At 47.8% G+C, this 57,671-nt stretch carries 53 protein-coding genes and 2 pseudogenes (2 of these 55 cut by a window edge); 29 read left to right on the forward strand and 26 right to left on the reverse strand.

From position 1 onward, the window contains the following. The 4 genes from B9Y58_RS11190 to B9Y58_RS11205 all read right to left on the reverse strand — a co-directional run. A protein-coding gene (locus B9Y58_RS11190) for a caspase family protein (protein WP_073056633.1) crosses the window boundary here: on the reverse strand, nt 1–1,123 show its 5' portion. It extends 1,247 nt beyond the left edge of the window; 1,123 of the gene's 2,370 nt are visible here — the first part of the coding sequence; it begins with the start codon at nt 1,121–1,123; the stop codon falls past the left edge of the window. Between the two features lie 10 nt (nt 1,124–1,133). Next, nucleotides 1,134–1,907, reverse strand: a complete 774-nt coding sequence (locus B9Y58_RS11195) for a hypothetical protein (RefSeq protein WP_073056631.1) — start codon at nt 1,905–1,907, stop codon at nt 1,134–1,136. Continuing rightward, nucleotides 1,904–2,407 carry an RNA polymerase sigma factor gene (locus B9Y58_RS11200; RefSeq protein ID WP_073056629.1) on the reverse strand — a complete coding sequence of 168 codons (504 nt, stop codon included), beginning with the start codon at nt 2,405–2,407 and terminating at the stop codon, nt 1,904–1,906. The genes B9Y58_RS11195 and B9Y58_RS11200 overlap by 4 nt, the downstream gene beginning before the upstream one ends. A gap of 146 nt (nt 2,408–2,553) precedes the next feature. Continuing rightward, complete coding sequence (locus B9Y58_RS11205; protein WP_073056626.1) at nt 2,554–3,480, reverse strand: FKBP-type peptidyl-prolyl cis-trans isomerase; 927 nt, start codon at nt 3,478–3,480, stop codon at nt 2,554–2,556. A gap of 318 nt (nt 3,481–3,798) precedes the next feature. Here B9Y58_RS11205 and B9Y58_RS11210 point away from each other — a divergent pair, with 318 nt between their 5' ends. After that, complete coding sequence (locus tag B9Y58_RS11210) at nt 3,799–4,020, forward strand: hypothetical protein (protein WP_073056624.1); 222 nt, start codon at nt 3,799–3,801, stop codon at nt 4,018–4,020. A 95-nt stretch (nt 4,021–4,115) separates the two neighbouring features. Then, nucleotides 4,116–4,955 (forward strand): bifunctional methylenetetrahydrofolate dehydrogenase/methenyltetrahydrofolate cyclohydrolase FolD, encoded by an 840-nt coding sequence (folD, locus tag B9Y58_RS11215; protein ID WP_072798351.1) that lies wholly within the window; start codon nt 4,116–4,118, stop codon nt 4,953–4,955. On the opposite strand, the gene B9Y58_RS11220 is transcribed toward folD, so the two are convergent. The 3 genes from B9Y58_RS11220 to metE form a co-directional block, all read right to left on the reverse strand. Next, on the reverse strand, nt 4,952–5,275 hold the full coding sequence (locus tag B9Y58_RS11220) for a hypothetical protein (RefSeq protein WP_073056622.1): 324 nt from the start codon (nt 5,273–5,275) through the stop codon (nt 4,952–4,954). The two genes, folD and B9Y58_RS11220, sit on opposite strands and share 4 nt — an antisense overlap. A gap of 56 nt (nt 5,276–5,331) precedes the next feature. Further along, nucleotides 5,332–6,315, reverse strand: a complete 984-nt coding sequence (locus tag B9Y58_RS11225) for a hypothetical protein (protein ID WP_073056619.1) — start codon at nt 6,313–6,315, stop codon at nt 5,332–5,334. A 94-nt stretch (nt 6,316–6,409) separates the two neighbouring features. Next, on the reverse strand, nt 6,410–8,674 hold the full coding sequence (gene metE, locus B9Y58_RS11230) for a 5-methyltetrahydropteroyltriglutamate--homocysteine S-methyltransferase (RefSeq protein WP_073056616.1): 2,265 nt from the start codon (nt 8,672–8,674) through the stop codon (nt 6,410–6,412). Nucleotides 8,675–8,831: 157 nt separating this feature from the next. Here metE and B9Y58_RS11235 point away from each other — a divergent pair, with 157 nt between their 5' ends. Then, nucleotides 8,832–9,737, forward strand: coding sequence for a LysR family transcriptional regulator (locus B9Y58_RS11235; RefSeq protein WP_073056613.1), 906 nt, complete (start codon nt 8,832–8,834; stop codon nt 9,735–9,737). 1 nt (nt 9,738) lies between these two features. Here the strand turns inward: B9Y58_RS11235 and mnmA are convergent, their stop codons facing one another. Next, nucleotides 9,739–10,827: a tRNA 2-thiouridine(34) synthase MnmA gene (mnmA, locus tag B9Y58_RS11240; protein ID WP_073056610.1), complete on the reverse strand. Its 1,089-nt coding sequence runs from the start codon at nt 10,825–10,827 to the stop codon at nt 9,739–9,741. Between the two features lie 163 nt (nt 10,828–10,990). Here mnmA and B9Y58_RS15170 point away from each other — a divergent pair, with 163 nt between their 5' ends. Both B9Y58_RS15170 and B9Y58_RS11245 read left to right on the forward strand, forming a co-directional pair. Continuing rightward, the gene (locus B9Y58_RS15170; RefSeq protein WP_369828743.1) at nt 10,991–11,269 is read left to right on the forward strand and encodes an aldehyde dehydrogenase family protein; all 279 of its coding nucleotides are present in this window, start codon (nt 10,991–10,993) and stop codon (nt 11,267–11,269) included. After that, the gene (locus B9Y58_RS11245; protein ID WP_073056603.1) at nt 11,160–11,681 is read left to right on the forward strand and encodes an aldehyde dehydrogenase family protein; all 522 of its coding nucleotides are present in this window, start codon (nt 11,160–11,162) and stop codon (nt 11,679–11,681) included. Before B9Y58_RS15170 ends, B9Y58_RS11245 begins: the two co-directional genes overlap by 110 nt. A gap of 180 nt (nt 11,682–11,861) precedes the next feature. On the opposite strand, the gene metK is transcribed toward B9Y58_RS11245, so the two are convergent. Then, on the reverse strand, nt 11,862–13,052 hold the full coding sequence (metK, locus tag B9Y58_RS11250) for a methionine adenosyltransferase (RefSeq protein ID WP_073056600.1): 1,191 nt from the start codon (nt 13,050–13,052) through the stop codon (nt 11,862–11,864). Between the two features lie 244 nt (nt 13,053–13,296). On the opposite strand from metK, the gene B9Y58_RS11255 reads away from it, so the two are divergent. The 3 genes from B9Y58_RS11255 to B9Y58_RS11265 are packed head-to-tail and all read left to right on the forward strand — an operon-like array spanning nt 13,297 to nt 15,708. Next, on the forward strand, nt 13,297–14,256 hold the full coding sequence (locus B9Y58_RS11255) for a 50S ribosomal protein L11 methyltransferase (RefSeq protein ID WP_073056596.1): 960 nt from the start codon (nt 13,297–13,299) through the stop codon (nt 14,254–14,256). 15 nt (nt 14,257–14,271) lie between these two features. Beyond that, on the forward strand, nt 14,272–14,874 hold the full coding sequence (locus B9Y58_RS11260; RefSeq protein ID WP_073056594.1) for a dimethylsulfonioproprionate lyase family protein: 603 nt from the start codon (nt 14,272–14,274) through the stop codon (nt 14,872–14,874). Between the two features lie 24 nt (nt 14,875–14,898). Further along, a complete protein-coding gene (locus B9Y58_RS11265; protein WP_073056592.1) occupies nt 14,899–15,708 on the forward strand; it encodes a HesA/MoeB/ThiF family protein in 810 nt (269 codons plus the stop codon). Between the two features lie 5 nt (nt 15,709–15,713). Here the strand turns inward: B9Y58_RS11265 and B9Y58_RS11270 are convergent, their stop codons facing one another. Beyond that, nucleotides 15,714–17,138 (reverse strand): MocR-like pyridoxine biosynthesis transcription factor PdxR, encoded by a 1,425-nt coding sequence (locus B9Y58_RS11270; RefSeq protein ID WP_073056590.1) that lies wholly within the window; start codon nt 17,136–17,138, stop codon nt 15,714–15,716. A 140-nt stretch (nt 17,139–17,278) separates the two neighbouring features. On the opposite strand from B9Y58_RS11270, the gene pdxS reads away from it, so the two are divergent. Both pdxS and pdxT read left to right on the forward strand, forming a co-directional pair. Next, nucleotides 17,279–18,157, forward strand: a complete 879-nt coding sequence (gene pdxS, locus B9Y58_RS11275; RefSeq protein WP_073056588.1) for a pyridoxal 5'-phosphate synthase lyase subunit PdxS — start codon at nt 17,279–17,281, stop codon at nt 18,155–18,157. Next, nucleotides 18,157–18,762: a pyridoxal 5'-phosphate synthase glutaminase subunit PdxT gene (pdxT, locus tag B9Y58_RS11280; protein WP_073056586.1), complete on the forward strand. Its 606-nt coding sequence runs from the start codon at nt 18,157–18,159 to the stop codon at nt 18,760–18,762. The genes pdxS and pdxT overlap by 1 nt, the downstream gene beginning before the upstream one ends. A gap of 56 nt (nt 18,763–18,818) precedes the next feature. Here the strand turns inward: pdxT and B9Y58_RS11285 are convergent, their stop codons facing one another. Together B9Y58_RS11285 and B9Y58_RS11290 are read right to left on the reverse strand one after the other, a co-directional pair. Beyond that, nucleotides 18,819–20,588 (reverse strand): PA14 domain-containing protein, encoded by a 1,770-nt coding sequence (locus tag B9Y58_RS11285; RefSeq protein WP_158278353.1) that lies wholly within the window; start codon nt 20,586–20,588, stop codon nt 18,819–18,821. A gap of 48 nt (nt 20,589–20,636) precedes the next feature. Then, nucleotides 20,637–23,126, reverse strand: a complete 2,490-nt coding sequence (locus B9Y58_RS11290; protein ID WP_073056582.1) for an FISUMP domain-containing protein — start codon at nt 23,124–23,126, stop codon at nt 20,637–20,639. Nucleotides 23,127–23,206: 80 nt separating this feature from the next. On the opposite strand from B9Y58_RS11290, the gene B9Y58_RS11295 reads away from it, so the two are divergent. Further along, nucleotides 23,207–24,655, forward strand: coding sequence for an FISUMP domain-containing protein (locus B9Y58_RS11295; RefSeq protein WP_073056581.1), 1,449 nt, complete (start codon nt 23,207–23,209; stop codon nt 24,653–24,655). 13 nt (nt 24,656–24,668) lie between these two features. Here B9Y58_RS11295 and B9Y58_RS11300 read toward each other — a convergent pair whose 3' ends face one another. The 6 genes from B9Y58_RS11300 to B9Y58_RS11320 form a co-directional block, all read right to left on the reverse strand. Further along, nucleotides 24,669–25,727 (reverse strand): MBL fold metallo-hydrolase, encoded by a 1,059-nt coding sequence (locus B9Y58_RS11300; RefSeq protein WP_073056576.1) that lies wholly within the window; start codon nt 25,725–25,727, stop codon nt 24,669–24,671. 109 nt (nt 25,728–25,836) lie between these two features. Next, nucleotides 25,837–27,090: a hypothetical protein gene (locus tag B9Y58_RS11305; protein WP_073056575.1), complete on the reverse strand. Its 1,254-nt coding sequence runs from the start codon at nt 27,088–27,090 to the stop codon at nt 25,837–25,839. A 111-nt stretch (nt 27,091–27,201) separates the two neighbouring features. Beyond that, a complete protein-coding gene (locus tag B9Y58_RS15175) occupies nt 27,202–27,342 on the reverse strand; it encodes an alpha/beta hydrolase (protein WP_109639775.1) in 141 nt (46 codons plus the stop codon). 63 nt (nt 27,343–27,405) lie between these two features. Then, complete coding sequence (locus B9Y58_RS11310; RefSeq protein ID WP_073056574.1) at nt 27,406–28,248, reverse strand: class I SAM-dependent methyltransferase; 843 nt, start codon at nt 28,246–28,248, stop codon at nt 27,406–27,408. Between the two features lie 154 nt (nt 28,249–28,402). Further along, on the reverse strand, nt 28,403–28,813 hold the full coding sequence (locus tag B9Y58_RS11315; RefSeq protein ID WP_073056573.1) for a NifB/NifX family molybdenum-iron cluster-binding protein: 411 nt from the start codon (nt 28,811–28,813) through the stop codon (nt 28,403–28,405). After that, nucleotides 28,806–29,678, reverse strand: a complete 873-nt coding sequence (locus tag B9Y58_RS11320) for a radical SAM protein (protein ID WP_073056572.1) — start codon at nt 29,676–29,678, stop codon at nt 28,806–28,808. The genes B9Y58_RS11315 and B9Y58_RS11320 overlap by 8 nt, the downstream gene beginning before the upstream one ends. Before the next feature lie 448 nt (nt 29,679–30,126). On the opposite strand from B9Y58_RS11320, the gene nifH reads away from it, so the two are divergent. The 9 genes from nifH to B9Y58_RS11365 all read left to right on the forward strand — a co-directional run bounded on the left by nifH (nt 30,127) and on the right by B9Y58_RS11365 (nt 39,910). Further along, nucleotides 30,127–30,972, forward strand: a complete 846-nt coding sequence (nifH, locus tag B9Y58_RS11325) for a nitrogenase iron protein (RefSeq protein WP_072977618.1) — start codon at nt 30,127–30,129, stop codon at nt 30,970–30,972. 11 nt (nt 30,973–30,983) lie between these two features. Further along, nucleotides 30,984–32,588, forward strand: a complete 1,605-nt coding sequence (locus tag B9Y58_RS11330) for a nitrogenase component 1 (protein ID WP_073056571.1) — start codon at nt 30,984–30,986, stop codon at nt 32,586–32,588. A gap of 17 nt (nt 32,589–32,605) precedes the next feature. Next, nucleotides 32,606–33,952, forward strand: a complete 1,347-nt coding sequence (locus tag B9Y58_RS11335) for a nitrogenase component 1 (protein ID WP_073056570.1) — start codon at nt 32,606–32,608, stop codon at nt 33,950–33,952. Nucleotides 33,953–34,337: 385 nt separating this feature from the next. After that, nucleotides 34,338–35,549: a hypothetical protein gene (locus B9Y58_RS11340; RefSeq protein WP_073056569.1), complete on the forward strand. Its 1,212-nt coding sequence runs from the start codon at nt 34,338–34,340 to the stop codon at nt 35,547–35,549. Between the two features lie 17 nt (nt 35,550–35,566). Next, nucleotides 35,567–36,607, forward strand: a complete 1,041-nt coding sequence (locus tag B9Y58_RS11345) for an ABC transporter substrate-binding protein (protein ID WP_073056568.1) — start codon at nt 35,567–35,569, stop codon at nt 36,605–36,607. Between the two features lie 7 nt (nt 36,608–36,614). Further along, complete coding sequence (locus B9Y58_RS11350) at nt 36,615–37,430, forward strand: ABC transporter ATP-binding protein (protein ID WP_073056567.1); 816 nt, start codon at nt 36,615–36,617, stop codon at nt 37,428–37,430. Between the two features lie 68 nt (nt 37,431–37,498). After that, entirely contained in the window at nt 37,499–38,191 is a 693-nt protein-coding gene (locus tag B9Y58_RS11355; protein ID WP_233247950.1) for an ABC transporter permease, read from the forward strand. Nucleotides 38,192–38,238: 47 nt separating this feature from the next. Beyond that, a complete protein-coding gene (locus B9Y58_RS11360; protein WP_073056565.1) occupies nt 38,239–38,811 on the forward strand; it encodes an HD domain-containing protein in 573 nt (190 codons plus the stop codon). Nucleotides 38,812–38,914: 103 nt separating this feature from the next. After that, a complete protein-coding gene (locus tag B9Y58_RS11365) occupies nt 38,915–39,910 on the forward strand; it encodes a Fic family protein (RefSeq protein WP_199220975.1) in 996 nt (331 codons plus the stop codon). Nucleotides 39,911–39,925: 15 nt separating this feature from the next. On the opposite strand, the gene B9Y58_RS11370 is transcribed toward B9Y58_RS11365, so the two are convergent. The 3 genes from B9Y58_RS11370 to B9Y58_RS11380 are packed head-to-tail and all read right to left on the reverse strand — an operon-like array spanning nt 39,926 to nt 45,985. Then, nucleotides 39,926–43,258, reverse strand: a complete 3,333-nt coding sequence (locus B9Y58_RS11370; RefSeq protein WP_073056564.1) for a type I restriction endonuclease subunit R — start codon at nt 43,256–43,258, stop codon at nt 39,926–39,928. A gap of 3 nt (nt 43,259–43,261) precedes the next feature. Then, complete coding sequence (locus B9Y58_RS11375) at nt 43,262–44,365, reverse strand: restriction endonuclease subunit S (protein ID WP_073056563.1); 1,104 nt, start codon at nt 44,363–44,365, stop codon at nt 43,262–43,264. Nucleotides 44,366–44,377: 12 nt separating this feature from the next. After that, on the reverse strand, nt 44,378–45,985 hold the full coding sequence (locus tag B9Y58_RS11380; protein WP_073056562.1) for a class I SAM-dependent DNA methyltransferase: 1,608 nt from the start codon (nt 45,983–45,985) through the stop codon (nt 44,378–44,380). A 615-nt stretch (nt 45,986–46,600) separates the two neighbouring features. On the opposite strand from B9Y58_RS11380, the gene B9Y58_RS11385 reads away from it, so the two are divergent. From B9Y58_RS11385 to B9Y58_RS14605, 6 genes and pseudogenes are all read left to right on the forward strand, one after another. Next, nucleotides 46,601–47,839: a hypothetical protein gene (locus B9Y58_RS11385; protein WP_073056560.1), complete on the forward strand. Its 1,239-nt coding sequence runs from the start codon at nt 46,601–46,603 to the stop codon at nt 47,837–47,839. 27 nt (nt 47,840–47,866) lie between these two features. Continuing rightward, a complete protein-coding gene (locus B9Y58_RS11390; protein ID WP_073056558.1) occupies nt 47,867–48,643 on the forward strand; it encodes a DUF2971 domain-containing protein in 777 nt (258 codons plus the stop codon). Between the two features lie 36 nt (nt 48,644–48,679). Beyond that, nucleotides 48,680–49,804, forward strand: a complete 1,125-nt coding sequence (locus tag B9Y58_RS11395) for a DeoR family transcriptional regulator (RefSeq protein ID WP_073056556.1) — start codon at nt 48,680–48,682, stop codon at nt 49,802–49,804. A gap of 15 nt (nt 49,805–49,819) precedes the next feature. Beyond that, nucleotides 49,820–49,912, forward strand: a pseudogene (locus B9Y58_RS15180) (ORF6N domain-containing protein); the annotation flags it as partial. Between the two features lie 5 nt (nt 49,913–49,917). Further along, nucleotides 49,918–50,022 (forward strand): annotated as a pseudogene (locus tag B9Y58_RS11400) (ORF6N domain-containing protein); the annotation flags it as partial. An 11-nt stretch (nt 50,023–50,033) separates the two neighbouring features. Continuing rightward, on the forward strand, nt 50,034–50,210 hold the full coding sequence (locus B9Y58_RS14605) for a hypothetical protein (protein WP_158278354.1): 177 nt from the start codon (nt 50,034–50,036) through the stop codon (nt 50,208–50,210). Nucleotides 50,211–50,297: 87 nt separating this feature from the next. On the opposite strand, the gene B9Y58_RS14955 is transcribed toward B9Y58_RS14605, so the two are convergent. Further along, on the reverse strand, nt 50,298–51,032 hold the full coding sequence (locus B9Y58_RS14955) for an AgmX/PglI C-terminal domain-containing protein (RefSeq protein WP_233247951.1): 735 nt from the start codon (nt 51,030–51,032) through the stop codon (nt 50,298–50,300). A gap of 261 nt (nt 51,033–51,293) precedes the next feature. Here B9Y58_RS14955 and B9Y58_RS14610 point away from each other — a divergent pair, with 261 nt between their 5' ends. The 3 genes from B9Y58_RS14610 (at nt 51,294) to bioB (ending at nt 53,576) form a co-directional block, all read left to right on the forward strand. Next, nucleotides 51,294–51,458 carry a hypothetical protein gene (locus B9Y58_RS14610; RefSeq protein ID WP_158278355.1) on the forward strand — a complete coding sequence of 55 codons (165 nt, stop codon included), beginning with the start codon at nt 51,294–51,296 and terminating at the stop codon, nt 51,456–51,458. A 153-nt stretch (nt 51,459–51,611) separates the two neighbouring features. Then, the gene (locus B9Y58_RS11410; protein WP_073056554.1) at nt 51,612–52,619 is read left to right on the forward strand and encodes a DsrE/DsrF/DrsH-like family protein; all 1,008 of its coding nucleotides are present in this window, start codon (nt 51,612–51,614) and stop codon (nt 52,617–52,619) included. A gap of 9 nt (nt 52,620–52,628) precedes the next feature. Continuing rightward, complete coding sequence (gene bioB / locus B9Y58_RS11415) at nt 52,629–53,576, forward strand: biotin synthase BioB (protein WP_083532315.1); 948 nt, start codon at nt 52,629–52,631, stop codon at nt 53,574–53,576. 122 nt (nt 53,577–53,698) lie between these two features. Here the strand turns inward: bioB and B9Y58_RS11420 are convergent, their stop codons facing one another. From B9Y58_RS11420 to B9Y58_RS11435, 4 genes are all read right to left on the reverse strand, one after another. Further along, nucleotides 53,699–54,727, reverse strand: a complete 1,029-nt coding sequence (locus tag B9Y58_RS11420; protein WP_073056552.1) for an ABC transporter substrate-binding protein — start codon at nt 54,725–54,727, stop codon at nt 53,699–53,701. A 26-nt stretch (nt 54,728–54,753) separates the two neighbouring features. Next, entirely contained in the window at nt 54,754–56,097 is a 1,344-nt protein-coding gene (locus tag B9Y58_RS11425) for an O-acetylhomoserine aminocarboxypropyltransferase/cysteine synthase family protein (protein ID WP_073056550.1), read from the reverse strand. 152 nt (nt 56,098–56,249) lie between these two features. Beyond that, nucleotides 56,250–56,963, reverse strand: coding sequence for an ABC transporter ATP-binding protein (locus B9Y58_RS11430; protein ID WP_073056549.1), 714 nt, complete (start codon nt 56,961–56,963; stop codon nt 56,250–56,252). After that, nucleotides 56,960–57,671: the 3' portion of an ABC transporter permease gene (locus tag B9Y58_RS11435; protein WP_073056547.1), read on the reverse strand. Its footprint extends 509 nt past the window's final position; only the last 712 of its 1,221 coding nucleotides appear in the window; its start codon lies beyond the right edge, outside the window; the stop codon is at nt 56,960–56,962. The genes B9Y58_RS11430 and B9Y58_RS11435 overlap by 4 nt, the downstream gene beginning before the upstream one ends.

The raw sequence follows: 57,671 nt of genomic DNA on the forward strand, positions 1-57,671 counted from the left end.
GAGCCGTCTTTTCGACAGCGACCGCCGTGAACTGCTTTTTGCCGAGACGCGCACGGTTGTTGTCATAAAGCGTGATCGATGCTTCCTTATATTCGGCAGGGCGTTCCAAGCGTACGCTGTACTTGCCGGCAGGGAACCCGAGGCTCATGGCGCGACCAGATTTCTTGTAAAGTTCGGCGACAAGTTCACCCTTTTCGTCGCGAATGAACAAGTGACCGTCTACATCTTCGTCCAAGTCGAGGCCTGCGCTCGTGCTGCGCAAATCGGTCATGACCACGTCACCGGTGCCCGCCAAGTTCATGTCGCGGCTGGGATGCTGGGCGCCACCCATTGTGGCTTCGGTCTTCTGCAAAGTTTCATTGAAGGCAAACTGGTAAGCTTCAGAAAGAGTCACCTTGCCGTCACCGCTTACGTCGCCCGCGCCGCGAAGGCCGCTCACCAGCGAATGCGTAAAGAAGGAACCCTTGAGTTTGTCGCTTTCCTGGCTCGACTCATCTTGAGTGCTGCTGGTGATAAAGGCGTAGCCTTTCATGTCGCTGCTTTTGTCGACCATGAACGCAGGGACAGCGACACCGCCCTTCGCGCGGGTAATGGCTCCCGAGCCGCAAGCGTCAATTACGGCGATTTTCACATCGGCATGCAAGGCATCCACACGCTTGCGGAATTCTTTCCAGCTGTATATTTCTTCACCCAGACGCAGGCCCTTTTCGTCGGCGTGGCCACTGTAATATACCAACACTTCTTCGCGGGAATTGACATCTGCCGCCTTGGCAGACCTTGCAGCCTGCAACTTTTTATCGAGAGCATCCAGCTGACTTTGCAACGAGGCAACGCTGGGTTCTGTCACGCGGTACACATTCTGCTTAGCCACTCCGCCCATTTGCGAAAGCACATTGGCGAACGCGCGGGCATCGCTTTCGGCATAGCGCAGCACCGGGCGGCCCTTACCGCCGTTATTCGCACTCACCGCGAACACGTAACGGTTAATCGCGATCTCGCCGGAATTCGCAGCGGCATGGGCATTGCTTGCAGCCGCCAAAATCGCCACCAGGCACACCAGGCAGAAAATGGCCGAGCCCGACAAAAAATCGCAGAATAAAATTTTACCCAAAATCTTTTTCATTTTCTCCCCCTTATTTCCCAACTTTGCGGAGCGTAAACGAAACGTTTTCTACACCGGTCTGCTTCAGGCTCTTGTCAATATCGTTGCCGTCAATTTCAAAAGAATTCTGCGATGTGAGCAAGAAGAACTTTTCGAATTTCGGAGCGTTATCAAGTTTGTAGGCAAACGGAAGCGTCGTCATTTTGCCGGGTTCCAGTTCAATAGCCTTATTGCCCTCGCCCATGTGCATGGTAATGGTTCCATTGCCGTCCATGCTAAAAAGCATGCCGAAGCACTTTTGCGGAACACGGTAACGCAACTGGATTTCGTCGCCTTCGTGGGCATCGCCCAGGTTCACCATTTGCACGGCGCTGTCACCCGTCTTTTTCCAGACTTCCAAAGAAGCCTGCATACCCTTGATTCGCGTGCCGTCATCTACATCGGCCATGGCAACTTGCATCGAAGCGGAATCGCGGTCATAAGTGGCATCATCGCGATTCAGCACCACCATAGAAAACACACCCAGCGCAATCACCAACGCAGCAGCCACCTTGAGCCACCTTACAGAAACGACATTGTGTTCGTCATTGGCAGATTGTTCCGCGGCAGCCATTTTCGCATCTAGAGCCACAAACGGATTTTCCGCCACAAAGCGCTTGCCCTGCAGGCGCATTTCAGCCACGCGGGCAGCAAAGATTTCGTCGCTCAATTCGCGTTCCTGGAGTTCACGCATTTCTTTTTCGGAGAGTTCCCCGAGCAGATAGCGTTCCAGCTTGAAATCGGAAATTTTATTGACAGATGTCATCTTTCAACCTCCAGATTCTTGATCTTGGCTTGCAGGGTACGCAAACGCTTACGCACGCCACTCACCGATAGTCCAACAGTTTCAGCAGTTTCTTCGAGCGTCATGCCGTCTACATAATGTAGCGTCGCAATCGTGCGGGTCGATTCCTGCTCCTTCGAGAAAATCTTTGCCAAAAGGCCCCTGGCCTCGATTCCGTCATCTTCTTCGGCGCAGGCGATGGTGAGCAAGAGTTCGCTCGAATCTACATCTAGCCCGCGGCGCTTTTTGTCGCGAATGCGGTTCAGGCAGAGCCTGGTCGCCGTATTCCACAACAAGCTCGACGGTTGCGAAAGATCCAAGGCATCCATGCGTTCGTATACGCGCAAAAACACGTTTTGCACCATATCCTTCGCCTCGGCATCGTCCTTGAGCAAAAAGACACAGCGTCTGTAAACCATCGGGGCATATGCCTCGTACAGTTTCGAAAAAGCCATGCGGTCAAGGAGATTTTTCCCGTTCATACCATTGTAACACTGGAGAATATTAAAAGTGTCACCGCAAATTTAAAAAAAATAGTAGGAAGTAGGAAGTAGACAGTAGGCAGTGGTTGTAATAAAGTAAGCCCCGCTTGCGCGGGGCAATAAACGTATAATTATTTAGCAGTACGTTATTTCTTAGGGGCGGTTTTTGCCGCCTCGGCGGGCTTCGCTTCCGGCTTGGCAGCGGGTTTTGCCGCTTCGGCAGGCTTCGCTTCAGGCTTCTTTTCAGCAGGTTTTGCTTCAGCCTTCGGAGCAGCAGGGGCTGCAGGCGCCACGGCAGCGCTATCAATCGCGGGCACTTCGGCAAAAACCTTCAAAAGTTCCACTTCGAACACCAGCATCGCATTCGCCGGAATCATCGGAGGCACACCAGCTTCACCGTAGGCCAAGCCACTCGGAATCCAGGCCTTCACCTTGTCGCCTTCCTTCATGACCTGCAGCAAGTCCTGCCAGCCTTCAATCACGGCATCCACCGGAAATTCCAGCGGTTCGCCGCGCTTGACGCTATTGTCGAATTCCGTACCGTCCAGAAGTGCTCCAATATAGTGTACCTGCACCTTGTCGCCCATCTTGGGAGAAATGCCCGTACCGGCCTTAATCATCTTGTACTGCACACCCTTGGGAGTCTTCTTGACCGTAGAATCCTTGGCGTTCTCGGCAAAGAACTTGGCCTGTTCATCCAAAGCCTTCTGAGCTTGCGCCTTGTCGTCGGATTCCTTCTTCTTCTGCATCTGCAAAAGCAAGTCCTGCAAGGCAGATTCCGACGCAGAATCACTCATCAGCACGGTGCGGCTAGAATCCACCTGGTCCTTGATAGCGCCCATCAGCACCGAAATGTTCAAGTCCACATTGACATTCGCCACCGCCTTGCCCAAGTCCATACCCAGCGCATAGCTGTAGCGGTCAACGGGGTTGTTCAAATCCGGTTTCGACGAGTCCGCAACGGCCGTAGCAGCCACGGGAGCGGGGTCTACAGCGGGTTTTTCTCCGCCACCACAAGCGACCAGCACCAAAGACAGTGCCAAAGAAGCCGAAAAATACTCAAAATTTTTCATATAACGCCTTGATTTATAGCGACTTACATCGCAATTTCTAGTGATTTTCGCCACATCCAAAGATAGAAAACACTTTTAGGAACGCATGGCGAACACTTTTTGAAGCCTTCGTTTTACCTTAAAAATTACAAAATTTCGATTTCCCAGAAAAATTTTTAAACAAAAATTGGCGTTTTTAGCAAAATTAAGCAACTTTTATCCAAATAGACAACAACTTACCTTACACAAACGCCGTAAACAGGGGTTTACAAAGGGGTTGCACAATAAGGTTATTGTTACTAAATTTACACATAAGAGTGAGAAAAATAAGGAAATTGTATGAATTCAAGATTCAAAAATTTCATTAGCTCGGCCAACGAGAACAAGGCTACCTTCGATACCTCCATCGAAGGGGTCCGCAATACTCTGGATGCCATGACCGCCACAGCAAGCACTCCGGCAGTTCAGAGCGCTTCTACGACCGGCTGGCTCAAGGGCTCGCTTTCTTATCCGTGGGTTTTAGTTTGCTCCTTGGTCCCGTCTCTCAAGGACCTGTTCTAAGAATTTCCAACCGAACACTTTAAAGCACCCTGCAAAACGCAGGGTGTTTTTTTATTTTTGGCGAAAACCCGCGCATCCCGCGCAACGGAGATTTTATGGCAGCACTCATCCTCGACGGCAAGGCACTTGCCAAGACCACTGAAGAAGAACTCAGCGCCCGCGTGGCAAAGCTCAAGGAAAAGACGGGCAAGACCCCGATCCTTGCAACGATTTTGGTGGGTGACGATCCGGCAAGCGCCACTTACGTGAAGATGAAGGGCAACGCCTGCGCCCGCGTGGGCATGGAAAGCATCCGCGTGGTGCTCCCGAAGAACACCACCACGCAGGAACTCCTCGACAAGATTCAGGAACTCAACGAAAACAACGACGTGCACGGCATTCTGCTGCAGCACCCGGTTCCGCGCCACATCGACGAACGCGCCGCTTTCGAAGCGATTGACGCCCGCAAGGACGTAGATGGCGTGACCTGCCTCGGCTTTGGCCGCATGGCAATGGGCGAACCCGCTTACGGTTGTGCAACGCCGGCTGGCATTATGCGCCTCCTTAAGGCTTACAACATTCCGCTCAAGGGTAAGCACGCCGTGGTGGTAGGCCGCAGCGCTATCCTTGGCAAGCCCATGGCTCTTATGCTTTTGAACGCAGACTGCACCGTGACCATTTGCCACAGCAAGACCGAAAACCTGCCCGAATTCGTGAAGCAGGCCGATATCTTGGTCGGTGCGGTCGGCAAGCCGGAATTCATCAAGAAGGAATGGATCAAGCAGGGCGCTGTCGTGGTCGATGCCGGTTACCATCCGGGTGGCGTTGGCGATATCGAAAAGGGTCTTGACGACGTGGCTTCCGCCTACACTCCGGTTCCGGGCGGCGTAGGCCCCATGACCATCAACACGCTCATTTACCAGAGCGTGGAATCCGGCGAAAAGTATTTGGGTTAACGGCGAGTCCGCTCTAACTCTACGGCGTCGGTTTCAGCAGAATTGGGCGAAAGCATGCCTTTCACAATGTCGCCCACAAATTCGGCACCAACGCCAATCAACGTCCCGACAGTAGAATCGTTTGAAATTTTCTTGCTGTCCATTTCGACAGTCGCATCTTTTATGGCAGACTTTTCGTTTTCTTTAGGGTCCGCATAGACAACCGGGCCTTTCTTATGGCCAAGATCAATGCTATCGGCTGCCGTAGGAGCCTTCTTTTGCACCAACTGGGCGCAAGCGACGCCCGCAAGCATCAATAAGGCCAATCCAATAAATTTCATTTTTGCACCCTCTGTGCAAAATATAGCAAGACCTTGGCGGAGCGAATCAGGATGTTCTAAAACTTAGTCAAGAATTCCTTGGCGTCCATGGACTGCACCAGGGTATCGCCCAAGAGAGCCCGCAGGCGTTCCAAATCGGGGTGCCCTTCGCGCTCGAACACCACCACCTTCTTAAAGCGGTCACGGTGCCTCAGCAAAAATTCCAGATTGTTCATGTCGGACTTCGGGAATCCATAGCCCAAGAAGAAAATCTCTTCAGCATTCTTGAGATAGTAATCGGCCTTGCTCCACAACAAATTAAACAGGCTCCCGCGCAAGAAAGATTCCTTGGCATGCGCCATCGGAATATAGATCGGAGTGTCTTCACGATAAATCGGAAAACTGCGGTCGCAAGGTTCCACCTGGCACACATTCTTTAAATCAAGCGGATCAGAAGCGCCCTTGACCGGGTACCAGTTCAGCGAGCCATGCAACTTGAGCAAGTCAATCGAATGAGTCCGCGGCGCACGAACCGCACTGCGGTCAGCAGGGTCAATACGCACGCCATAATCTACCGCCACGTTCGCACTCATCTTAGGATCATCAGCAATGATGTTTTCAATCAACGTGTCGTAATTAAAGCTGAGCAGCAAGGTATCGCGCACACCTTCGCTCGGGCAATTCACACAGCCCGCCAAAAACTTGCGGAGAATGGCCGCCGACTGGGAATCTACCGCATGGTCATGGCGAATCGCACCCGCAATAAAACGCAACAGTTCAAAACGCAGGCTCGAATGGTAAAGGCTCTCGCGCACACCGGGGAAAATCTGCGCCGACAGAATCGACGTCGAAAGCGTTTCGATATTCAGGTATTCCGCCTGATTGTTGCAAAGCTCCAGAAACCGCCTACAGTAATCACGCAGGTGCGGGAACTCGTCTGAAATTCCAAAGGGAATCAGTTCGTTCAAGTCGCGCAGCGTGGGCATTTGCGGACAAAACGACTTGCTGAATCCAGAACCCAGCACAAAAATGCGGCGGTATGTACTCGATGCGATATCCATACTCTTAATGTATAATAATTTCAGCGGAAGTGCAATAAAAAACGCCTCACGCCAAAAACGTGAGACGCATCAATCCAGAAATGTTCCTTACGGCTTATTCGGCGCGCAATCTCTTTGCAGCCGCCACGAGATTCTTGAGGCTTGCCGTGGTTTCGGTTTCGCCGCGGGTCTTAAGGCCGCAATCAGGGTTCACCCACACGTTCTGCTGCGGGACCTTCGCAATAATCTTGTGGAGCGCATCCACAATTTCTTGTTCCGAGGGCACGCGCGGAGAGTGAATGTCATACACGCCCGGCCCCACCTGCGTTTCGAACTTGGCTTCGTTCAAGGCGTCAAGCAACTTGAGGTCGGAACGGCTAGCTTCGAAGGTGATCACGTCGGCATCCATGTTGTCGATATCGCGCACGATGTCGTTGAATTCGCTATAACACATATGCGTGTGAATCTGCGTTTCGGGCTTGACCTTCGCATGCACCAGGCGGAATGCCGGAATGGCCCAGTCGAGGTATTCCTTGTGCCAGTCGCTCTTGCGGAGCGGCAGCTTTTCGCGGAGGGCGGCTTCGTCAATCTGGATAATGCGAATGCCGTTCTTTTCGAGGTCAAGGACTTCGTCGCGAATCGCAAAGCCGATTTCCTGCGCCTGCACCTTCAGCGAAACGTCTTCGCGCGGGAACGACCAGTTGAGAATCGTCACCGGGCCCGTGAGCATTCCCTTCACCGGCTTCTTGGTGCAACTCTGGGCGTATACAGACCATTCGACCGTAATCGGAGCGCTGCGGCTCACGTCGCCCCAGACTACAGGCGGCTTCACGCAGCGAGTACCGTAGCTCTGCACCCAGGCATTCTGCGTAAACACGAATCCGTCAATTTTGGAACCGAAATATTCCACCATGTCGTTGCGTTCGAATTCGCCGTGCACAATCACATCAAGGCCGATTTCTTCTTGCAGCTTGATGCATTCGGCAATCTTCTTCTTGTTGAATTCCACATACTGTTCCTTGGAGATTTCACCCTTGCGGAAAGCGGCGCGGTTCGCGCGGACTTCAGCCGTCTGCGGGAAAGAACCGATGGTAGTCGTGGGGAAGGCGGGCAGTTTGAATTCAGCCTTCTGCACTTCGCGGCGCTTGAGGCGGCTCGGTTTGCGTTCGAAATCAGCGGCGGTGAGGGCGGCAAGTTCTGCCTGCACCTTGGCGTTTGCCTGCACACGCGGCTTTGCAAACAAGGCCTTATTCTTTTCGAGGGCGTTAACGTCACCGCTTGCGATCTCGGCAAGTTCCACAAGCTTTTCTTCGGCGAAGGCGAAGTGACGGAGCGTTTCGGCGGGGAGTTTCTGTTCGGCAGCAACCGTATACGGCACATGCAACAGCGAGCAAGAAGTTCCAACTACCACGTTTTCGGCACCGACAGCACTCACGATTTCGGCGAGCAGAGCAATCTTCTGCGAGTAATCGGCACGCCAGATGTTCTTGCCGTTCACGATACCGGCGAGCAAGAGCGTGTTCTTCGGGAAACCGGACTTTACAAGTTCCAGCGACTTGAGGCCTTCCACAAAATCAAGACCGATGGCATCGAAACCGAGGGCAACCACATCCTGGTACACATCGCGGATATCACCAAAATAAGTCTGCAAGGCAATCTTGAGGCCTGCGGTACGCACCTTCTTGACGAGTTCCACATAAATAGACTTGAAAAGTTCCTTTTCTTCGGCGGTCACGTCAAACACCAAAGCGGGTTCGGCGAAACTGATCCATTCGGCACCGGCTGCGGCGAGCAATTCGGCAACCTTCGCGTAAGCAGCGACTGCAGAGGCTACAAAATCCTTGGCCTTCTTTTGACCATTGTAGCGGGCCAAGCGGAGGAACGTGTAGGAGCCAATCAAAGTCGGCACGGTCTGGATTCCAGCAGCTTTTGCTTCGTTGTATTCCTGCACCGGCTTGGAATCATTCACCTTGAATTCAGAAGCGTCATCAATTTCCGGAACAATGTAGTGGTAGTTCGTGTTGAACCACTTTTTCATGGGGAGAGCCTTCACGTCGCCCTTTTCACCCTGGTAACCGTGAGCGGCTGCGAAATACTTTTCGAGTACGCTCAAGTCGAGGTTTTTATAACGTTCCGGAACGATGCCGAACAAGAATGCGGTATCGAGAACGTTATCGTAGAACGAGAAATCGTTCGAGGGAATAAAGTCGATGCCGGCGGCCTTCTGCTTTGCCCAACCGTACTGACGGATTTCGGCGGCGACGTTCTGGAGCTCCGCTTCGGAGATTTCGCCCTTGAAGAACTTTTCGCTTGCAAACTTGAGTTCGCGGGCCTTACCAATACGCGGGAAACCGATTACAGATGTTTTTTTATTGCTCATAGTGTTTTACCTACCTTTTTTGTTTGTTTTTCGATTACGCCGCCAAATATATCTCCTTTTTCATCATCGGTAAAATACTATTTTTTAGGCATTCACCATAGAATTTTCCTATGGTATAAACAAAAGAAAAGTTGATAACTGGCTATAAGAAAGGTCTATGACTTTACAACAACTTAAATATGCTATCGCCGTAGCCGACACACGCAACATTACCGAAGCATCGAAGCGTGTATTCATATCGCAACCGAGCCTTACGGCAGCCATTCACGAGCTTGAAGAAGAAATGGGAGTCACCATTTTTAACCGCTCCAATAAAGGCGTCACGATTACTAACGAGGGCGACGAACTTCTCTCTTACGCAAGGCAAGTTTTGGAACAGGCAACCCTGATGGAAGACCGCTACAAGGGCGGCAAAGGAGGCAGTACCATCTTTTCCGTGAGCTGCCAGCACTACTCTTTTGCGGTCAACGCATTCGTCGATGTCATCCGAAAATTCGGCGGTCCGAGCTACGATTTTACGCTCCGAGAAACTCAAACTAACGAAATTATTGACGATATTGCGAAGCTAAAAAGCGAAATAGGCGTACTTTATTTGAGCGACAAGAACGAAAAAGTCATTAAAAAACTCATTCAAAAGAACAATTTGGTCTTTGAACCGCTCTTTGCGACCCCTTTGCACGTGTTTATGTCGTCCAGGAACCCTCTCGCTCGAAAAGAAAAAATCACGCTGGAAGACTTGAAACCGTATCCGTACCTGACCTACGAACAGGGCGACTTCAACTCCTTCTACTTTGCCGAAGAACCCCTGACCGCCATTGATTTCGACTGTCCACGCAATATCAAGGTTCGCGACCGCGCGACGCTTTTCAACCTGCTCATTGGCCTGAACGGTTATACCATCTGTTCGGGTGTCATCAGCCACAAGCTCAACGGTCGAAACATTATCGCGAGGCACCTCGACGTTCGCGACAAAATGACCATCGGTTACGTGATGCGAAAAGGCGTAACGCCTTCGCGCTACGCCAAAGCTTACATCGCCGCACTCCTGCGACACTGCAAATAAATTACTTGTCAATAATTGCCGAGGCGACGACGCCTTCGCCGGCGTAAAGCACCAGCACTTGGCCAGGAGCTGCTGCAAATTGCGGCGTTTCGAATTCAACGCGAATGCGGCCCGGTTCCAAATCCAGAATCTTTGCGGGAGAGCCCTTGTGGCCCAAGCGAATATGGGCGTCTAGCGGTCCCCTAAGCAGCGGCGAGTTTTCGTTGACCATCAAGTTTAAGTCAATGGCAGAAACTTGAATGCAGGAAAGAGCGCTGCGGGGCCCGAGAACTACCTGATTCTTGGCAGCATCAATAGCCACCACAAAAAGCGGTTCCTTTTGCCCACCAATATTCAAGCCCTTGCGCTGACCTACGGTATAATTCACAATTCCCTTATGGCGGCCAAGCACCTTGCCGCTCACATCCACGAAATCGCCCGGCACCTGGTCCGATTCTTCGAACAGCACCGAGTAATCACCGCATTCGATAAAATCCTGGCTTTCGCGCTTGGTCGCAAAATCTTCCCAGCCGATTTCAGCGGCGAGAGCCTTTACATCTTGCTTGTGCATACCGCCCAGCGGGAAAAGCACTGTTGAAAGTTGCTCTGCCGAGAGGCGCGACAAAAAATAAGTCTGGTCTTTGCCCGCATCTAAAGCGCGATATAAGAACGGTTCATTCTCGTTTTTGAAATCGAGGCGCGCATAATGCCCCGTAGCAAAACAATCGAATTCAATTCCCATTTTGCGGGCGGCCAAATGCAATGCGCCAAACTTGATGGACTGATTGCAACGCACGCACGGGTTCGGAGTACGGCCAGCGCGGTATTCGGCGCGGAAATAATCCAGCACCTTGGTTTTATATTCGCCGGCAACAGGAACCACATAATGCGGGATTCCCAAGCGGTCTGCCACCAGTTTCGCTTCTTCGATATTCTTATCTTCGCTGGGGCCGTAGCAGCCTTCACGACCTTCTACTGCGGGCATATTCACCGAGCCGTCCCACGTTGCCATGGTAAGCCCCACCACATCGTACCCCTGCTTTTGCAACAGGTACGCCGAAAGGGCGGAATCTACACCGCCCGATAAACCGACTGCCACTCTTTTTGTCATCTGACTAAATGTAGAAGTCGCAAAAACAAATGTCCAATAATGTTTTTTGATACCTAGGTATCGTTAAAAATTATAACAACTCATTGTATCGAGGCGCTATAAAAATTTATGATAATTCATTGATACCGTACCCAAGGCAACTGCAGACGATGTCAATCAAGCGATTGATGCAGCGCAAGTAGGAAAGCGCGTTTGGGCGAAAGTGCCCACTCATGAACGAGTCCGCCTACTGAACCGTTGTGCAGATGCCATTGAAGAACATCTTGAAGATCTTTCTCAAAATCTTTCACGGAAAATGGGGAAAATCATTCAGGAAGCTCGTGGAGAAATTCGTGTTAGCGCGCAAGCGACACCCCCCCCTTACATTAATAAAAATAATTGCCCTTTGTATAGAACAGGGAATCCCAGGAAGCGTATTGCAAATCATAACAGGCTCTGGTGAATTTATCGGAAAAATCCTTGCAGAAAGCCCCAAAGTAAACGCAATTTCTCTTACTGGCAGCACGGAAGTTGGTGTTTCGCTGGCAGAAATCGGCGCAAAAACACTTAAACGAGTTTTTTTGGAATTAGGTGGAAACGATCCTTTAATCGTACTTGAAGACGCCGTTAAATTCGCCAATGCGTCAAGGTACGGGCTTCAAGCGGGCATTATGAGTAAATCTGTAGAGCGAGCGATGCGCGTTGCAGCAAATCTTCAATGCGGCGCCGTTGTTATTAACGGATCGGGGAACTACCGACATATTGAACAACCTTTTGGCGGTTACAAAATGAGCGGTGTCGGCCGAGAAGGCATCTCCGGAACTCTTGCTGAAATGACGCAAGAGAAAACATACGTGCTAAAAAATGTTCTATAAGCGCTAAAAGCTTTTGGAGTGAGACATATAACAAAAAAGGCTCGTCGTTTGACGAACCTTAATCTTTTTGCTAGAGAGAATTCGCTTATGCTTTGGCGAGTTTCTTCTGTGAGCCACAAGCGACTCATCTTAATGAGTCGTGGTGGCGAGAGCGAGCGTTTCGGGTACGAACTTTGTTGACTAGACGCGAGCGGCTTTTTTTAAAGTTGCAGCCTTGTCCGTCTTTTCCCAGGTGAAGCGAGCGCCGGTGCGGCCGAAATGGCCGAGCGCGGCAGTTGCCTGGTAGCCGGGCTTCTTCAAGTCAAGCATCTTCACGATGCCTGCCGGAGAAAGGTCGAAGGTCTTCTTCACGATTTCTTCAATCTTGCGGTCATCAATCTTGCCAGTCTTGAACGTATTCACCAGCACGGACACCGGCTTGGAATAACCGATAGCGTAGGCAAGCTGCACTTCGCAACGGTCTGCAAGACCAGCTGCCACAATATTCTTTGCCACATAGCGAGCAGCATAAGCGGCGCTGCGGTCGACCTTACTCGGGTCCTTGCCGCTGAAAGCGCCACCACCGTGACGGCCCATGCCACCGTAGGTGTCCACGATAATTTTACGACCCGTCAGGCCGCAGTCACCGTGCGGGCCTCCAATCACGAATTTACCCGTCGGATTGATGAGGAAGCGAGTCTTCTTGTCCAAAAGCTTTGCGGGAATCACCTTCTTGATAAGCTTTTCGATGATTTCCTTTTCGATGGTAGAATGCTTGAGTTCCTTGCCGTTCACGAATTCATCGTGCTGGGTGCTGACCACCACGGTATCGACGCGCACGGGCTTATCGTTTTCGTCGTATTCGACAGTCACCTGAGATTTTGCGTCGGGGCGAAGCCACTTGATTTTGCCGGATTCGCGGAGGTTCTGGATTTCTTCCATGAGCTTGTGAGCAAGGCTAATCGGAAGCGGCATCAATTCCTTGGTTTCGTTCACGGCGTAACCGAACATCATGCCTTGATCGCCTGCGCCCTGCTTGTCATCTTCCTTGCCTTCGGCCGCCTTGGCGTCAACACCCTGAGCGATATCGGGCGACTGCTTGTCCACTGCAACGAGCACGGAGCAGCCCTTATAATCAAAAGCAAGTTCCGGATTCACGTAACCGATGCTCTTAATAGTCTTGCGTGCAATTTGTTGGTAATCGATAACTGCTTTAGTGGTAATTTCGCCAGAAATCACGACGAGACCGGTGTTGGCGAGCGTTTCGCAAGCCACGCGGCTATTCGGGTCTTGGGCGAGGCAGGCGTCGAGAATTGCATCCGAGATCTGGTCGCAAACTTTGTCGGGGTGTCCCTTGGACACCGATTCAGAAGTAAAGAGATAATGTGCCATTGTATAAGGCTCCTTTTGTTAACAGCACCGAAAAGAACGTCGCATTTTTGAGCATTCCCAAGCGCTGAAAAAACGTGGTTTGAATTTCTATGCATAAATCTACATAAATGCATAAACTTTGTCAAGGAAAAACGGGCTTTTTACTTATACAAAAAATTGATAGCAAGCGCTAGAAATTTTGTATTGGACGCGGCTATAGTCCACATCTATATTTGGACTCAAAAAAAAGTGAGGCAACCTATAAATGAGTATTTTAGTTGATGTTAAAAAGTATCTGGCTTTAGAAGAAGCACCGAAACATGTTCAAGATTACCTTTCCGTGGCTGTAACGGATCACGCCTATTTGCCAAAGACCGAAGATATTACTAGCGATTGGGTGGCCTACATTGCGGCACCCGCTTTCAAGCTGATTCGCGAAAACTTGGGGCACGACGTGGAAGCTTTCGCTTCAATCGGTACGGGCTCCGGTATCGATGTCTTGACGGGCATTGAACTTTTGGGTGCCAAGCGCGTAGGTTTTACCGACTTGCTGGAAAGCGTGGTGGATGCCGCCGCTGAAAACATCAGGAAAAATTTGAAGAATGCAGATTCAATTGAATTGGAATTCGGTGCAGGCGACCTTCTACAACCTCTTGAAAATGGCAAGCGCCGTTACGACGTGATTTACGAGAACCTGCCCAATGTCCCGTTAACGGACAACACCAAGATTGAAGACAAACGAAACAGCGGCCATTACCTGGAAAAGCGCGTCGAAGTGATTCCAGAATTCGTGCACGAACAGATGCTGGATTTGCATTATCTGGCACTCAAGCAGGCACGCGATTACTTGGCTGACAAGGGTGCCGTTTATTCAACACTCGGTGGCCGCGTACCTCTCAGCGCACTTATCAAGCTCGGTGAACTGGCAGGGCTTTCTTCTGAAATTTTCACTTACTCCTGGAAGGTGCAGGCGGAACCCGAAGACGTGATTTCGGGCTACGCTGCACAAGAAAAGGCGGGCCTCGGGCCGTTCCGATTCTACCGCGCGAGCGACTTGCAAAAAGCATTCGCCGATATTTCGGTGAAAGAATCCGGCAAGAACGCTTTCGAAATCGAAAAGTCGCTGGAATCTTCGAAACTTACTGCTAAAGAAGCTTACGAAGCATTCCTAAAGGGCGAAGTGATCGGCCACACCGTTGCCGTGTTGAAATCCAGTGTGAAGTAAAACGAGCAAATTCCGATGCAAGATTTTATCGCCCGTTTAATTGAAGAATCGAAGCGATTTCTGAATGAACGCGCCCAAATTGACGATGATATCGGTCAAGAGGCAGCCAAGTTTGTAGCGCGTGAAATCCCTGCCCCGAGTGGGACTTTCGAAAAAAGCGATTCTCCGTTGATTCGCTGGATTGAAGACTCCGCAAAACACGGAAGTTCAGAGACTGCAAATTTGCTGAAAGCGTTAAAGCCAGCACTCCCTTTTTTGCCATGGAAGTATAATTACGAGCCTCGCGCCGATATGCCTGATTTAGGAAACCGTATGGGCTGGGGAGAAATCCTCGGGCCCGAAGCGCCGTATCACGACGAGCATTTTTGTTTCGGGTTTACGCTTCTCGGAAAGAATACCTTGTATCCGGCGCATTATCACCCCGCCACGGAACTTTATGTGGTGCTTTCGGGCCTTGCCGTTTGGACATTAGACGGCGTTTCAAAAGTCCGCGGTCCCGGAGAATTTATTCTACACCCCTCGAACCACGTCCATTCCATGCAAACAAAAGACGAGCCGTTGCTCGCGCTTTACACGTGGAGCGGTGAAGATGTTGTGACGCTCTCGAAGTACGTGTGATGAGTTCGAAAATCCAATAGAAAAATGGTTTTTACCAACGAACAATTGGAACGCTATTCGCGCCACATCATTCTTAAAAATGTCGGCGTAAAGGGCCAAAAGAAGCTCTTGAATGCGAAGGTACTCGTCATTGGTGCGGGCGGCCTTGGCGCGCCAGTGGCCATGTACCTTGCCGCCGCCGGCGTGGGCACGATCGGTATTGCCGATGCCGATGTGGTTGACCTTTCAAATTTACAACGTCAGATAATACACGCCACGCAAGATGTGGGTAAGCCCAAGGTGCAATCCGCGAAAGAAACCATGGAAGCGATGAATCCTGACGTGAATGTAATCGCTTACCATACTTTCGTAACGAGCGAAAACATTCTCGACCTCATTAAGGATTACAATTTCATTATTGATGGAACCGATAATTTCCCGGCGAAGTTCCTGATTAATGATGCTTGCGTCATGGCGAAGAAGCCTTTTTCTCATGCAGGTATTGTCGGATTTCAGGGGCAGCTGATGACATACGTGCCGGAGCAGGGGCCTTGCTACCGCTGCATTTTCGAGGAACCGCCCCCGAAAGGTTCTGTGCCGACTTGCAAAGAGGCGGGCGTGATTGGGGCAATCGCAGGCGTCATCGGAAGTTTGCAGGCAATGGAAGCAATCAAGTATATTCTTGGAGTGGGTAATTTACTTACGGGTTACCTACTCACCTACAACGCACTCACGGCGGAATTCCGCAAGGTAAAACTCCCGAGTCATAACGATGACTGCGCCGTTTGCGGAACTCACCCAACTATCACCAAGCTAATTGACTATGAACAGGCTGAGTGCGATTTAAAACGTTAACCCTTTTAGTTGCACAGGCTCGCGAGTATCTGCACTGCTTTTTGCATGCTCGCTCTATCTACCGACGAGTAGTTCACGACAAACTTGTGCTGCGATGGCTTCGCCTCAAAATAATACTCCGAAAGGGCGCGGATGTTTACCCCGCGAAATCGGGCGCGGTTGCAGAATTCTATATCGGAACATTTCGTGTTCACTTCCAAGATAAAGTGGAGGCCAGCATCTTCTTCGTAAATTCGGGCGACATTCGAAAGCCTGCTCTTGCGGATAGCCGACAGGAGCATATCACGCTTGGCCCGGTACAGATTGCGCATGCGGTTGATATGAGTTTCGTAGTAACCGAGATCGATGAATTTTGCCATTACATACTGATCCAGGTTCGAAACCGTACACGAATAGAACGAAAGTTTATTATGGAATTTCTCGGCAAGATGTGGCGGGAGCACCATATAACTGAGGCGAATCGCAGAAGTCATCGTCTTCGAAAAGGTGTTCAGGTAAATCACCTTCTCGGTAACATCGATGTTCTGTAGTGCGGGGATGGGCTTTCCGGTCATGCGGAATTCGCTGTCATAGTCATCTTCGACGATGTAGCGATTGGGAGATTCGGCAGCCCAACTGAGCAGGCGATAGCGTTCGCCGACAGGCATCACCATCCCGGTCGGAAAATGGTGCGCCGGCGAAATATGAACGACATCAACGTCAGATTTCTTGACGGAGTCTACAAAACTTTCTGCCGCAATGGGAATATGACACACCTTGACGCCGTATTGGCTATACAGTTTTGATATTTTACTCCATCCCGGGTCTTCTACGCCATAGCACTTGTCAAATCCGAGCAATTGTACTAGCAAGCCATAAAGGTAATCGGTTCCGGCGCCAATGACAATCTGTTCTGGCGACACCTGGATATTTCTGAATTCGCGGAGCATGCGGGCAATGGCTCGGCGAAGTTCTAGCGCGCCCATTCCCGGAGAAACTTGCAACAAATCATTTTGCCTTTCGCAAAGGACCTCCCGAGTGATTTTTGCCCAAGTGGTAAAGGGGAATGCCTCGATGTCGGCGCCATTGCTTGCGAAGTCGGCGATATATTTCGGGTTGACATGTTCTGATTCGTCGGAGAGTTCTGCGTGGATTCTGCGCGTGCGGGGTTTCTTGCGGTTCCGATGGACTTGCGCATTAGCCGCGGCATTTATGTCTACAACAAAGAAGCCTTTTTTAGGGAGCGAATAAATGTAGCCTTCGGCGAGGAGCTGTGCATAAGCATTTTCAACCGTCACGACGCTAATGCCGAGATTCTGCGCGAGGTTGCGTTTGGAAGGGAGTTGTTCTTCGGCAAGGACGTTTCCGCTTACGATATCTTTTTTGATGCATTGATAAAGGTAATGGTAGAGGCTATTTGCTCCCGCCTTGGACATATCGTAAGTGAACATGAAACTGACCTTATTAGTATTGCTAATCTGATATTTAACTGACCTTATAAAAATAGTAAAAAACTGAATATTGTGCAGGTCAAGCGAATGTTTTAAATTACAGCCTGAAATTAAACCATTCCACAACCAAGGAGATTTACATGTCTGACCAGAACCGTTACGAACTCAACAAGAACCTTGCCCAGATGCTCAAGGGTGGCGTGATTATGGATGTGACAACCCCTGAACAGGCCAAAATCGCCGAAGCCGCAGGTGCCGCCGCCGTGATGGCCCTGGAACGCATTCCTGCCGACATCCGTGCCGCGGGCGGTGTATCGCGCATGAGCGACCCCAAGATGATCAAGGGCATTCAGGATGCCGTCTCTATCCCGGTCATGGCCAAATGCCGTATCGGTCATTTTGCCGAAGCGCAGATTTTGCAGGCTATCGAGATTGACTACATTGACGAAAGCGAAGTGCTTTCTCCTGCCGACGATATTTTCCACATCAACAAGCGCGATTTCGACGTACCGTTCGTGTGCGGCGCGAAGGATTTGGGCGAAGCGCTGCGCCGTATCGAAGAAGGCGCGTCGATGATCCGTACCAAGGGCGAGCCGGGTACGGGCGACATCGTCCAGGCCGTACGACACATGCGCCTGATGAACCAGGAAATCGCCCGCATCTCGAGTATGCGCGAAGACGAGCTCTTTAACCGAGCCAAGGAACTCCAGGTGTCGTACGATCTGGTGCGCTTCGTTCACGACCACAAGAAACTCCCCGTAGTGAACTTCGCTGCCGGTGGTGTTGCCACCCCCGCCGATGCCGCCCTCATGATGCAACTCGGTGCCGAAGGCGTTTTCGTAGGCTCCGGAATCTTCAAGTCGGGCAACCCCGCCAAGCGTGCCGCCGCCATTGTACAGGCAGTTACCAATTACACCGATGCAAAGCTTATCGCCAAGCTTTCTGAAGACTTGGGCGAAGCCATGGTCGGTATCAACGAACAGGAAATCGCGTTGCTGATGGCCGAAAGGGGAAAGTAATGGGAATTAACAAACCGCAAATTGGCGTACTCGCGGTGCAGGGGGCGTTCATCGAACATGAACGCATTCTGCAATCGCTCGGCGCCGAAGTATTTGAAATCAGGCAGTTACGCGACCTTGACCGCCATTTAGACGGTCTCGTACTCCCCGGTGGAGAAAGTACCGTGCAAGGGAAGCTGCTCCACGACTTGGGACTTTTCGAGCCTCTTCGTAAAAAGATTGTCGAAGGCCTGCCCGTACTCGCAACATGTGCCGGCGCAATCCTCCTTGCCGAAAAAATTGCAGGCGAAAACAAGGCGCATTTCGCAACACTCCCCGCCATTATTCGCAGGAATGCTTACGGAAGGCAGCTCGGCAGCTTCTTTACGGAAAACGAAGTCGCTCACATCGGAAAAGTGCCGCAGACCTTTATTCGCGCGCCCTTCTTTGAATCGGTCAGCGAAGGCGTCGAAATCCTTTCGCATACGGCAAGTGCGAATACTGCAGATGCTCCCGAGCAAATCGTTGCCGTTCGCTACAAGAACCAGATTGCACTTTCGTTTCACCCGGAACTCAATAGCGACACGAGCATTCACCGGTATTTTTTGAAGCTAGTACAGAGTTGACATCGCTTTTGATAGCGCAGGGCTACTCCCTGCGCGAGGATTTTTAGTTTGGTATATTACTGGATGTTTAAAAAGCCTTTGATTCTTCCTAAAAGGTCGTACAGTTTGCCGTTTTTTTGTGGCATCCGTTGTGCTTTGACTTTATGGATGCGAATCGTTTTTTGTTCCGGCACTTCCAGTTTTTGCATCGGATCTCCGATAATCGATTCTCCATAGAACCAATCGTAAAGGTCTTCCTTGTGGCCATACTGGTTCCTTTTCACCCTTTCGTTTACCCATTCCCGGAACGATTCGCCAATGAACTTGTGCTCAAAGGCGTAGTACATGAAACCATCCATTTGGTCGCTTCCACTGGTTTTGGACGAACCGATACTTACAAAACCGCCGTTAATCGTGTTAAAGATATGCTCGCTTCCAACAGAGGCACTATTGGCGTTGCCGTAGAAATCATAGCAGGTAAGTGGACCACAGCAGGCAAAGTGGAAGAATCTCGGTGAAACGCACATGTTCCTTTCCACTTGTGTTATATCCAGTCCGTTTCCAAGGCCAGTTTGGCCTCCGTGCCCACCATAAAGGGCCCAATCATACTTATCTGATTTTATGTTGTCTAGATATTCCTGCCCGTCAGCGATAGACTTATCAAGGGAGTCTGGGGAATAAAGAAGGCTCAAGCCATCAACGAATTTCTGGTCTAGAGGATTGTTTAGGCCTCCTTCCTCAGTTAGGAACATGGCACTACGCGTAGCTTTCTTGAACAAACCGAGATAGTAGTTGTGAATTTTCTCGAAATAGTTCAATAAAAGTGTTTTGGGGTTACCGTAGAAACCTGCCGTGTTGGGGTCAATTCGAGAAACCCATATTTCAAAAGAATCAGAAACTGCGCCACTTTTGGAATAGTGCCCGTCAAAAACTCCATTGGATTTTCCAGAAATCCAAAGGTGCTTTATGTCTTCTTCGGGGAGCGAATCTATCATGAAAATATTTCCGTAAAAGGTTTGGTTGAGACCGCGTGTGCTCTTGTCATTTTGACGCCAAACGGAATCAGGGATTGGCATATAGGAGGCATTATTCCCGCATTTCCATTTTAGTGTCAGATAAGCGGCGCCATATTCCTCTGCATAGTTTAGTTTGAATTTGTAGAGACTGTCTTTCTTGAATTGAAAAGCGCTGTAATATGGAATGTCCCAGTTGTTGAACCATGCATCAATGAGCAGGGAATCGTTAATCCAAAGGCGCCTGTCGTTATCCGTGGTAAGTTGCAGGGAACAAAGTGCGGTGACTGGAGATTTTATGTATCCGGAATATGCAATTGAAAAACTATCCGCCGGTACTTTCCCTGGTATCGGAGAACCATCGCGTACATCAAAGTTTAATGTTGTCGTGGTGGTTTCAAACAACTTTCCGCCATAGGCTTCGGGGCCTCCGGCAGCAGTGTCTTTCCAAACACCGTCAAGGTCCATGAAGTAAAGGTCTGTTACCCAGCGCTGGTACCGGAATCCTTCTTGTGTTTTCTGGTAGAATTCAAATTGAGCTCGAGGAATGTCTCCAACAAAGATGGCGCCCGTGATGGAATCCTTCTTGCTTACGAGTATTTCTTTTAGGTCGGTGGCTTTCCCGCCGTTCTTCTGGGATTTGAAAGGCACGATAGTAGCGTTTACTTGATAAGTATTCCAGATGTCATCCGTATAGGTGTCTATGGCATTCTTGATTTCGTTGTCTTTTATCATTTCGTCGTCAACGACGATGAGGATATCAGATGCTTTGCTCCATGCGCAAACAGAAAATAGGAGAATTACCCCCAAAAAGTATTTAAGTGTATTTTTCATGAAAGCCCCCCTTGACTTCATTAAAGATAAAATCCTTTTTGGAAAACTTTACGGATTTTTGACGCAACGTATTCCAAAATAATCGCCCGCGCTAATCGTATCTCGCATGACTTTATTTCCAGACATGTTGTAGTAATATCCGGTTTCGTCTTCTGCATCGGAGTTCTCGACGCCAAAGCAGGCTACCGTGCGGGGCGAGCCGAAGTCATAATCATTGTAGCATCCGTTTGGCAAGGCGTTGAAACCGTACGCATTGTTCCCTTGAACCTTCATCGGCCAAGCAAAGGGATTCTTCAAGCCAACCGAGGTCGAATCCTTGTCATACGTACTTGCCAGCAATTTTTCCCAATCAGCCGTTGTGGAAATATGCCAGCCATCGGGGCACAAGTCCCCGCCTTCTTCCGATGTGAACGGATATTTATAATGTCTTCCATAAACATCGCACGAATCCAGCTGGCAGTAACTACTGTCTGTTTTGAAATTCAAGTTTTCAACCATCCAGGTTGCGCCACCGATTTCTACTGCCTTGTAAGTATGACCATCACGGGCATCTTCGAGGGTTTCGTACTTGCCCGTATAACCGTAAGTAAAAGCGGTATCATTAACGCAACGGACACTCTTGTGTACCCTCATTCTTGCTTCAGTTGTATACAGGGTATCCGAAGAATTCTTATAGGCGTACAACATGGCCGCCGTCGTGTCCGTAATCTTCGTGCTTGACCAGAATGAAGCGGTATAATGCGGGCGGGAATAGTCTTCACTTGCAATAAGCCCCATCGAAAATCCCGTCTCATCGCTATAGTACGAAGATTCATCCTTACTCAGGAGCCTTCTGCTCTTGTAATCTTTTGCACCGATATAAATCAAGGTGTCAAATTCCGCCTGAGAAGGCAGATGCCAGCCGTCAGGGCATACCTCAAGAGCATCTTCGTAAGTATAATGTTGTCCGTATTTCCTTGCTTCTACAGTTTTGCTCTTCTCGGTTTCGTAGCGGAGGTTCTGCGCCATCCACTTCTGTTGCCCGATAATGGTTGTCTTATAGACTTGCTTGTCTCGCGGGTCGGTAAATTCCCCATAATCAAAGTCAGGATTGATGAAGACTTCTTTTTCGGGGTCCGCCTTTTCATCTTCCCTGTACCCCTTGATGCAAAGAAGGTTTGCAGAAGTAGAAGTTCTGCTGCTCCAATAAACATTCTGCGTCGTATTGAAAGCAAATACATTGCGATAGCTGTTGTTTTCGGCATACACAAAGAAGCCGGCATCAGTCCTTTCTCCATTGAATTCACGGTTGTCAAGGCGAGCGGTTTTCTTTTCATAGTCTACCCACACATCGTAGTGTCCAGTAGGCGTGATGTTCAGTCCATAGGCGTTTATTCCGTTTCCGGCATCCCACCCTGATGATGATTTCAGCATGAGCGAGGCAAAGCACTTTCCGCCAACGTCCTTAAAAAGATTTTCCCAATCAAGACTGTCGGCCACATACCAACCATCACCACATGTAGCACCATTGTAATACGGAGTCGTGTTGACAGCGCCCTTTTTCCAGACTTTATCCCCGATTTTCACACCGCCACCTTCATAGACACAATTATCCGTTGTTCCGTCGTTACAAGGTTGAACTCTTGGCTGCCATACCGCATCTTCACAACCCTCTGCAGTCGATTTCACGGTTTTAGGGTTTTTAATATCGGGGCGGTCAATCTCATCTTTGACGCAGCGAACCATTTTCGGAGCTGTAGAAGATCTGTCTACGCCATTGACATCAATGTCGTACAAATCGATATCAACATAAACGCCGCGCCTATAGCCATATATATAATGTACGTTTTCATAATTGAAGTTATTCGAGGTATAGAACTGAATCAAACGGGACAAGGAATCCTTGTTTGTCCTAATAGAAAATCCATAATCGTCCGACCCGCAGTAATAGCAGTTTTCCTTGGCCAAGTAAAGGTAAGCGACACCTTTATAAGAATCGTCATCTTTCCTTTTTTGGGATGTTACCGAAACAAGGGTATCCCATTCATCGAGAATCGGAACATGCCACCCCTTGGGGCATGCCCCCTGGAACGGGTATTCGCATTGTTTATTAGGATTACAACCGCTATTGGCTGTATCCAAAACCGCCGCCCACGTATAGGCTCTTCCGAATTTTTTGCAGCCTTTTTCACCTTCCTCAACACACCAACTTCCCGGTTCAATTTTGTAGTTCAGGTTTTCAGCCATCCAGGTTTGGTTCCCGATGGTTACATATTTATATTCCTGACCATCACGCTCATCAACGAAGGTTCCTTGCTCAAACTCAACCTTATCAGGCCTAGTCTTTACCTTGGACTTACTGGACGAAGAACCATCCGTCGTAGAAGAACTGCTTTTTGAGCTACCGCTACTATTGTCCTGGCCGTCACCATCCTCTGCTTCCGATGAAGAGGAGGGCTCATCTTCAACTTGAGCGGTTGACGAATCGCCTTCTCCGCACCCGAACGTAAAAAACAGGGCAGAAAGCAATATGCTTAAACAGAGGAATTTTTTCTTCATAACCCACCACTTAGGATAAAACATCTACCTCAAATATAATTTTTCTACATTTTCATGGTCTGAATCATAGGAGGGTTCATATGTTTTCTCGGATATCGATCAGTCGCCTTGCCGTTCCTCTTGGGTTTACCGCATCGGTGCTTTGTATTTCCGCTTGTTCTGACGATAGCGGAACATCGGCCTCGGAAAACGGCTCTACAAACAGCGGAACCATCAAAGAAGTTTTTCACGGACAATCCCCCGTACCGAAAATCGTTCCCGCAGGGACCTACGACTGTTCCAAGCATAAGTGCGTTTACGACGCCTACCTGAATCCAGATGTAACCTATGGCGAATTCTTGGACGAACGCGACGACCATGTGTACAAGACTCTTGAAATCGGAGGTCATATTTGGCTTGCCCAGAATCTTGTATTCAAGACAAAAAGTGGCCAAGTCTCTTCCATGTACAACTCAAGCAGTTATGTTTTGAAGAGCGGTTACGATTACGATGTTACTGCCGCTGCAGACACACTCCGAACTAACTGCGGAGACACCCTGAGCCGAGAAAACTGCAACTGGGATGAGCGCGGAATTTGCCCTCTGGGATTCCATATGCCTACTTCTCGTGAAGCGCACGAATTGTTAAACGAGTTCAAATCCGAAGAAAACATTAATATTTTCGATTCAAAAAATCCAACCGGTTTTATATCGGGGACCTCCGATGGCTCCAACATTCATTTTTGGTACTGGGCCACTAACCACTGGGAACAAATATGGTGCCAGAAAAGCTGCAGCGACTGGACCTTGAGTCATTTTAGAAGCGCCGCCATCCGTTGCGTTGCAGACACTGTTCCAAGACAGTTCACTAGCGGCTCCTATGTATCTACCCTCAACGCAGAACCGGACACTGCCAGCGATCTCAACCGCATTGCCTCTGAAATGGAAGTAGATTGGGAATACGGCGAACTAAAAGATGAAAGAGATGGCAAAGTGTACAAGACCATCACCTTCCAAGGGCGCGAATGGATGGCCGAAAACCTCAACTACGATTCGCCTATAAAAAACGGAGATTTCTGCCTTAACGACATCGAAGAAAACTGCGATATTTATGGACGTTATTACACCTGGTCAGTAGCAATGGATTCTGCAAAAACCGGTTGCGGCATGGGAGTGAAATGTGCTCCGGGCGACACCGTTCAAGGAATTTGCCCCGATGGCTGGAGATTGCCCGTTTATAACGATTTGCTCGTATTTGAAGAAAACTACTATTATAATTTATCTTGCGCTTCTTCATGGAGTTCTTATTACCCTTCAGAAGAAGGCTTTAGAAAATACCACTGCAACACCTATGGATTCGCCATGCCCGCAAACGGGCTACGCATGGCTCCGGGTATTTATTCTTTCATGACGACCGGGAATATCATTTTGGCGCAGGAACGTGACGAAGAAAATGCCTACGTCGGTAGATTTACTACGTACCAACGCCCATCTAGTTACAACATATACAAGTGGCAAGCCGCTGCCGTAAGGTGCATAAAAAAGTTTTAATAAACGACCTATTTTAATCTAAATAAACGACTTCGCCGATTTCAGGCATCAATACGGGCTTGCCAGATTCCTTGGCGGCCCGCTTTGCATTTTCGAGTGGCTCAAAGTAAGCGTGTTTGCTCAGGCAGAATTTGGAATGATGGACGGTGAGGTAACGCTTAGCGCCAAGTTCCATCATTTCTTTGCCCAAATATTCCGGCATAGTATGGATTTGCGCCCAGTCCGGATTGTACTGACCATTTTCCATAATGCCCAAATCGATATTCTGGAACTTTTCGCCAATCTGCTTGAAATGCTTGCCGTAACCGCCGTCGCCACCAATCCAGACAGTACGCTTTGGCGATTCGTAAATAAACGACGCCCAAAAGGTCTTATTCTTGTTCAGATCGCGACCCGAAAAATGTCTTGCCGGAGTCGCCGTGACGCGGTTGCCGTCGCCAAGGTCCATAGATTCCCACCAGTCGAATTCTAGAATTTTTTCCACAGGGTAACGCCAATACTCCAAATGCGAACCGACTCCGAGCGCCGTAACAACCTTCTTGACACGCGGTTCTAATTCCACAACGGTTTCGTAATCCAAATGGTCCCAATGATCATGCGTAATCACCAAGTAATCAATATCCGGCATATCGGCAGGTTTATAGATATCCGTACCCTTGAACATCTTGTTCGCAAAGCTCACTGGCGACCCCTTATAAAATACGGGATCTACTAAGATTTTTTTGCCGGAAAGGTTCAAAAGGTAAGACGAATGGCCAAACCAAACGACCCAATCCTTATCGCTGGGCAGTTTTTTCAGGTCAGTCTTGATAGCAGGCAGGGCGGTGTCCGGAACCGTTTGCTTTTTAGTGTTGAACATGAACTCCCGCCATACGGCAAGCGTGCTCTTGTTACCGGTCATAAAGAGCGTTTCTTCTTCGTTCACGAATTGCCTGCCGTCGTAATGCGGGGATTGCTTAATTCGTTCGAGGCGCGCACCATGCGGGATTTTTCCGAAACTAGGCTGGCCAAGGAACAATGCGCCTGCATTACAAATAAGAAAGAATACCGAAAAAAAGATTGCCGTAACCATACGCGTTAAAGAATAAAAATTATTCCATTAACCCGCAGATTCCAGCAAAGAAATTCCGACAGAAGTAGAAAATCAACCGATTATTTGCTCAAGACACGCAAAGGTCTAACTACACCGGCAATTTCGAGCAAAGTTTTTCGACGGTGTCCGAAAGCAGCTTTTTCACGTCGTCACGGTTGCAGGCATCCAGCTGTTCCAAGCACGCCGTTAAGGTCAACACAATAGTTTCCCTAAAGGCGTACTCTTCTTGCAGTTTGCGTTCCTTGCCGTATTCCCACAAGGCAAAGATCAGCGCAAACACCGCCATCGAAGACATGGCGACATTGATCACCACATCGGCCCATACAGAATCCGTATGCACGCCGAATCGAGTAAACACATTATAAATCCACCAGGACGCACCGCCGAACAGCACCAAACTCAGGAACAACCAAAAACGCGCCTTCCAGCCCAGGCTCCGTTTTCTCTTGTTAAAGCTACTGCCCAAAGAACCGCCACCCACAAGGTCCGTCATCTTCTTGATTTTTTCCACCTTTTCGCTAGACGTCGTCAAACAAGCCTGAACATCCTTCAAGCTATTTTCCGTCATACTGTCGATTTCAGAAATCCTTGCGCAAGCCTGATCAATCAGACTCTGGGCAGACTCCATCTTCTCCGCAAATTGCCTGTCCCTGTCTTCGGCGTCATTCATCTTGAGCGTCAAAGATTCTTTAAGTTCTTCCAAGCCCTGCTTTCGGGCATCCAGCTGTTCTGTCAGCGCCTGAATCTCGGCGACCTTTTCTGCCGCCTCTGCAGACTTCGCCTTCGCACTCTGTTCCGCTTCTGTCACAGACATCATCTGGGTCTTCACCAAGTCCGTCATCTTCAGAATTCTTTCAAATTCTTCCGACGCTTTGTCAAACAGCTCGCCCGTCTTTTCTTCCGCCTCGGTAATGGCAGCCACACGTTCATCCAGATTGTCTTTCTGCGGGGCATTCCAAAAGCCGAACATCATCTCGTATACAGCAAGATTTCTAGTGCAAATAGAAAGAACCGTGACATTCTGCTTCTTGATTGACGCCGCAATCAGCACAATCAGTTGCGAAAGCGTCTTGGGCGGCATACCGAAATAAGTCAACTCGGAATCCCTTACGCGGGCGGGTTCCGGCAAGTCAAAAGGCAAATACAGCCAATCGCACGTTTTCATCTTTTCGCACAATTGTGCGAAAGGCCGCTTCACATTTTCGAGAGCCTTCCGCAGCTGCACCGACCTGACTGTACGATCGTGGACACTCACGCCGGCATAATTCCGGATATACTCATCTCGGCTATTTTCTAAAAGATTGATGCTATCAAGAAGCTCTTCGCGCTGTTGACGATTCATCCCTAACCCACTTTTTTAAAAAACGCGCACAAGATAACTTTTTTTAATGCGCTTTAGGGATTATTTTTCGTACAACATTATTCCTTAATGCTTAACTAAAGATTACAAACGCTAAAGCGGCAAGCCTTTTTCGAATTCGGCCAAAAATGCACATCCCTGCACCCATTCACCCAAATTTGAATCGGAATTGATGTGCCTTTGCCAATGACTCGGGCCAGAATTATTCAAACCAGGAACAATTAAGTAGTGCATTCGAGAAGTCCTTTTCTTTCCTATAAAAATAAAGACTCCGCAAAATCGTTAATGCCGTTTTGCCTACTTTACCGCCGCAATCAAGCGTACAGAATCAAATGCTTTTAGATTTCCCATCAGAAAATAGCGTTGTTGAAGCGCGTTTTCGCCGAGAAATTCGTCGACCTTGAATCCATATCGCTCAAGTACCTCGAAAACCTCGCGGTCCAAGTAGCCTTCGGCCATGGTTTCGCCGCAATCAGCAACAATTTTTCGCAATTCCTGAACCGAATTCGAATAGGCATCTTTTTGCAGGTAATCAAATACAATCGAAATGCCGGTTGATGCAATCTCTGAAAACTGCCGCACGGTTTCTGCAAAAACAGAAAGCGGGAGGTAATACGAGACACCCAGAATGCTAATAACGGTCGGCTTTTTGCAGTCAAAGCCATTTGCGACAAGTCTTTCGACAATGCTGTCCTTGCTGAAGTCAATCGCCACAAAATGGACATTCTCCGAAACGCTCCACTTGAGTTCACGAATGCGATTTTTCTTGTAGCTTTGTGTCGGAAGCAAATCCAGTTCAAAAACTTCGACATTCGGGTCTTTGTTGCGGAACGAGAACGTGTCTACTCCCGCACCGCAAATCACATATTGAATCTTTCCCGAGCGGGCGAGGAGCTTTACGCGGTCCTCGGCAAAGCGGCTCCGAGAAAGTACAATCGGGAGAAAGTATTTCCGGTTGAAATATTCGACCGAATTTTCCGACTCTTGCGGAAACCGCTTTAGAATCAGGCGTGAAACATTTTCGTACTCCTCGCGACCCATCAGGTCGAACGCCAGAAAGTCGTTGAAAACGGTATGGTCCGATTGTAAAGAATGCCAGGCTCGTGCAAATGCGCATAATTTTGCTGTTAAACTTTCCATTGTATTATCCTTTTAAAATTTTAGTTGAGGGCCTTAGCCCATAAGAAACGCCCGCGTAGGTTAACCTTACACGGGCGACAAAATGAATACCGCAATAAACGCCCGTCAACATCGGCCGTTCTTACAACAAAATCCTACAATCAGAGGCCGCATTTTATTTATCCTGTAATCCCGTGAGTCTCTGGGTACGTTCCGCAATCTTTTTACGGTACACGTTGATTTTGGCGATTGCTTCGGCAATGGGAAGTGCGATATCGAAAGCGCGCACGTTAAAGCGTGTCAACGCCTGCACCGCCTGCGGGCCAAGCTGCGAGCAGAGAACATAATCCAGATCGGCTAGATTCTTTGCTGCCGAGAACATAGATGAACGTTCTACATCTCGCTGACCGCAAGCACCATCGCCGCATGTGCCGTCGCAATGCTCCGGCTTAACGCGGACTTCGACTTTTTCAAATTTTCCGCTTTCTTCATCGACTTCGTAGACGTCGAACGCCGCGGCATGTCCAAAGTGAACATTGACATTTTCGCCATCGTTTGTGGCGACTGCAACTCTATATTTAGCCATGAGAGAAAGTCTCCTTTACACGGATGCGGTCCATGTAGATTTGCGCGCCGACATCGTAAACGCCCGGGACGCCAACGGCGTCAGCACGGCAATGGGCGCAATGTTTGAACACGTTGATGAATACTCCCGCCTGCTCCTGCGCAATCGCAAGAGTTTTCGGTGTCGGAGCGGGAATATCCTTAAAGCCGTTTTGCGGAATCAACGGAATGATGTTGTACATGATGGCGCCCGCTTCGCGCACGGTGGCCGCCACATCTTCGATGTGCTTGTCATTAATGCCCGGGCAAAGAACCGTATTGACTTTGATAAGCGTTCCGCTTTTCGCCACCTTGCGAATGCCTTCGAGCTGGTTGTGAATCAGAATTTCTGCGGCTTCTACGCCCGTATAGGTTTTACCGTGGTAGAAAATTCTTGCATTGATCATCGCCTCGATTTCAGGGTCCACGGCATTCACCGTAACCGTGAGCGAATCAATGCCCACATCGATGACTTCGTCTGCCTTATCGTTCAGCAAAAGTCCATTGGTGCTCATGCAGCGAATGAGTTGCGGAAATTCCTTTTTTACTAGGCGGAATGTGTCTAGCGCAAAAGGGGTTGCTAATGTATCGCCTGGCCCTGCGATTCCCACCGTCGTGAGTTCCGGCACGAATTCCAATGCCTTGCGAATGTAACCACATGCCTCTTCGGGCTTAATTACCTTACTCGTATTTCCCGGTACCTGAGCATCTTCGTTAATGCGCCTATCGCAAAAACGGCACTCGATATTGCAACCTGGGGCGACAGGCAAATGAATGCGCCCCTTCCGGTTTTTGCAAGCGCCAAAACACGGGTGTTCTCTAAAAACTGTTTCTTGACTGGTTGCCATAAAACCTCGCAAGGTATGTAAACCTTGCACAAAAATGATCGGTAAAGAACCGATTTAGTTTGTATTAAAAATGGTGAACGTTTTGCCTAGCGTTCTGTAGCGTGATTAATGCTTTAACTTCTTAGCCAAAGAAGTATGGGTGTAAAGTTAAAAATCACAGCAATGGATTTCAATACGAAGGCAAGAGCGAAAATAAAAAAAGTTCATTTTTTTGAGAGAGCAATAGCTTTATGCTAACGCATGTTATAGGCGTTTATTATTGCAAATCGTTTTTTCATGCATGCGATAGATTCGCGCTAATAAGGGTTATAAGCGGAATTTATAACAACTTAAAAAAAGTGATTTTTTTTGACTAAACGGGTTCAAAAAGTATTGGAAAGAGTTGACTTTAATTCTAACTTGCCTTTGCCTAGTAATTTTGTAGGAAAACATAAGGAGACACGATAACATGTCTAAGAAATTACGTCAAATCGCTATTTACGGAAAGGGTGGCATCGGCAAGTCCACCACGACTCAAAACTTGACCGCAGGCCTTGTAGAACAAGGAAAGCACGTTCTTGTGGTCGGTTGCGACCCTAAAGCAGACTCTACTCGCCTTTTGCTCGGCGGCCTTCATCAAAAGACTGTGCTTGACACCATTCGTGACAACAAAACCGAAATTCAGCTTTCTGACCTTGAAAAGGTCGGCTTTAAGGGAGTGCGTTGTGTAGAATCCGGTGGCCCGGAACCGGGCGTGGGTTGCGCAGGCCGTGGCATCATCACCTCCATTAGCATGCTCGAACAGCTCGGCGCCTACACCGAAGACCTTGATTACGTTTTCTACGATGTGTTGGGTGACGTGGTGTGCGGCGGTTTCGCTATGCCGATTCGTGAAGGCAAGGCAAAAGAAATTTATATCGTGGCCTCCGGCGAAATGATGGCCCTTTATGCCGCTAACAACATTTGTAAGGGTATCGCCAAGTATGCCCAGCACGGTGAAGTGCGCCTGGGCGGTATCATTTGTAACAGCCGTAATGTGGATAACGAACTTGACTTGCTCCGTGCATTCACCAAGGAACTCAACACGCAGCTCATTCAGTTTGTGCCGCGCAACAACATTGTGCAGCAGGCCGAAATCCGCAAGAAGACCGTGATTGAATTCGAACCCAAGTCTAGCCAGGCAAATGTCTACCGTGAACTTGCCAAAAACATCGACGAAAATGAACTCTTTACCATACCGACCCCGATGACGCAGGACCGTTTGGAACAGATTCTCATCGATTACGGCATGATGGAAAAAGACTACCAAATTTAATGTGAGGGTTCATGGCCAAGACTAATATCAATTTGAATATGACCTCGGTCGAAAACCGTGAATATCGACTGGGTACGATTATCGGCTGGGACGGCAAAGCGAGCGACCTGATCAAGGAATCGGCCTACGACGAACGCAGTGCGAAAAAGCATGGCGGTTGCGCGGGCAAGGGCTCGGGCTGCAAACTTTGCGAACTTGCTTCTCCGCTGAACCAAGAGACTATGTGCTCTAATGCGATTGTGCAGTGCCAGGTGGGAAACCTCACGGACTGCGCCCTGATTGACCATTCTCCTATCGGTTGCAGCGGCGAAAACTCCAAGTTTAACCTCTCGATGCATAACGGCCTTCGCCGCCGTGGAAAGCCCCTGCAGAATACGCTGAACATCAGCACGAACCTGAAAGAAAAGGACATGGTTTTCGGCGCTTCCGATAAGCTCCGCCAGACCATCCTCGACGCAAAGGAACGCTTTAACCCCAAGGCGATTTTCATCGGTATGGCTTGTGCGACCGCTATTATCGGTGAAGACATCGACTCCATTGCCGAGGAAATGGAACCTGAAGTTGGCGTGCCTATCATTCCGCTGCATTGCGAAGGTTTCCGTTCCAAGCACTGGTCTACGGGTTTCGACGTCGCTTTCCATGGTGTGCTTCGCCAGATTGTGGAACGTCACCCGACCAAGAAACAGAATGACCTGCTCAATATCGTTGCCCTTTGGGGTTCGGACTATTTCTCCGAAATGCTAGCTCCGCTTGGATTGCGTGTAAACTACCTTCTGGATACCGCCTCTTTCGAAGAAATTCGCCAGGCCTCCGAAGCGGTCGCTACCGCAACCTTCTGCGATACGTTGGGCGGCTACATGGCGACGGCTCTCGAAGAATCTTTCGGTGTTCCGCAGATTGACGCTCCGCAGCCTTACGGCATCAAGGGTACCGATGCATGGCTCCGCGCTATCGCAAAGGTTGTCGGCAAAGAAAAAGAAGCCGAAGAATACATCGAAAGCGAGCACAAGCGCATTGCTCCGAAGCTCGCCGAACTCCGCGAATTTTTCAAGGGCAAGAACGGCATCGTGATGACGGGTTCTGCATACGCACATGGCCTCATCAGCGTGCTTTCGGAACTGGGAATCGGCCACGACGCTGCACTCGTGTTCCACCACGACCCCGTTTACGACGGCGGTGGCGAACATCAGGATACCTTGAAGGAACTGGTCGAAACCTACGGCGATATTCCGCACTATACCGTTAGTAAGACCCGCGCCTTCCAGCTTCCGCAGCTTCTGAAACGCGCCAAGACAGACTTCTTGCTCATTCGCCATCCGGGTCTCGCCTCTGTCGCGGGCCACCTTGGATTCCCGACCCTTACCATGGGCGACGAACATATCCCGGTGGGCTACCAGGGCATCCTCCGCATTGGCGAAATGCTCAAGGGCGTGATTGCACGTACCAAGTTTAACCAAGTGCTTAAACGCAACGTGAAACTTCCGTATTCCGACTGGTGGCTTGCTCAGGACGATCCGTTCTATTTGACACATCACCCGGAAGCACTTGAAGATTTGCCGGAACCGAGAAATCTCAAACTGAAAATTGGTACAGAATCCAATTCGACCAGCGCATAACAAGGGGATTTTTAACAATGGCTACAATTCAAAAGAAAAAAAGTAATTCTATTTCGGACCCCCGATACGCTTGCGCAGTTGGTGCATCTCATACTGTTGTCGCTATTAAGGGTGCAGTTCCTATTGCCAACTGCTCTCCGGGTTGCCAGCTGAAGCAAACGGCGTTTCTCACGTTTGAAAACGGTTTCCAGGGTAGCATTTACGCCGGTGCCGGTAACATGCCGAGTGCAAACTCTACCGAAAACGATATCGTTTTTGGCGGCATCAAGACTTTGGATCAGTTGATTAAATCGACGCTCAAGGTTTTTGACGGTGACCTCTATGTGGTTCTTACGGGTTGCGTGGGTGGTCTTATCGGTGACGATGTTTCGAGCCTGGTTCGTGGCTACCGCGATTTGGGTTACCCGATTGTGTCTGTCGATACTGCCGGCTTCAAGGGCAACAACCTTTTCGGTCACGAAGAAGTCGTAAACGCCATCGTCGACCAATTCGTGGGCGATTACAGCGGCGAACGCAAGAAGGGTTTGGTGAACCTTTGGTTCGAAACACCCTACTACAACCAGAACTGGCGCGGAGACTATCAGGAAATCGCCCGTATTCTGCGCGGCGCAGGCTTTGAAGTCAATGTGCTGTTCGGACCCGAAAATAACGGTGTCGCTGACTGGTTGCGCATTCCCGAGGCCCAATTCAACTTGGTGATTTCTCCGTGGGTGGGCGTTCGAAACGCAGAACACCTCCAGGAAAAATACGGTCAGCCGTTCCTGCACATTCCTGAAATTCCGCTCGGCGCCGAAGCGACTAGCGAATTTATCCGTAAAGTCGTCGAATTTGCCGAAATCGACAAGGAACAGAGCGAAAAGTTCATCAAGGAAGAAAACAGAATCTATTACTACTATCTGGAACACTTCTCCGAATTTTTCGCCGAATACTGGTTCGGTATGCCCAGTGAATTTGCCATTACCGCAGATTCCGCCTACACGCTTGCCTACACCAAGTTCCTCGTGGACCAAATCGGCCTTATTCCGCGCAAGGCAATTATCAGTGACGATCCGCCAGAAAAATTCCGCAAAGGTATCGAAGATTCGTTCCACAACATTAGCGAAGGTGTCGATGTTGACGTGGAATTTGAAGAAGATGGCTACCTGATTGAAAAGTCCATTAAGGAAGTGAATTTCTCTTCGGGCAAGCCTTTGATTCTTGCGTCTTCTTGGGAAATCAATATCGCCAACGAAAAGAATGCGCTGCTTTTCGAAATTACACCGCCATCCAGCGAAACACTGATTATTAACCGGAGTTTCGTCGGTTACAAGGGTGCACTTAATTTACTCGAAAAGATTTATAGCACATCTGTCGGTGGTAAATAATTTCAAAATAAATTAACTTCGATCCATTTACTCTCCTAACACAAAAATGTCGCCTGATTTTCAGGCGGCATTTTCTTAAAAAGTTCGAAGTCACTTTTTGTCAGCACCTCTGTTCAAGTCTAACCCTATATTAAGCTATAAAGAAAAAGTATTTTACAAGCTCATTTTTATTTCTACTTTTTACGCACAAAAATTCGAGAACATCATGTTCCGAAGAGCAAACAAATCAGAACGAGGATACCTATATGTGTAGACTTTATACTTTTGCTCAAGGCATTTGCCAGTAAGCACTCACCCCCACCAAACAAAATTTAATCGCATCGTGCAAAAAAGTTTTTTGCATGGTTGCTCAACTCACAAAAATTATCACTCAGGAGACTTATAAATGAATATCAATTCGAAAAATATTGCCGCCAAGATTATCCTTTTATCTGCAATCACCTCTTTCGCCGCCGAACCGATTTTGGTCACTACAAAGTCTGGCGTAAGTGCTACCCTCTACGGCTTTGCATCTCTCAACGCCGCCTACGAAGATTCCAAGAGCAATAACGGCAACTTCGCCAATTTCGTTGCAGCCTCGGACCTTACCAACGAAAACGACGGTGGCTGGCACTTGACTCCTAACCTGACTCGCATCGGGTTCAATCTTTCGAGCGGTAGCGACACGGCTTATTTTAAGGCCAACGGTAAAGTTGAAATTGACTTCTATGGTGGTGGGTCCGCCAACAATCCTAACCCGCGTCTCCGCCACGGCTACGGTGAAATTTCTTTCGGCAAGACTGGCTTCTCTATTTTGGGCGGTCAAACTTGGGACGTGATTTCTCCGTTGGTAACCCCGACGCTTAACGCAGGCGTTCTCAATAACTCCGGCGACGCAGGCCTTCGTAGAGCTCAGCTGAGACTCACCGAGAAAATCCCCGTTGGTGAAGGTTCTGTGGATATTGCCGCCGCCGTTGTCCGTACCATTGGCGAAAATCAGCCTTACAACTCCTCCTCTGCCTCTGAAACCGGTACCGACGCCGACATTCCTACTTTCCAGGGCCGCATCGGCATTGCGCTTCCGCTGTGGGTAGATAAGAAGAAGGCTGGCTTGGGCGTTTCTGGCCATTACGGACAAGAAGAAATCGACTTGGACGCAACGGGCGACACCAAGAATATTCCCACCTGGTCTGCTAACGTCGACTTGACTCTCCCCATCACGTGCGCGATCACCCTCCTTGGCGAAGGTTTCATCGGTGAAAACCTGGATACGTATGCAGCCGGCATCGGGCGCGGATTTGTCGCCAACACCGAAGACCCCGAAAGCGTCAAGAGCATCAAGGCTTACGGTGGTTGGTTTGCCCTGCAAGCCAAATTTATCCAAAAATTGGCATTTAACGCTGGTGCGGGCATTGACAAGCTGGACCGCGATGACATTGAAACTGTGGGCGGCCGCGAGCAGAACATTTCCGTTTTCGCAAACGCTACCTACAACCTGACTGATGCCTTCTCGCTCGGGATTGAATACTTGCACGTTCAAACCGATTACCTGACCGCCGGCACCGTGAAAGAAGCTGAGTTGAACCGCTATCAACTTTCTGCAACTTATGGTTTCTAACGAAGGAGACTTGAATAATGAATCAGAAACAAATTTTCAATAAAATCCGCAATCGAATTGCTTTCACGATCCTCTTTAGCCTCGCCTGCGCTACTTCTGCAATCGCCGCAGACAAGATTTCCATCGGTTACCTGTCTTCTACAGGTCAAGGAAAATTCTTTATCGCTAAAGATGCTGGCATTTTCGAGAAAAATGGCCTTGACGTAACGCTCGTTGAATTTTCGAATTCCGGCGACGGCATTGCCGCTGTCCGCGCAGGCAAACTCGATGCAGGTGCATTCGGTTCTCTCGCTCCGCTCATTCATATTTCTCAGGGTGCCGACATCCGCGTGATTGGCGGTATCATGGGTGGTGACCAGGCCGTGATTACCCGCAAGGAAAATGCAGGGGCAGTTAAAAAGCTGAGTGACCTCAAGGGCAAGAAAATCGCCACCATTCGCTTGGGCACTGCTGACGCCATTGTCCGCGGAGGCCTCAAGAAAGAAGGCGTTGACTGGCGCAAGGACGTCTCCATCGTGGAACTCAAGAACCCGCCTGCAGTGATCGAAGCCGTCAAGAACGGTAGCGTATTCGCCGGCGTCACTTGGGGCCCTCACGACCTCCGCGCCGAAGATGCTGGCCTTTCCGTGGTGCTCCGCAGTAAGGACATTAACCCCGGCCATATTTGCTGCCGCCTCATTGCATCGCTCCGCAAAATCGAAGGCCGCGACGATGTTTACAAGCGCTTGGTCAAGTCGCTGATCGAAGCTGAAGAACTGGTGCAAAATGACCACAAGAAGAGTGTGGAAATTATTGCCAAGTGGATTAAGCTCGATACCGCTCTTGTCAACAAAGCGTTCTACAGCGGGCACGTCACGCAGGACACGGACCCCAACGTGAAGGGTGTTGAATTCTTCTGGGATTTCTTGAAAGATGCCGAATTCATCAAGTCTGACAGGAAAGTCTCCGAATACGTTCGCACCGATTTCTACAAGGCCGCCATCGCAGAACTTCGCAAAGAAAACCCCAAGTCCGAATTCTACGCCAAGGCAGAAAACATTTTCAAGTCCAGGAACTAAGAATAGTATGACAATAAAGCAAAATGGTTTTGAAGCAACGAATCTCGGTTTTTCGTACGATGGCAGAGCCATCCTGAAAGACATCAACTTGAAAATCAATCAAGGTGAGTTCGTATGCCTACTAGGCGAAAGCGGTAGTGGCAAGACCACTTTGCTGAACCTTCTCGCTGGGCTTACCAAGCCGAGCGAGGGGCATGTCTACTGGAAAGGAAAAGAAATCGAAAAGCCTTCTGCCGAAAGGAGTGTGGTCTTTCAAGACTACACCCTTTTCCCTTGGCTTACCCTTCTCCAAAATGTAACGCTCGCTATTAAAAAGACGAAAAAACTGAAGACGAGCTACGCCAAAAATTTAGCAGAAGAATACTTGAATTTGGTGGGGCTTTCTGGAAGTCTGCATAAATATCCCTTTGAACTTTCGGGCGGAATGCGCCAGCGCGGAGCCATAGCGCGTGCCTTAAGTGTCAGCGCCGACGCCCTTCTTTTAGACGAACCCTTTGGCGCTCTTGACCCGGTAAACAGGGCGAGCTTGCAAGATTTAGTCTTGGAGCTTTGCCGCGGCGTCAAAGACCGTCCTATTACCACACTGTTTGTCACGCACGACATTCGTGAAGCCGTTTATCTCGGGAGCCGCATTATCGTTTTAGGCTCGACCCCGGGGCGTATCATTGCGGACATCCCGCTTGATTTCCCGGTAAAGAAGAATCGTGGCGAATGGTTCCGCAACGAAAAAGTCCAACAAACCATTGCAACCATTGAAGACGCCTACCACAAGGACATCCTTGAAAAACTAGGCCATATTGTACAAGGAGGTGCAAGTATATGAGAACTTTTACAAAATACTTATCCAAGTTTCCGGGAATTCTTTTTCTTCTCGTTTTATTTGGAATTTGGGTGTTAATCAGTTGCGGCCCCGAATGGGACAGTCAATATTTGTTCCCATCTCCTAAGGCTGTACTGAAAGCCCTCTTCGATTCTCGTGAAGAACTTTTGCGCAGTGCAGGAGCCTCTCTTTTAAAACTGGTGCCCGCCTATTTGGTGGCGTCGATTGTCGGAATCTCTATCGGAATTGTTTCTGGTTCCATTCCGTGGGTCTCCAATATGCTAAAACCCATTTCCAGGTTTGCGGCCCCCATTCCCCCCAACGTTTACATTCCTTACGCGATAGCGATTCTTCCGACGTTCTATTTGTCTTCGACATTCATCATTTTTATTGCCGCCTTTTGGCCCATCTACTTGAATACGGCTGCCGGTGCCGCCGAAATCCCCGAAAAATACAAGCGTAACGCCGCCATTATCGGAATCGGAAAGTTTGAGTACTTGTGGAGAATCGCCCTTGTAGCAAGCCTTCCCTCAATATTCTCGGGGCTTTCTGTAGGCATAGGGCTTTCGTTCATCATGCTCACCGTGGCAGAACTTTTCGGCGAAAACACGGGGCTCGGTCACTTTGTGCAATTTTACGCCGACTATTCCGATTACCCCAACATGGTTGCAGGCATTCTTTGGACAGGCATTGTGGTGCTTGCGATTATGGAACTGTTTGAACTTGTTAAACGCAAGCTCCTGTTCTGGACAAAAGCGAATTAGTCATTCTTCAAAATATTTATATTAGCGGTGGAAATTGGAGATTTAAAATGAGTCTGACCCTTGAACGCGCAAAAGAAATCAACAATGGACACGTGACCGAAGAATCGCTGGTCATCCATTCCCTCAACGTATGCTATGCCATGGGCGCGATGGCCAAACACTTCGGCGAAGACGTTGAACACTGGCAGGCCGTGGGCTACCTGCACGATTACGACTACCAGGAATTCCCCGAAGAACACTTGCAGCACACCGAAAAGGAACTGCTCACACAAGGCGTCTCCGAAGAAGATGTGCGTGCCATTTTGGCGCACGGTTTTGAAATCGTGAATCAGGTGGAACCCAGGACCAACATGGAAAAGAGTCTGTTCACCGTCGACGAACTCACCGGAATCATCCAGGCCTGCGCAAGAATGCGCCCCAACGGAATTTTGGATCTCGAAGTGAAAAGTTTCATGAAGAAGTTCAAGGACAAGAAATTCGCCGCCAAGTGCAACCGCGACTACATTCTGAAAGGCTGTGCCCTGCTCGGCATGGACGTGAAGGACGTCGCCGCCATCTGCATCGAGGGCATGCGTGAACACGCCGCCGAAATCGGCCTGGCTGGGAACGCTGAGGCATAGAAAAAACGCTTTTTTGCCCCAAAAACGGCATTACTTGACAAATTTTCCTGCTTAATATATATTTAGAATGTCGGAAAAGATGTCGGATTAAATGTCGGAATGAATGTCGGTAAAAATGTCGGATAAATACGAGCCTCCATTTACGATTAACACGGCGATAGTTAACCTTGCGGCAGAGATTTCGGCCTTGGTTGAACGAGTCGCAATCCGGTTGGAACAATCGGATAGTTTACGCCTGCGTCGAATAAACCAAATTCAGAGTATCCATAGTTCCTTGGCGATAGAAGGCAATTCGCTTTCAGAAGGCCAGGTGTCCGACATTATTGACGGCAAGCGCATTATCGCTCCCGAACGAGAAATCCTCGAAGTGAAGAACGCCTTACGGACTTATGAACTCTATCCTTCATTAAAGGCGTTTTCGGAAAAGGACTTGCTCAAGGCTCATGCCGTAATGATGCAAGGTATAATTCCCGATGCCGGGAGATACCGAAATTGCAACGAAGGTGTATTCAAGGGGCGCAAATGCGTCCATTTTGCGCCGCCACCCAACATGGTCCCGATCTTGATGAAAAATCTTTTTTCGTGGTTAAAAAACAGCAAAGACCATTGGCTGATTCGGTCGTGTGTTTTCCATTATGAATTTGAATTCATCCATCCTTTCCGAGACGGGAATGGCAGAATTGGTCGTTTGTGGCAATCCCTTATTTTGGGCAAGTGGAATCCTTTGTTCGCTCATTTGCCCGTCGAAAACCTGGTTTACGCAAATCAACAGGCCTATTACAACGCGATAAACGCATCTAGTGCTGCTGGCGACTGTGGCATTTTCGTAGAATTCATGCTCAATAGAATCTTGGATTCATTGAAGGCCTTGCAAAAGATAGATGCCGTTGTCGGCGCACGAAAACCCTTCGTATTAACGGATCGTCAAAAAAAAATTGTCTCTTTGTTGAAAAAGAACAATTTTGCTACAGAAAAAGAGATGGCAGAAAAGTTTGCCGTCACGACAAGAACCATTGAACGAGACTTAGCAAAATTGCAAGACAACAGAATCCTTGAACGCGCCGGCTCAAAAAGAGACGGTTATTGGATTGTGAAATAAGGTTCGGACCGAATCCTACTGATTTTCCTCAAAATTTTCCACTTGTTCCATAACCTTACTGAATACTTCGGGGCTGTACTGCGGCGGGTATCCGTTTTTTACAAGGCAGATTTTTATATCCACTTTAAGGGAATTACGTACATTCTGATTGTTGAGCCAGTCGGCAAATGAAGATTTCGTATCGATGATTTCCTTCACCTTCTTCGCCAAGGCCTTGCATTTTTCGTTAATGACTACGCCATCAACTTCTTTGTCTTCTCCGTATTCAAAGTTGTATTGGTCGCGGAGAGCTAGCAGAATATCATAGAAAGCCTTTTCTTCGAAGGTCAAACCCATCTTGCGGAAACTTTCGCGGTTTTCGTTCATCTGGCGCAAAATCTCAAGAGCTTGTTCTGTTGCGCTCTTGATGATTTCGTCCGTCGCGTGTTCCTGTGTTTCACCCGCTTCTTCGGCAGTCAATGCTTTGCGGCGTTCGTGATATTCCTCGATTGTCCTTTCGAGCATTTCCAAGAACGATTTTGCAGCAATTTGGTTAATCTTTCCGAATTCCTTGATTTGCTTGCGGAGCATTTTCACCAGAAGTTCAAGCTTAGTTGCGGGCATCTTCACATCGGAAAGTTTCTCGTAGAATTCCGGGCTGAAAAGATTCTCTTCATCGCTGCTTTCAAGAACGCTTTCTACTTTGCTGTACTTTAGCGCTTCTTCTACCATTTTGGCGACATTACGATTCATCGTATCGGTATCGATATCGCTTGTTCCACTCATTTTACGCACAAAGCCCGCAATCGCCATAAAGCATTGTGCAAGGGCGGATTCTTCTTCACTCAAATTTCCAGAAGGCGAGCAGATATCAAACGCCACGCGCATTCGCTTCACGACTTGCAAGAAGTAATTCTTGAAGGAAACCTTTTGCGGCGCCTTTGCTCCGTTTCTGTATTCCGAATTGAGTTCCTGCGTTGATGTAAACACATATTCTGCCGCTTTAGCAAGCAACATGTACCGTTTGGCGGGTTCGCATTCCGGATCCAGGAACGGAGCGATATCATACCCGGCAAATAGGCGTTTTAGAATTTCCAATTCGCCCCTGAATACGGCTGTTGCCTGTTCCACATCATCTACCGTCGGAGCGACAGAAGAATCTCCGCCATAAAGTTTCATCGCTTCGCGCATGTTGTCGCGAATGCCGATGTAATCTACAATCAAGCCATATTCCTTTCCCGTATCTTTACGGTTGACACGGCTTATTGTTTGGATAAGCATATGCTTTTTCAGGGCTTTGTCGTTATACATGTATGTAAGGCAGGGAACATCAAAACCTGTAATCCACATATCCACGACAATGACGATTCGGAAATTCGACTTTTCGTTCTTGAAGGCAATATCTAATTCTTCGGAACGGGAATCGTTTTTGACTCCACCAAGATAATCGTACATTTCCTTGCGGTCGTTACTCCCGACACTTGCGACCATCGCCATAAAAGGCACGGGCTGCATTTTCTTCAATTCTTCTTCAGTTGCTATAACACCATCAGGTGTTTTCTTTTCGACAAACCATTCAGGATATTTCTCCTGGAATTTCTTCAGCAGGTCATATGCAATTTGGCGAGAGGAGCACACAATCATCGCTTTTTGCACGCGGTCCGGTTCGCCCGCGCAACTAGAAACATAATGGTCATGAATATCTACAGCGAGGCGTTCCAGCCGCGAAGGTTCTCCAAGAATGATTTCCATGGAACTCATCGCCTTTTTACTGGCCTGAATGTCTTCTGCTGTTGCTCCTTCATCAGCACACAACTTGTAGTATGCTTCAATGAGTTTGACTTTTTCCTTGTCAAGCAATACCTTCGCAATACGCGGATGATACTTGATAGGAACCGTCAAGCCGTCGGCAACTGCCTGATCCATGGTGTAGCGGTCGATTTCATCACCGAAGGTTTGGTATGTTTCAGCAATCGGCGTGCCCGTAAAGCCAACGAAAGTCGCATGCGGGAACGCTTCGCGCAAAACTTTCGCATAAGGCTTTGAAATCATCGCCTTCATGTTTTCGTCAACGTCTTTGCTGAACTGGATTTTCTTGGAATGTTCCAGTTGCGTTCGGTGAGCCTCGTCCGAAAAGCAGATGATGTTGGCACGGTTGTTGATTAGGCCAATTTTATCGTCTTCGCGGTCGCAGAATTTTTGGATGGTGCAAATGTAGAACCCTCCGCTTTCGCGCGCACCCAGTTCTTCACGCAGTTGTTTGCGGTTCTTTACTACTTCGACGCTTCCTAGATTCAGGAACTCCGTGCTTTTCTTGAAAAGTTTTGCCCCCTGCTTTTGCAATTCTTCGCGGTCCACAATCATCACGATTGTAGGCGACCCGATTTCGGGGATGTCGGAACAGCGAAGCGCCAATTGACGGGCAAGAAACGCCATCGTATAAGTTTTGCCACAACCGGTCGCACCAAAGTAAGTGCCGCCCTTGCCGCTTTTTTCAATGACAGACTTGACAATGCTTCGTTTTAATAAACGAGACGCAAAGAATTGTGGATAACGGCAGACGATTTCCTTTTCGTCGTGGTCGTATTCGCTATCCTGAAAATAAACATAGTCGCGGAAAATTTCAAGGAAGCGGACTGGATTATAGACGCCCTTTATCATCGCCTCGGTTTCGGCAAACGGCATCGTTGAAATCTTGTCCCCTTCGTTTATTCGTCGCCATGCATAGAAATGTTCATAAGGCGTGCGGACCGTTCCAAGACGGGTCTTTACGCCATCGGAAATACAGGCCAGCGGGCAGTAATGCAAAAGATGCGGAATATCGCGCCAGTAGCGGATATTGATTTGTTCCCAGGCGTCATAAATAGTGGCGTTTGCATCGGCGGGGTTCTTCAGTTCTATAACGCAAAGCGGGAAACCGTTTACATACAGCATCACATCGGGGCGGCGGTTTTCTTTTTTGCCGTTGTTGATGTATTCTACCGTCAACTGGTTCACGACGCGGAAGATATTATTTTCAGGGCGTTCAAAATCTATCAGTTGAATTGTTCTTGGTTTCCCGTCTTGCGGAGTGAACTTGATGCCGTCTATAAGCCAGTTGTAGAACTTGTGAAGTGTTGCAAAATCGCTTTCGGCACCCACGAGGCGAATGGTGTCGAACAGTTTTTCGACATCGTCCTTCAACAGGTCTGGATTATTTGCGGCCAGATATTCCTTGATGTCATCGGAGTGAAGGACTTCCTTGATTTCTTCTCGGGCGAGTTTGTTGCCCGGCAAATACAGCCAACCTTCTGCTTCAAGATATGAGATAAAGGCAAATTCGTAATCCGATTCGCAGAAGCGACCGTTGAAGTTTATCAATTTCGCCATGGTTTACTCCTCCAGCGAACCCTTGATGAGAATGGGACAGATATCCTTTATCTGTTGTTTTAATTGTTCATTGATGCGTTTGCGTTCTGTATAGACTTTGTAGATATCTGCGATTGAACGTTGTACGGAAATATCGGGAATGGGGATTTTATAATTTTGCAAGTTCTCGGGACTTAAAAACTCGTAGGACGTTCCTTTTGAAGCCCAATAAACAAATCTTCCAAACTCAGAACGTTGCATCCACAACAATAAATATTCTACCATTATTTCTTTGGGTCGAATCACCTCAACAACATCATAAACCGGGGAAACAACGCAATCGGGACCTTCTCTTAACGCAACGGCAACATTTTCATTATTTAATTGTGTACAATAAACGATTTGCCCAGTTCTCACTATCTTTCTTGATGCAAGACTTGAATTTTCCCGTTGGGGAGTGATGAACTCCTTTTTTATATTCACGCCTTGTTCTAGGGTGATTTTTTCATCTACGTTTTTTTCATTATAAAATGTGATATAATCTCCAATTTTTTCACATTTCGTTTTTCTTCGCAGTTCTTCAATATAGGCATCGCAGGTGAGCTTTAGGTCGTCAAGGCCTTTTTCGTAAGCTTTTTGGTTGGCAACCATTGACTCGTAAATATCGACATACTTCTGTTGTGTCGCCTTATTAGGCAGGGTTATATCTATATCGCACAAATCAGCCCACGAAAAAGTCTCACGAGCACTACCCCACGAATTAAAACGGGAAAATCGATCAAATTCAGGACGATTGAAATAAATGAAGAGATAATCAGAGAGAAGTATTTTTGGCTGTTTTACACGAAAAACCGTAGATATCGATGAAACTAGGAATTCTGGACAATTTTTGTTATACGCTAAAGAAATTTTGTCTCCACGACGAGAAGTGTCTGAAACGTATGCAAATTCGTATTTTTTTACAACTTTATAACTAGCGAGACCTACGCCATCCATATTTGCTTTTGTTTCTATAAACTCTTTTCCTGTAGAAATACCTCGAACATCATCAATACCATATTTGCCCTCAGAATTTCTTTCATCCGATGGTTCAATCAACTCACCTAACTTATACGTTTTCAAAGCCATAATCCATCCCCGCTATTCGATATCAAAGCCAATGCCCTTGAAGGCTTTTACCAACATTTCCTGGCTCTGTTTTTCTGTCGCGAGCAGGGATTTCATTTCGCCTTGAATACGCTTCATCTCTTTCTTGTAATCAATATCCAGGTCGTGGTCGATAAACTCGATATACTTGCTCGGTGTAAGCGCCCAACCCTTTTCCTCAATTTCCTTGATTCCTACACTGCGGTAAAGTTCCGGCAACGCATAATTCGTGCCATCGATTCCCTCATTTTGCCAAGTGTGATAGATGTTTGCAGCCCGTTCAATCTGCTCCGTGACAAGACGTACCTTTTTCTTCTGTTCGTTCTTCACGGGGTTTTCCGTCCATTGACGCAAATCCATAAAGAGAATTTCGTGCGTGCGGTTGCGGAGTTTACGACCATTGTATTTTCCGCCCTTCTTGTTCTGGTTCAGTATCCAAAGCGTCACGCTGATATCGGTAGTAATGAAAAGTTCCCGCGGCAGTACGACAATTGCCTCAACCTTGTCATTTTGGATAAGTTTCTTTCGAATATTAATCGTGTCATCATCGTTTAACGCCCCGTTTGCAAGCAAGAAACCAGCAACGCCATCAGACGGCTTCAAGTGAGAAAGCATATGCAAAATCCACGCATAGTTCGCATTACTATCTGGCGGAGTTTCGTAATCAGCCCAGCGAGCGTCATCTTTCAAATCGCTATCATACCAACCCTTGAGATTGAACGGCGGATTCGCCATGATGTAATCGAAATAGAGCCCCCTGTGCAAGTCGTTCCTAAATGTGGAATCGTTCGTTTCGCCCAAATGGTGGCTGAGCCCGCGCAAGGCTAGGTTCATTTTGGCAAGGCGGTAAGTAGCGGCTTCTTTTTCTTGACCGTAAATGTTGATGCGGTTGACGTCACCCTGCTTGGATTTGACCAGTTCCGCACTCTGGATGAACATGCCGCCCGAACCACAGCACGGGTCGTAGAGCGTTCCGTCGTAAGGCTCAATCATCGAGGCTATCAACTGCACCACATCGTGTGGCGTATAGAATTCTCCTTCTTCCTTCGTGGCGTTTACGGCAAATTCTTTCAAGAAATATTCATAGACGCGGCCGATCAAGTCCTTTTCCTCGCCGAACTTTTTATGGCTTATCTTGTTCACCTCGTCCACCAACTTCTTGATGTCGTTGGGGGCAAGGTTTCGCGTCATGAACGTGCCTTCGACAAAGCAGCCCTTGAGGTCTTTTGAATCGGTCGCAATACTATGCAAGGCTCCGTCAAGCGCGGAATTCAGTTTTGGAGCGGGTGTGTCGATAATATTCGACCAGCGGGCTTCGGGAGGCAAATAGTAAGTTCCGTCTGTAAAGGAGATGTCTTCAAAAAATGCAGTGCGGACTCCTTCATCGTCAGGATCGAGTCCTTGTTCTATCAGCACATTGCGCAACTTGGCGACACCGTCATCAAATTTTTCGCCAATAAAGCGCAAGAACACGAGCGTGAGCATCATGTCACGTTTTTCGAAGAACGAACCCGAATTTCGGGCAGCCCGCAAAATATCGCGACAGTTAAAGAGAATGTTTTCGAGGTTCAGTGTGGTCTCGACCGCTTTTTTCTTTGCCATAATCGGGGCGTGCTCCATGTAAAAAATGAACGAGTCATCCCTTGTGCACGGAGACTTCGGCCTAAGATGTCTGGAAAACAAAAAAGGCGTGGAGTCGCAGTGCTTACCACGTTGGAAGGGTCACCACAACCCTGTCGTAAGGCAAGCACAAAACGACCCACGCCCCAGATGGGACGTGAGCGTTCGATCTTATCCTTTATGACTTTAGAAAGTGGTGATTTTTCCAACGTAGAATAAGAGACGAATCTCAAAATTTCCGGTCGCCCAATGCCAGGTGGCAAAGGGCTATGTCAACTACATTTTAGAAAAAAGGGGCGTCTTTTGCATACGCAATGATGCCGAAATGGGGAAAAAAGGATGAATTTCAAGCGCAATGTGAAAAAGAAGAACTTAAACCATTATGAAACGACTTTTTCAGGAACCAAAGTTTAGGATGCCGCTTAAATTTGCTAACTTCATTTTAGGTTCAGGCCGGAAAAAAAGAATTGATGCAAAATTAGAACAACACTTTAAAGTGCTGTAGGTTATATACAAATATTTAACTTATAAAAACATTCTTGTATACCGCAAGAATGTTGTATAAAATATTATCTTTAAAGAAAAAAGGATTTTCACATGATTTATGTCCCTAAACCCCTTGTCTTTAATTGGAAAGTAAATGGCAAAACAATTGAGGAAAAATTTCTCTCAAGACTTTATAAGCCATCAGAGAATGATTATGAGGAATGTGATTATATATTTCAAATGTATTCTGTATTGAGCATTTTTAGATTTGAAGAATTAGAGAAAAAATATGAAAATCATGATTCAATTATATCAGAGTTTTTATCAAAGAATCTACTTCTAGGAGACTGCTTCTTGGAAGCAGTGTACTACTTAAAGACGATTTACGTCTCTATGATTCAATTTCAACAACTGTGCGGAGATCTCCAATGGTTTAGAGATAGCGAATCAGGAATGAATGTTTTCTTAAGGCGAACTAATGATATTTTCGAAGAACCTTCTAACACGAAATTTTGCTTCTATTTGCTAACCGGTTTGCCGAAGGCTCTTGATACTTTCAAAAGAAAAAAAGATTCTACAGAAATAGAAAAATGGTTAGAAGAAACAAGAAAAAAAATACAGAACAAGGCAGAAGAAATTGTAAATAACGCAGAGCAAATGTTCAAACTCGGATTGTGGGATGATATAGAAACCTTTTTAAAAAAAGACTGTGATGGTCTCATATTGGTGTCTTTGAAAAGTAAAATAAAAACATTTAATGAAAAAGCCGATGAATTAATAAAAACCCTTAATACGTTGACTGAAGGCTATAAAAAATATGTTAATAAAAAGAACAGTTGTTATGCATTATGTATTGCCGATGACATAAAATTCTATTCTCTAAGTGGTATTAATGATTATGATGGCACTTATGATATAAACTCATATTTTGAGAATAATAGCCAAGTAGATATAAAACTTATAAAGGATTACCTTTCTCCTGGTAGTAGTTTTTCATATGCCCCATTGGCAGATGAAGTTAAATGCTATGGACACCGGAGTGATAGCGGGACGAGATATTTTTATTCTCCAACAAGCTTGGGTGATGCCATTCATAATAGATTTCCAAAATTGGAAGACCGAGATGTATCATGTTGCGAACGAAAGATTATGGCCCAAAAGCCAAATGCACATGAATACAAATTCTTTATTCGAAAAGAGCCTTGCTTTTTATGTCAACCAGCAATGGTGTCAGATAGCACAAAGTCAATCATTGTGTACGTACCTTCAAATGACAAAGCCGCCCTGCGAAAAATAAAAGTGGAGTATGATTCAATTCTCAATTCTTATGAAAATAAAGATATTCCGTAAATTGCAATATGCTAGGGATTCTATAATATGAAACCAACCACGCTGTACAAATACCTCGGTATTGATGGTGGATTGAAGATGATGAAATGCCACAATCTTCGATTCGCCAATGCAACAAGATTAAATGACCCGTTTGATTGTCATTATGAATTAATAGACTTTTCAAAAGTTCCTGCAGAAAAATGCAAGATGTGGCCGGCAGATGTGATTGAGGAATTGGAGTCTTGCCATTATAAGAATTTGCGTAAGCGCACTTGGATTTGTAGTCTTTCAAAAGTCTATGATTCCTTGCTTATGTGGTGCTTTTACAGCAGTTATAGCGGAGTCTGTATAGGTATCGACATGGAAAAAACAGAAAAGTATCTTTCTCGGGTAATGAACGGGGTTTTCTTTGGCCCCCAGCAATTAGAAGTGCAGTATAAGGACATTGTCAACAAACCGAACTTCTTTTACAAAATCGATATGATTGATTATACCCGTTACCAACTATCGACAAAAGCCAAAGAATGGGAACATGAAAAGGAAGTCCGTTTGTTGCTAACAGATCCTGGCATTGGGGAAATTCCGTCGGAATATTCAGATAGCGACCAAAAAGAAGATGGTTCGGTTGATTATGAAGATGTCCGCTTTTATCCAGTTATAGGGAGAGAATGTTTTTGCGAACTCTATCTCGGTATCAATGTGGAAAAAGAGAAACAGAATGAAATTTTGAAGGTTGCTCGATGGCTCAACCCAGAAATGAAAATTTATAGGATGACTGTTGACCCTGATGCTTTTAAGTTGAAGCCCGTGTTGATTCAATAAAAAGTTATATTAACACCTAAACTGCAAGGAACTCCGATGCGAAAGAAACCGTCAGAACTGGATTTTGAAGAATACATCCGTCAGGTCGAGCCCGCCAAGCGGGAAAAGTCCTACGCATGGTCTACGGCTATCGGCTTGCAGCAGGTTGATGGCCTGACTCCTTCAGATTATCTGCTCGAAGTCGCCAAGAAGAACATCGAAGGAAAGATTTCCCTGAACAAGGCGCAGAAGCTCATCGATTCCTATTACGAATCGAAGACGGAGCGTGCCGATGACAAAGACGATACTGAAGAAGCTGACAAAGTTTCTGCCCGCATTGCGCAAATATTGAGTGAAAAGTCGTTCAATTTCTCACCCTCTTTTTTGATTGCTATTCACAAGCGGCTTTTCGAGGGGGTGTTCAAACATGCTGGAGAAATTCGCAAGTACGATATTTCCAAAAAAGAATGGGTACTGAACGGAGATTCCGTAATGTACGGGGCATCGTTTGAATTGCGGATGGCTCTGGATTATGATTTTGAGCGCGAACGTGAATTTAGCTATAGCAATATAAGTATGGATGAAATTGTCCGTCATCTAGCGTTTTTCGTGTCGCGTCTCTGGCAGATTCATGCCTTCGGTGAGGGCAATACGCGTACCACGGCGGTTTTTACCATCAAGTATCTGCGTTCCATGGGCTTTAAAGTCGGGAACGACATTTTCGCCAAAAATTCGTGGTATTTCAGGAATGCCCTTGTCCGTGCGAACTACAAGAATGTGCGAAAAGGAATCCAGCAGGAGCCGGAATATCTTGAGAAATTCTTCCGTAATTTGCTGATGGGCGAACACAACGAACTGAAAAACCGCTACTTGCATGTTGACTACAAGAAAGTCAAAGGCAAAGCTGTGATCGAAAAATCGAAACCAAATGTGGCAAAAAAGCGTAGTAAAAACGTCCCTGTAAATGTCCCTATAAATGTCCTGATAAATGTCCCTATAAAAGATAGACAGAAAAAAATTATTGCCGCCCTCTCCAAGGACGCTCATGCATCGGCACAAAAGCTCGCCGAAAAATTTGGCGTTACGGAAAAAACAATCCGAAGAGATTTGCAACTGCTGAAACAGCAAAACATCATTACCCGCGTTGGCGCCAACAAAAACGGCTATTGGAAAGTAAATTAGTTTTTTTCTGCTTTTTTGCGGACGAAAATTTCGTCCACAAACTTATCGGCAAAAAGTAGGTCTTTGCCGTATGCGTTTTCTGAAAAAGTCCTCTATATGCTCGCGACAAGCAAGTGTTGCTAGACCGCGATCTCGCGATTCTTTATGGGGTTGAAACCAAGCGTATCAACGAACAGGTAAAGCGTAATATTGAACATTTTCCCGAAAAATTCTGTTTCTAGTTGAATCCGTGAAGTCGCAAATTGCGACTTCACGGGGAACAGGGTTCTTTGCCGGGCAAAATGGAGGGGGACGTGAAATACATCACTTTGGAGCGTATCTAAAGGACTTGGGGAAGAAAATGTTCTTTTGCAGCAAGGAAGATTTTACCTTGGAAGAGGTGCTGAAAGAAACACAAAAAGACTAGATTTTGTCTGTGGGGCAAGGCGGAAAACAACTTTACAGATGTACAAAACTACTACAAATGTGAAAAATTGTAGTAGCTGAATTAAGGCTATTCCGAAAAGGTAAAAGGAACCGTTATAGTTGTATTACCTGATTTTACCTTATTAAATTTCCATCGACTTACTGCGGTTTTTATCTCGTTATCAAATTCGCCATAGCCCGTCGTTGAGGACGCAATGGAAATGTTGATAATTTCACCCTCAGGGGCGATTGTAAATTTCAAAGCCACCTTACCTTGAAAACCAGGCTTTTTCTTTAAAAACTTGTTGTAGACATGGCGTAAACCAGGCGTTCGCTGACGCACAACCTTCATGATGTCTGCTGCGTAACGGGAACTTCCTGCACCTATCTCTATATCGCGTTCAGACGGAGTCCTAATGGAGCCCTTTGCTTTTGTTGCAATTCCTCCGCCACCGCCAAGCATTCCGGCCAGACCATCACCGATACCACCAGAACGATCTTCTGTGTATTCCGCGTCGCATTGTTCAACAGACTCTGTCAAGTAGGAAATGTATTCTGGATGGTCTACGTTTTTCCTCAAATCATTTTCTAGTTTCCAATAATCGGCCTCACTATATTGTTGCTTTATTTTGCCGAAGACACAACGACATACTCTTTGGTTCGCGCCTTGCGTACATTCATTCATAAAGATTTCTTCCGTTTCATAGGAATACGAGAATCCCTTTGTCTTGCTCTTTTGTGCGACAACGGAAGCCGTTCCACCTGCATACGTGAAGGCGACGAATCCGAGTAATCCGAATGCGATTTTTTCCATAAAGCTCATGTCGGCCCCTATAATTAAAGAAAGACTTTCTGTCACGTTAAATATAAGCATAAAGGAGTGTCAAAAATTGCCAAAAGAGAAAATTCAAAAAAACTCTTGATAACCCACACATATTTTATACATTTGTGCAGTAGTGTTTTGCTTTTTCAGCATGTAAGCAGATGAGATCATATGAAAACAACAATGGTAAACGCACTAAATATGCAAGGTTTTGCAAGCAAATGCTTGCATATACAATCAAAAAGACGTATATTTGGTACTATGAGTACCGTAGCAAAAAATTTCCGCATCGATTCCGAATTGAAGTACCCGGAACATTCCGGCGAACTGCTCGATGCCATCGAAGAGGCGAAACGGCTCGAAGCCGACCCGAAGACCAAGCGTTATACGGATATGGACGAGATGTGGGCGGACTTGGACAAATAATGTACGAAGTTATTTGGAATAGCCTTGCGCTATAAAAAGCTATAAAAAAATTGTATATCCCGAAATATTGCGCCGCTTAGGAGCAATTTGTATTTTTGCTTGTCACACTTTTAACTCTGTAAGTCACCACTAAACGTTTTTCTACACGACAAAATGTCCGAAGTCAAAAAATTCCTTGCAAAAGATTTCTACAAAATCGATTCCCAAAATTCAACACTACTCGATGTCCGCGAACCGAGCGAGTCCACGGTACGCCCTGTAAATGGTGCGCTGCAGGTTCCGTTCTTTGAATTGTCCAAGAAGATAGATAGCATCCCGAAAGACAAGCCTGTTTACGTGTTCTGTTCTACGGGAGATCGTTCCGAAGAGGTTGCCGAAATTCTCGCCGACCGCGATTATGACGTGTACAATGTAGAAGGCGGGCTTGACGCCGTCCCGAAAATTCACTTCGTTGACGCCAAGGGCCTCAAATGCCCGGGCCCCATCGTGAAGGTGGACGAAGCGGTCAAAAGCGTGTCCGTCGGCGAAGAAGTCCAGGTGGAAGCGACCGAGAAAGCGTTCTTTTCGGATGTGAATGTTTGGTGCCAGCGTACCGGCAATGAATTGAAATCGCTCCTCGAAAAAGACGGTGTCATTTATGCGACTATCGTAAAGCGCGACGCGCCCCAATCTTTCGAAAAAAGGGATTTTGAGCACGGCAAGACGTTTGTCGTTTTCAGCGGCGATTTGGACAAGGCGATAGCCTCTTTCATTATGGCGAACGGAGCTGCCGCCATGGGCCGCCCGGTTACCATGTTCTTCACCTTCTGGGGAATAAGCATTTTGCGCAGGCCCGAAAAGGTGCGCGTCAAGAAATCGCTCATCGGAAAAATGTTCGGCTTCATGATGCCCCGCGGTTCCAAGAAACTAGGACTTTCGCGCATGAACTTTGGCGGAATCGGCGCCAAAATGATTCGTGCGGTTATGAAGAAAAACGGAGTTTCTTCGCTAGAAGAACTGATTGAAAGCGCAAGGCAGAAGGGCGTGAAGTTTGTCGCCTGCCAGATGTCGATGGAACTCATGGGAATCACAGCCGAAGAGTTGATTGACGGCGTGGAACTCGGCGGCGTCGCGACGATGCTCGGCTCCACAGAAAAATCCGACTTGACCTATTTTATTTAAGGTCCCGTTATGATAAACAGACAAACCGCTCTTGAAATTCTGAACGCGAACGCAGATTCGTTACCGAACTTGATTGAACAGGCATATCAGCTGCGTACCAAGTACAAAGGCAACCGCGTAAGCATCCAGTTGCTCACCAATGTTCGCAGCGGGAATTGCACACAGAACTGCGCCTATTGCGCCCAGTCGCGCGATTCCGAAGCACCGATCGAAAAGTACCGCTATGTAGAAGACAAGAAACTTTACGGTGACAATGACCTCGTTGACGAAATGCATTTGGCGAGGCACTGTATCGGACTTAGCGGCATCCGCTTTGCCGACGACGATATCGAAAAACTTGCCGAGCGCATCCGCAAGATGAAAAAGAACGACACGCAAATCTGTTGTTCCATCGGGTTCCTGACCGAAAAGCAGGCATTGATTCTTAAAGAAGCCGGCCTCAACCGCATCAATCACAACCTGAACAGCAGCCGTCGTTTTTATCCGAGCATCTGCACCACGCACACTTATCAGGAACGAATCGACAACCTGAAAATGCTGAAGGGCCTCGGCTTTGAAATTTGCTCCGGCGGCATCATCGGTATGGGCGAAACGCCCGAAGACGTAGTGGACATGCTATTCGAATTGCTAGAGATTAATCCGGACTCGGTGCCCATCAACTTCTTGCTGCCGGTAGAAGGCACGCGCCTTGCGACGCGAGATATTTCGGCACTCACGCCCGAATACTGTATCAAGGTGCTTTGTCTTGCGCGCCTGATGCTCCCGAAATCGGACATCCGCTGCGCTGCCGGCCGCGAAGTGTATTTCAAGGGGCACGAAAAGACGCTTTTCAAGGTAGCCGATTCCATATTCGCGTCGGGCTACCTCACCGAAGGCGGCCAGAGTCTCGAAGAGACCTTCCGTACCATCGAGGCGGCTGGCTTCACCTGGCAAGTGGAAAGTGAATCATCCCACTAGCTTCAAAAAAAACTAGTGGATGCTCGTGTCGCTATTGAGTTCCGGGTGAAACGAAAGCGCAATCTTGAACCTGTTTCGGTGCTTCTTTTTTTGAGTGCAAACAAATTTAGGAGTACAAATTATTACTTATGCCAGTCGACTTCGCGATAGATTTTTTCAGTGAATTCGTCGGCATTCAGCTGCAGGTATCCGACTTTATGCAGTAGGTCTGCAAAGTAGTGCAAGTCGGCTTTCAGGTTGCGGCCACTCTTGATTTTCTGCTCAGGAGACTGGTATTCGTAAGACTTGATGAGTGCGGTTGCGAATTCCTTGTCTTCGATGGCGGAGTGCTTGCCAGCCTGCATGAGTTCCACGGTTTCTTCCGGGTGTTCGCTGATCCAGGTGTGAGCCTGTTCAAGAGCGCGAAGGAGAGCCTTGATCTTTTCCGGTTCCTGTTCCAGAAGGATGCCCGAAACATAGTAGAAGCAGCAATAGCGGCCTGCAAAAACAGGGTCAGTCGCCAAATCCATCAGTACGTCGGCGCGGCCGTCAACAGCAGCAAGGCTTCCCAGCGGGTCCCAAAGTGAAACCGCTTCGACCTGTCCGCGTTCCAAGGCTTCGAGCGCCAAGTTGCCATCGGCGTAGGGCAAGAATTGAACATCGTTTATAGCAGAAACGCCGTTTGCTTCAAGCCAAAGAGTCGCAGCTTGGTGCGGGGTTGCCCCAATGGCGTTCACGGCAATCTTTTTGCCCTTCAAATCCTGAGCGCTACGAATCGGCGAACCCTTCTTGACGAGTAGGTGAATGCAACCGACATGGAAACCTTCGACCACCTTGATGTTCACGCCATTTTCGACGGACTGGAAAAAGGCGAAGTCGGAGTTCGTAATCGGATAGGTTCCGTTGTTGAGCCCGATTTTGCGGGTTTCCGCATTCGCCGACACGAATTTCACATCGACGCCTTCTTTAGCAAAGAATCCTTTTTCTTTAGCGACAAAGAACGGCGCGATGCAAAGGGTTCCATCGGAAACGGGAATTTCGACAGAACCGTATTTAAAAGCGGGTTCATTGGTAGCGGCGGTTTTTTCAGTTTTTTCTTCTTCGCAGGCGATGAGTGCAAACCCCAAAGTAAAAGCGGCTGCGAACGATAAAAATGCTTGGACTAACTTCATTTATAATCTCCTGTATTGATAGTGTTTTAATGTTTTGATGTACTTGCCTTAATTGCCTGTTCAAAATCGGCGATAATGTCGCGCGGATCTTCGATACCGACGGACACGCGAATCATGTCGTCAGGGATTCCTGCGGCAAGCCTATCCTTCGGTGAAAGCTGAGAATGTGTACTTGTTGCCGGGTGCAGCACGCTTGTGCGAGCATCGCCCACATGCACCACCAAGGCAGCAACTTTCAAGGCCTTCACGAACGAGCGAATGACAGCCTTGCCCCCCTTGAGGCCAAAGGTCAGCACGCCGCTTCCGCCCTGGTAATCGAAATACTTGCGAATGCGCTTGCTGTTCGGGCTAGATTTGAGCGCCGGATAGTTGACCCAGTTTACTGCCGGGTGCTTGGAAAGGTATTCCGCCAAGGCCAAGGCGTTAGAACTGTGCTGCGGCATGCGCAAATGGAGCGTTTCAAGGCCCAGGTTCAAAAGGAATGCGTTGAACGGACTTTGGGCGGCACCGAAATCGCGCAAAAACTGGGCGCGGGCTTTGACAATGTAGGCAGCGCGGCCAAATTTTTCAGTGTAAGAAGTATTCGCGTACTGCGCATCGGGATTGACAAGATCCGGGAACTTTCCGTTATTCCAGTTGTAATTGCCGCCGTCAATCACGACACCGCCCAAGGCGATGGCATGACCGTCAATGTACTTGGTCGCAGAGTGAATGACGACATTCGCCCCATGCTTCAAGGGCTTCACCAAGAACGGCGTTGCAAGCGTGTTATCCACAAGGAACGGCACGTCGAATTCCTTGGCGAGTTTGGAAAACTTTTCAAAATCCAGAACGCCAAGCGCCGGGTTTCCAATCGTTTCTCCGAAAACCAACTTGGTGTTGGGCCGGAACGCCTTGCGAAGTTCTGTAATAGGGGCTTCCGGGTCAATAAAAGTCGTTTCGACACCGAGCTTAGAAAGTCGAACATCAAGCAGCGTGTAGGTTCCGCCATACACCGCCTTAGAAGCCACAATGTGATCGCCCGCCTTCACCAAATTCGAAATTGCGAGCAATACGGCCGACTGTCCCGAAGCTGTTGCGACAGCGCCCACACCGCCTTCCAACTCGGTAATTTTTGCTTCAAAAGCCGCTACCGTCGGGTTGCCCGTACGCGTATACTTATTGCCCGACTGCTTGAGGGCGAAAAGACGTTCTACTTCGTCAACATCTTCGTACTTGTAAGTGGTCGACTGGAAAATCGGCAAAACGCGGGGCTCGCCCACTTTCGGCTTCCAGCCCGCCTGCAGGCACTTGGTGCCGAAATTCCAATTCGCCGGATTTGTAACATCTGTTGAAATTTTACTTGACTTTTTCGATGTTTTAATTGACATGTGAATCACTCTCCTTATAAATTTCAATGCGAAAAATAGAAAGGGACTTACAGTTTTTCTAATACTTTGTTTTTATGCGGAATTATCAAAAATTTTTATAACGAAAATGCCCCCGACCGAGTCGAGGGCAACATCACTTAATATTGATTTATTTATAATCCGCCGTAATCAGATTCACCGTTCGGCAAGAGTCTCCCCTTGTGCATGGTGTAAATGCGGTCGCCATACTTGAAGCCGCGAGGATCATGGGTAGCCACAAGTACCGACGTTCCCGACTGCGCAAGTTCCCCCAAAAGGTCAAAGACAATCTTGGCATTAGTTTCGTCAAGGTTGCTGGTCGGTTCGTCAGCAATCACGATATCGGGATTGTTGACAAGAGCGCGCACAATCGAGGCTCGCTTGAGTTCGCCACCCGAAAGTTCCGCCGGCATTTCATTCACCAAATGGACAATGCCGAGAGTTTCGAGTTTTGAATGAATATCAATATCAACCAATTCCGAAATATCCCTCACCTCAACCTTATTGCCCTCGCGAATCGCCCGCGGCAAGAAGATATTTTCAAGCACGGTAAATTGCGGCAAGAAAACGGATTCTTGTGGAATGTAGCCGATTTTATCGTTACGAATTGCGGAAAGTTCAGCATCTGTCAAACTTGCAAAATCAACACCATTAAAAATGATAGATCCCTGCGAGGGGCGATTGATTCCCGAAAGGAGCGATAAAAGCGTACTCTTTCCGCTTCCGGATTCGCCATAGATTACCGAGAAATCACCGGACCAGGCAAAAAATTCCACATTATCAACTGCGTTAAATTCTTCGCCGCGACGGATATAGGTTTTATATAAATTAGAGACGTTTAAAATCAATGTTCTACCTCCCTCAAAGCGGCGTAGGCATCAATCTTGCTCACCTTATTTGCCACACCATAAACAGCCAACGGCCCCACCGAATGCAAAAGCAAAACCACCACAGCGTAAACAGCGGCGATTTCGGCATTTCCAGGAACAATAAAGGGCACGTTCACATGTTCGCCAATCCAAATTTTAAAAGTGAAAAACGTCACGCTCGAAAGCAGCAAGCCAATGTACGTTCCTACCGCCGAAACCAGCAGCGATTCGCCCAGCACAAGAGTCCTTAAACGTTTGCGGGCATAACCCACAATTCGCAAAAGCGCATATTCACGCCTGCGTTCGCGAGTCGACAGTGAAAACGAAATCACAATCGCGGCAACCGCAATCACCAAGAAAAGGGCCACGATTGACCACACCACAATCTGCAAGAAATTCGCCGACTTTTCAAGACCCGAGAACAAATCTTTGCGGGTGCGAATCTGCACGCCGTCAAAGCGGGTATGAATTTCTCGAGAGAGGCGCTCGATATCGGCCCCTGCGCGCAATTTAATTAAAACGCTGGAGTAAATCGGCGAATCCGAGCCCTCGGACTTGACATCTTGATGCAAGAAAATCACGCCCTTGGCCTTAGCCGCCTCGCGGATATCGGCAAGTGTTGCCACATCTACAAAAACGGCCTGATCCAACTTGTTGCCAACCGGTTCAAGACTGGCCGCCACAGGG

Origin of the sequence: Fibrobacter sp. UWB15 (assembly GCF_900177705.1) — a bacterium.
Classification (GTDB): Bacteria; Fibrobacterota; Fibrobacteria; order Fibrobacterales; family Fibrobacteraceae; genus Fibrobacter.

What these genes read in the sequence shown, in the direction of transcription:
- B9Y58_RS11195 (WP_073056631.1), bottom strand. Translation starts at nt 1,907, where the DNA reads ATGACATCTGTCAATAAAATTTCCGATTTCAAGCTGGAACGCTATCTG.
- B9Y58_RS11200 (WP_073056629.1), bottom strand. Translation starts at nt 2,407, where the DNA reads ATGAACGGGAAAAATCTCCTTGACCGCATGGCTTTTTCGAAACTGTAC.
- B9Y58_RS11205 (WP_073056626.1), bottom strand. Translation starts at nt 3,480, where the DNA reads ATGAAAAATTTTGAGTATTTTTCGGCTTCTTTGGCACTGTCTTTGGTG.
- B9Y58_RS11210 (WP_073056624.1), top strand. Translation starts at nt 3,799, where the DNA reads ATGAATTCAAGATTCAAAAATTTCATTAGCTCGGCCAACGAGAACAAG.
- folD (WP_072798351.1), top strand. Translation starts at nt 4,116, where the DNA reads ATGGCAGCACTCATCCTCGACGGCAAGGCACTTGCCAAGACCACTGAA.
- B9Y58_RS11220 (WP_073056622.1), bottom strand. Translation starts at nt 5,275, where the DNA reads ATGAAATTTATTGGATTGGCCTTATTGATGCTTGCGGGCGTCGCTTGC.
- B9Y58_RS11225 (WP_073056619.1), bottom strand. Translation starts at nt 6,315, where the DNA reads ATGGATATCGCATCGAGTACATACCGCCGCATTTTTGTGCTGGGTTCT.
- metE (WP_073056616.1), bottom strand. Translation starts at nt 8,674, where the DNA reads ATGAGCAATAAAAAAACATCTGTAATCGGTTTCCCGCGTATTGGTAAG.
- B9Y58_RS11235 (WP_073056613.1), top strand. Translation starts at nt 8,832, where the DNA reads ATGACTTTACAACAACTTAAATATGCTATCGCCGTAGCCGACACACGC.
- mnmA (WP_073056610.1), bottom strand. Translation starts at nt 10,827, where the DNA reads ATGACAAAAAGAGTGGCAGTCGGTTTATCGGGCGGTGTAGATTCCGCC.
- metK (WP_073056600.1), bottom strand. Translation starts at nt 13,052, where the DNA reads ATGGCACATTATCTCTTTACTTCTGAATCGGTGTCCAAGGGACACCCC.
- B9Y58_RS11255 (WP_073056596.1), top strand. Translation starts at nt 13,297, where the DNA reads ATGAGTATTTTAGTTGATGTTAAAAAGTATCTGGCTTTAGAAGAAGCA.
- B9Y58_RS11260 (WP_073056594.1), top strand. Translation starts at nt 14,272, where the DNA reads ATGCAAGATTTTATCGCCCGTTTAATTGAAGAATCGAAGCGATTTCTG.
- B9Y58_RS11265 (WP_073056592.1), top strand. Translation starts at nt 14,899, where the DNA reads ATGGTTTTTACCAACGAACAATTGGAACGCTATTCGCGCCACATCATT.
- B9Y58_RS11270 (WP_073056590.1), bottom strand. Translation starts at nt 17,138, where the DNA reads ATGTTCACTTACGATATGTCCAAGGCGGGAGCAAATAGCCTCTACCAT.
- pdxS (WP_073056588.1), top strand. Translation starts at nt 17,279, where the DNA reads ATGTCTGACCAGAACCGTTACGAACTCAACAAGAACCTTGCCCAGATG.
- pdxT (WP_073056586.1), top strand. Translation starts at nt 18,157, where the DNA reads ATGGGAATTAACAAACCGCAAATTGGCGTACTCGCGGTGCAGGGGGCG.
- B9Y58_RS11285 (WP_158278353.1), bottom strand. Translation starts at nt 20,588, where the DNA reads ATGAAAAATACACTTAAATACTTTTTGGGGGTAATTCTCCTATTTTCT.
- B9Y58_RS11290 (WP_073056582.1), bottom strand. Translation starts at nt 23,126, where the DNA reads ATGAAGAAAAAATTCCTCTGTTTAAGCATATTGCTTTCTGCCCTGTTT.
- B9Y58_RS11295 (WP_073056581.1), top strand. Translation starts at nt 23,207, where the DNA reads ATGTTTTCTCGGATATCGATCAGTCGCCTTGCCGTTCCTCTTGGGTTT.
- B9Y58_RS11300 (WP_073056576.1), bottom strand. Translation starts at nt 25,727, where the DNA reads ATGGTTACGGCAATCTTTTTTTCGGTATTCTTTCTTATTTGTAATGCA.
- B9Y58_RS11305 (WP_073056575.1), bottom strand. Translation starts at nt 27,090, where the DNA reads ATGAATCGTCAACAGCGCGAAGAGCTTCTTGATAGCATCAATCTTTTA.
- B9Y58_RS15175 (WP_109639775.1), bottom strand. Translation starts at nt 27,342, where the DNA reads ATGCACTACTTAATTGTTCCTGGTTTGAATAATTCTGGCCCGAGTCAT.
- B9Y58_RS11310 (WP_073056574.1), bottom strand. Translation starts at nt 28,248, where the DNA reads ATGGAAAGTTTAACAGCAAAATTATGCGCATTTGCACGAGCCTGGCAT.
- B9Y58_RS11315 (WP_073056573.1), bottom strand. Translation starts at nt 28,813, where the DNA reads ATGGCTAAATATAGAGTTGCAGTCGCCACAAACGATGGCGAAAATGTC.
- B9Y58_RS11320 (WP_073056572.1), bottom strand. Translation starts at nt 29,678, where the DNA reads ATGGCAACCAGTCAAGAAACAGTTTTTAGAGAACACCCGTGTTTTGGC.
- nifH (WP_072977618.1), top strand. Translation starts at nt 30,127, where the DNA reads ATGTCTAAGAAATTACGTCAAATCGCTATTTACGGAAAGGGTGGCATC.
- B9Y58_RS11330 (WP_073056571.1), top strand. Translation starts at nt 30,984, where the DNA reads ATGGCCAAGACTAATATCAATTTGAATATGACCTCGGTCGAAAACCGT.
- B9Y58_RS11335 (WP_073056570.1), top strand. Translation starts at nt 32,606, where the DNA reads ATGGCTACAATTCAAAAGAAAAAAAGTAATTCTATTTCGGACCCCCGA.
- B9Y58_RS11340 (WP_073056569.1), top strand. Translation starts at nt 34,338, where the DNA reads ATGAATATCAATTCGAAAAATATTGCCGCCAAGATTATCCTTTTATCT.
- B9Y58_RS11345 (WP_073056568.1), top strand. Translation starts at nt 35,567, where the DNA reads ATGAATCAGAAACAAATTTTCAATAAAATCCGCAATCGAATTGCTTTC.
- B9Y58_RS11350 (WP_073056567.1), top strand. Translation starts at nt 36,615, where the DNA reads ATGACAATAAAGCAAAATGGTTTTGAAGCAACGAATCTCGGTTTTTCG.
- B9Y58_RS11360 (WP_073056565.1), top strand. Translation starts at nt 38,239, where the DNA reads ATGAGTCTGACCCTTGAACGCGCAAAAGAAATCAACAATGGACACGTG.
- B9Y58_RS11365 (WP_199220975.1), top strand. Translation starts at nt 38,915, where the DNA reads ATGTCGGTAAAAATGTCGGATAAATACGAGCCTCCATTTACGATTAAC.
- B9Y58_RS11370 (WP_073056564.1), bottom strand. Translation starts at nt 43,258, where the DNA reads ATGGCGAAATTGATAAACTTCAACGGTCGCTTCTGCGAATCGGATTAC.
- B9Y58_RS11375 (WP_073056563.1), bottom strand. Translation starts at nt 44,365, where the DNA reads ATGGCTTTGAAAACGTATAAGTTAGGTGAGTTGATTGAACCATCGGAT.
- B9Y58_RS11380 (WP_073056562.1), bottom strand. Translation starts at nt 45,985, where the DNA reads ATGGCAAAGAAAAAAGCGGTCGAGACCACACTGAACCTCGAAAACATT.
- B9Y58_RS11385 (WP_073056560.1), top strand. Translation starts at nt 46,601, where the DNA reads ATGATTTATGTCCCTAAACCCCTTGTCTTTAATTGGAAAGTAAATGGC.
- B9Y58_RS11390 (WP_073056558.1), top strand. Translation starts at nt 47,867, where the DNA reads ATGAAACCAACCACGCTGTACAAATACCTCGGTATTGATGGTGGATTG.
- B9Y58_RS11395 (WP_073056556.1), top strand. Translation starts at nt 48,680, where the DNA reads ATGCGAAAGAAACCGTCAGAACTGGATTTTGAAGAATACATCCGTCAG.
- B9Y58_RS14955 (WP_233247951.1), bottom strand. Translation starts at nt 51,032, where the DNA reads ATGAGCTTTATGGAAAAAATCGCATTCGGATTACTCGGATTCGTCGCC.
- B9Y58_RS14610 (WP_158278355.1), top strand. Translation starts at nt 51,294, where the DNA reads ATGAGTACCGTAGCAAAAAATTTCCGCATCGATTCCGAATTGAAGTAC.
- B9Y58_RS11410 (WP_073056554.1), top strand. Translation starts at nt 51,612, where the DNA reads ATGTCCGAAGTCAAAAAATTCCTTGCAAAAGATTTCTACAAAATCGAT.
- bioB (WP_083532315.1), top strand. Translation starts at nt 52,629, where the DNA reads ATGATAAACAGACAAACCGCTCTTGAAATTCTGAACGCGAACGCAGAT.
- B9Y58_RS11420 (WP_073056552.1), bottom strand. Translation starts at nt 54,727, where the DNA reads ATGAAGTTAGTCCAAGCATTTTTATCGTTCGCAGCCGCTTTTACTTTG.
- B9Y58_RS11425 (WP_073056550.1), bottom strand. Translation starts at nt 56,097, where the DNA reads ATGTCAATTAAAACATCGAAAAAGTCAAGTAAAATTTCAACAGATGTT.